Annotated in this window: 54 protein-coding genes and 1 other RNA gene (1 of these 55 running past the window's edge); 18 read left to right on the top strand and 37 right to left on the bottom strand. The window is 44.3% G+C overall.

Annotated features, from left to right (window positions below):
• The 3 genes from ESE_RS0109800 to ESE_RS11650 all read left to right on the top strand — a co-directional run.
• Positions 1-360 carry the end of a 6-phospho-beta-glucosidase gene (locus ESE_RS0109800; RefSeq protein ID WP_010374913.1) on the top strand. The gene continues 1,104 nt to the left of window position 1, outside the view, so 360 of the gene's 1,464 nt are visible here — the last part of the coding sequence; the start codon falls outside the window, past its left edge; its stop codon occupies positions 358-360.
• Between the two features lie 240 nt (positions 361-600).
• A complete protein-coding gene (locus tag ESE_RS11655; protein WP_010374911.1) occupies positions 601-1,542 on the top strand; it encodes a PspC-like choline-binding domain-containing protein in 942 nt (313 codons plus the stop codon).
• Between the two features lie 121 nt (positions 1,543-1,663).
• Complete coding sequence (locus tag ESE_RS11650; protein WP_010374908.1) at positions 1,664-2,116, top strand: NUDIX domain-containing protein; 453 nt, start codon at positions 1,664-1,666, stop codon at positions 2,114-2,116.
• 81 nt (positions 2,117-2,197) lie between these two features.
• On the opposite strand, the gene ESE_RS0109785 is transcribed toward ESE_RS11650, so the two are convergent.
• On the bottom strand, positions 2,198-2,827 hold the full coding sequence (locus ESE_RS0109785; RefSeq protein ID WP_029237515.1) for a DUF4767 domain-containing protein: 630 nt from the start codon (positions 2,825-2,827) through the stop codon (positions 2,198-2,200).
• 219 nt (positions 2,828-3,046) lie between these two features.
• Between ESE_RS0109785 and ESE_RS0109780 the strand changes: the two genes are divergently transcribed.
• Positions 3,047-4,078 carry an inorganic phosphate transporter gene (locus ESE_RS0109780; protein WP_010374904.1) on the top strand — a complete coding sequence of 344 codons (1,032 nt, stop codon included), beginning with the start codon at positions 3,047-3,049 and terminating at the stop codon, positions 4,076-4,078.
• 299 nt (positions 4,079-4,377) lie between these two features.
• On the opposite strand, the gene ESE_RS0109775 is transcribed toward ESE_RS0109780, so the two are convergent.
• The 8 genes from ESE_RS0109775 to ESE_RS0109740 form a co-directional block, all read right to left on the bottom strand.
• A complete protein-coding gene (locus tag ESE_RS0109775) occupies positions 4,378-5,331 on the bottom strand; it encodes an NADP-dependent oxidoreductase (RefSeq protein ID WP_010374902.1) in 954 nt (317 codons plus the stop codon).
• Between the two features lie 80 nt (positions 5,332-5,411).
• Complete coding sequence (locus ESE_RS0109770; RefSeq protein WP_010374900.1) at positions 5,412-6,386, bottom strand: LacI family DNA-binding transcriptional regulator; 975 nt, start codon at positions 6,384-6,386, stop codon at positions 5,412-5,414.
• A 79-nt stretch (positions 6,387-6,465) separates the two neighbouring features.
• Complete coding sequence (locus ESE_RS0109765) at positions 6,466-7,416, bottom strand: Gfo/Idh/MocA family protein (protein ID WP_010374898.1); 951 nt, start codon at positions 7,414-7,416, stop codon at positions 6,466-6,468.
• A gap of 20 nt (positions 7,417-7,436) precedes the next feature.
• Positions 7,437-9,374, bottom strand: a complete 1,938-nt coding sequence (locus ESE_RS0109760; protein WP_010374896.1) for a PTS fructose transporter subunit IIABC — start codon at positions 9,372-9,374, stop codon at positions 7,437-7,439.
• Between the two features lie 18 nt (positions 9,375-9,392).
• The gene (pfkB, locus tag ESE_RS0109755; protein ID WP_010374895.1) at positions 9,393-10,307 is read right to left on the bottom strand and encodes a 1-phosphofructokinase; all 915 of its coding nucleotides are present in this window, start codon (positions 10,305-10,307) and stop codon (positions 9,393-9,395) included.
• Entirely contained in the window at positions 10,304-11,074 is a 771-nt protein-coding gene (locus tag ESE_RS0109750; RefSeq protein WP_029237514.1) for a DeoR/GlpR family DNA-binding transcription regulator, read from the bottom strand. Before ESE_RS0109750 ends, pfkB begins: the two co-directional genes overlap by 4 nt.
• Positions 11,075-11,227: 153 nt before the next feature.
• Entirely contained in the window at positions 11,228-11,821 is a 594-nt protein-coding gene (locus tag ESE_RS0109745; RefSeq protein ID WP_029237513.1) for a 5' nucleotidase, NT5C type, read from the bottom strand.
• Between the two features lie 199 nt (positions 11,822-12,020).
• The gene (locus ESE_RS0109740) at positions 12,021-13,391 is read right to left on the bottom strand and encodes an FAD-dependent oxidoreductase (protein ID WP_010374889.1); all 1,371 of its coding nucleotides are present in this window, start codon (positions 13,389-13,391) and stop codon (positions 12,021-12,023) included.
• Positions 13,392-13,659: 268 nt separating this feature from the next.
• Between ESE_RS0109740 and ESE_RS12075 the strand changes: the two genes are divergently transcribed.
• On the top strand, positions 13,660-13,974 hold the full coding sequence (locus ESE_RS12075; protein WP_010374887.1) for a CHY zinc finger protein: 315 nt from the start codon (positions 13,660-13,662) through the stop codon (positions 13,972-13,974).
• A 50-nt stretch (positions 13,975-14,024) separates the two neighbouring features.
• Here ESE_RS12075 and ESE_RS0109735 read toward each other — a convergent pair whose 3' ends face one another.
• Positions 14,025-14,504, bottom strand: coding sequence for a hypothetical protein (locus ESE_RS0109735; RefSeq protein WP_010374886.1), 480 nt, complete (start codon positions 14,502-14,504; stop codon positions 14,025-14,027).
• Positions 14,504-15,136, bottom strand: coding sequence for a hypothetical protein (locus ESE_RS0109730; RefSeq protein ID WP_010374884.1), 633 nt, complete (start codon positions 15,134-15,136; stop codon positions 14,504-14,506). The genes ESE_RS0109735 and ESE_RS0109730 overlap by 1 nt, the downstream gene beginning before the upstream one ends.
• A gap of 181 nt (positions 15,137-15,317) precedes the next feature.
• Here ESE_RS0109730 and ESE_RS0109725 point away from each other — a divergent pair, with 181 nt between their 5' ends.
• Complete coding sequence (locus ESE_RS0109725; RefSeq protein WP_010374882.1) at positions 15,318-16,679, top strand: gluconate:H+ symporter; 1,362 nt, start codon at positions 15,318-15,320, stop codon at positions 16,677-16,679.
• 44 nt (positions 16,680-16,723) lie between these two features.
• Here ESE_RS0109725 and ESE_RS0109720 read toward each other — a convergent pair whose 3' ends face one another.
• Complete coding sequence (locus ESE_RS0109720; RefSeq protein ID WP_010374880.1) at positions 16,724-17,671, bottom strand: AEC family transporter; 948 nt, start codon at positions 17,669-17,671, stop codon at positions 16,724-16,726.
• Positions 17,672-17,734: 63 nt separating this feature from the next.
• Positions 17,735-18,661 carry an ADP-ribosylglycohydrolase family protein gene (locus ESE_RS0109715; protein WP_010374878.1) on the bottom strand — a complete coding sequence of 309 codons (927 nt, stop codon included), beginning with the start codon at positions 18,659-18,661 and terminating at the stop codon, positions 17,735-17,737.
• Positions 18,662-18,773: 112 nt separating this feature from the next.
• On the opposite strand from ESE_RS0109715, the gene ESE_RS0109710 reads away from it, so the two are divergent.
• Positions 18,774-19,199 (top strand): DUF2507 domain-containing protein, encoded by a 426-nt coding sequence (locus ESE_RS0109710; protein WP_010374876.1) that lies wholly within the window; start codon positions 18,774-18,776, stop codon positions 19,197-19,199.
• 43 nt (positions 19,200-19,242) lie between these two features.
• Here ESE_RS0109710 and trmB read toward each other — a convergent pair whose 3' ends face one another.
• Genes trmB through ESE_RS0109695 form a run of 3 tightly spaced genes read right to left on the bottom strand, consistent with a single transcriptional unit; the run spans position 19,243 to position 21,699 of the window.
• Positions 19,243-19,905, bottom strand: a complete 663-nt coding sequence (gene trmB / locus ESE_RS0109705; protein ID WP_010374874.1) for a tRNA (guanosine(46)-N7)-methyltransferase TrmB — start codon at positions 19,903-19,905, stop codon at positions 19,243-19,245.
• Entirely contained in the window at positions 19,889-20,998 is a 1,110-nt protein-coding gene (locus ESE_RS0109700; RefSeq protein ID WP_010374873.1) for an ABC transporter permease, read from the bottom strand. The genes trmB and ESE_RS0109700 overlap by 17 nt, the downstream gene beginning before the upstream one ends.
• The gene (locus ESE_RS0109695; RefSeq protein WP_010374871.1) at positions 20,998-21,699 is read right to left on the bottom strand and encodes an ABC transporter ATP-binding protein; all 702 of its coding nucleotides are present in this window, start codon (positions 21,697-21,699) and stop codon (positions 20,998-21,000) included. Before ESE_RS0109695 ends, ESE_RS0109700 begins: the two co-directional genes overlap by 1 nt.
• 122 nt (positions 21,700-21,821) lie before the next feature.
• Here ESE_RS0109695 and ESE_RS0109690 point away from each other — a divergent pair, with 122 nt between their 5' ends.
• From ESE_RS0109690 to ESE_RS0109675, 4 genes are all read left to right on the top strand, one after another.
• Positions 21,822-22,244, top strand: a complete 423-nt coding sequence (locus ESE_RS0109690; protein WP_010374869.1) for an HIT family protein — start codon at positions 21,822-21,824, stop codon at positions 22,242-22,244.
• A 3-nt stretch (positions 22,245-22,247) separates the two neighbouring features.
• Positions 22,248-22,517 carry a hypothetical protein gene (locus ESE_RS0109685; protein ID WP_010374867.1) on the top strand — a complete coding sequence of 90 codons (270 nt, stop codon included), beginning with the start codon at positions 22,248-22,250 and terminating at the stop codon, positions 22,515-22,517.
• A 155-nt stretch (positions 22,518-22,672) separates the two neighbouring features.
• On the top strand, positions 22,673-23,440 hold the full coding sequence (locus ESE_RS0109680; RefSeq protein ID WP_010374866.1) for a 6-phosphogluconolactonase: 768 nt from the start codon (positions 22,673-22,675) through the stop codon (positions 23,438-23,440).
• 174 nt (positions 23,441-23,614) lie between these two features.
• A complete protein-coding gene (locus tag ESE_RS0109675; RefSeq protein ID WP_010374863.1) occupies positions 23,615-25,075 on the top strand; it encodes a peptide MFS transporter in 1,461 nt (486 codons plus the stop codon).
• Positions 25,076-25,117: 42 nt separating this feature from the next.
• Here the strand turns inward: ESE_RS0109675 and accA are convergent, their stop codons facing one another.
• The 14 genes from accA to ESE_RS0109605 form a co-directional block, all read right to left on the bottom strand.
• The gene (gene accA / locus ESE_RS12585; RefSeq protein ID WP_010374861.1) at positions 25,118-25,891 is read right to left on the bottom strand and encodes an acetyl-CoA carboxylase carboxyltransferase subunit alpha; all 774 of its coding nucleotides are present in this window, start codon (positions 25,889-25,891) and stop codon (positions 25,118-25,120) included.
• The gene (locus ESE_RS12580; protein WP_010374859.1) at positions 25,884-26,738 is read right to left on the bottom strand and encodes an acetyl-CoA carboxylase carboxyltransferase subunit beta; all 855 of its coding nucleotides are present in this window, start codon (positions 26,736-26,738) and stop codon (positions 25,884-25,886) included. The genes accA and ESE_RS12580 overlap by 8 nt, the downstream gene beginning before the upstream one ends.
• Complete coding sequence (locus tag ESE_RS0109660; protein WP_010374857.1) at positions 26,735-28,111, bottom strand: acetyl-CoA carboxylase biotin carboxylase subunit; 1,377 nt, start codon at positions 28,109-28,111, stop codon at positions 26,735-26,737. The genes ESE_RS12580 and ESE_RS0109660 overlap by 4 nt, the downstream gene beginning before the upstream one ends.
• A gap of 64 nt (positions 28,112-28,175) precedes the next feature.
• Entirely contained in the window at positions 28,176-28,589 is a 414-nt protein-coding gene (locus ESE_RS0109655; RefSeq protein ID WP_010374855.1) for an acetyl-CoA carboxylase biotin carboxyl carrier protein, read from the bottom strand.
• Positions 28,590-28,669: 80 nt separating this feature from the next.
• On the bottom strand, positions 28,670-30,682 hold the full coding sequence (uvrB, locus tag ESE_RS0109650) for an excinuclease ABC subunit UvrB (protein WP_010374853.1): 2,013 nt from the start codon (positions 30,680-30,682) through the stop codon (positions 28,670-28,672).
• Positions 30,683-30,704: 22 nt separating this feature from the next.
• Positions 30,705-31,853: a CAP domain-containing protein gene (locus ESE_RS0109645; RefSeq protein WP_010374851.1), complete on the bottom strand. Its 1,149-nt coding sequence runs from the start codon at positions 31,851-31,853 to the stop codon at positions 30,705-30,707.
• 120 nt (positions 31,854-31,973) lie between these two features.
• Positions 31,974-32,609 (bottom strand): YfbR-like 5'-deoxynucleotidase, encoded by a 636-nt coding sequence (locus tag ESE_RS0109640; protein WP_010374849.1) that lies wholly within the window; start codon positions 32,607-32,609, stop codon positions 31,974-31,976.
• A 104-nt stretch (positions 32,610-32,713) separates the two neighbouring features.
• Positions 32,714-33,898 carry a CamS family sex pheromone protein gene (locus ESE_RS0109635; protein ID WP_010374847.1) on the bottom strand — a complete coding sequence of 395 codons (1,185 nt, stop codon included), beginning with the start codon at positions 33,896-33,898 and terminating at the stop codon, positions 32,714-32,716.
• A gap of 53 nt (positions 33,899-33,951) precedes the next feature.
• Positions 33,952-35,988 (bottom strand): NAD-dependent DNA ligase LigA, encoded by a 2,037-nt coding sequence (gene ligA, locus ESE_RS0109630; protein WP_010374846.1) that lies wholly within the window; start codon positions 35,986-35,988, stop codon positions 33,952-33,954.
• A 23-nt stretch (positions 35,989-36,011) separates the two neighbouring features.
• Positions 36,012-38,303: a DNA helicase PcrA gene (gene pcrA / locus ESE_RS0109625; protein ID WP_010374844.1), complete on the bottom strand. Its 2,292-nt coding sequence runs from the start codon at positions 38,301-38,303 to the stop codon at positions 36,012-36,014.
• A 37-nt stretch (positions 38,304-38,340) separates the two neighbouring features.
• Complete coding sequence (locus tag ESE_RS0109620; protein WP_029237512.1) at positions 38,341-39,471, bottom strand: THUMP domain-containing class I SAM-dependent RNA methyltransferase; 1,131 nt, start codon at positions 39,469-39,471, stop codon at positions 38,341-38,343.
• Between the two features lie 98 nt (positions 39,472-39,569).
• Positions 39,570-39,940, bottom strand: an RNA gene (rnpB, locus tag ESE_RS12070) — RNase P RNA component class B.
• 24 nt (positions 39,941-39,964) lie between these two features.
• A complete protein-coding gene (gene gpsB, locus ESE_RS0109610) occupies positions 39,965-40,345 on the bottom strand; it encodes a cell division regulator GpsB (RefSeq protein WP_010374335.1) in 381 nt (126 codons plus the stop codon).
• A 92-nt stretch (positions 40,346-40,437) separates the two neighbouring features.
• On the bottom strand, positions 40,438-41,001 hold the full coding sequence (locus ESE_RS0109605; protein WP_010374333.1) for an SLOG family protein: 564 nt from the start codon (positions 40,999-41,001) through the stop codon (positions 40,438-40,440).
• Between the two features lie 100 nt (positions 41,002-41,101).
• Here ESE_RS0109605 and recU point away from each other — a divergent pair, with 100 nt between their 5' ends.
• Together recU and ESE_RS0109595 are read left to right on the top strand one after the other, a co-directional pair.
• The gene (gene recU / locus ESE_RS0109600) at positions 41,102-41,704 is read left to right on the top strand and encodes a Holliday junction resolvase RecU (RefSeq protein ID WP_010374330.1); all 603 of its coding nucleotides are present in this window, start codon (positions 41,102-41,104) and stop codon (positions 41,702-41,704) included.
• Between the two features lie 18 nt (positions 41,705-41,722).
• Positions 41,723-44,059 (top strand): PBP1A family penicillin-binding protein, encoded by a 2,337-nt coding sequence (locus tag ESE_RS0109595; protein WP_010374327.1) that lies wholly within the window; start codon positions 41,723-41,725, stop codon positions 44,057-44,059.
• 39 nt (positions 44,060-44,098) lie between these two features.
• On the opposite strand, the gene ESE_RS0109590 is transcribed toward ESE_RS0109595, so the two are convergent.
• The 4 genes from ESE_RS0109590 to ESE_RS0109575 all read right to left on the bottom strand — a co-directional run bounded on the left by ESE_RS0109590 (position 44,099) and on the right by ESE_RS0109575 (position 49,653).
• Positions 44,099-44,839 carry a DnaD domain-containing protein gene (locus ESE_RS0109590; RefSeq protein WP_010374324.1) on the bottom strand — a complete coding sequence of 247 codons (741 nt, stop codon included), beginning with the start codon at positions 44,837-44,839 and terminating at the stop codon, positions 44,099-44,101.
• Between the two features lie 90 nt (positions 44,840-44,929).
• Positions 44,930-46,225, bottom strand: a complete 1,296-nt coding sequence (asnS, locus tag ESE_RS0109585; protein WP_010374320.1) for an asparagine--tRNA ligase — start codon at positions 46,223-46,225, stop codon at positions 44,930-44,932.
• A 29-nt stretch (positions 46,226-46,254) separates the two neighbouring features.
• On the bottom strand, positions 46,255-46,767 hold the full coding sequence (locus ESE_RS0109580) for a cell wall elongation regulator TseB-like domain-containing protein (RefSeq protein WP_029237511.1): 513 nt from the start codon (positions 46,765-46,767) through the stop codon (positions 46,255-46,257).
• A 63-nt stretch (positions 46,768-46,830) separates the two neighbouring features.
• The gene (locus tag ESE_RS0109575) at positions 46,831-49,653 is read right to left on the bottom strand and encodes a helicase C-terminal domain-containing protein (RefSeq protein WP_010374314.1); all 2,823 of its coding nucleotides are present in this window, start codon (positions 49,651-49,653) and stop codon (positions 46,831-46,833) included.
• 140 nt (positions 49,654-49,793) lie between these two features.
• On the opposite strand from ESE_RS0109575, the gene mvk reads away from it, so the two are divergent.
• The 5 genes from mvk (at position 49,794) to ESE_RS0109550 (ending at position 54,554) form a co-directional block, all read left to right on the top strand.
• Positions 49,794-50,729 carry a mevalonate kinase gene (gene mvk / locus ESE_RS0109570; RefSeq protein ID WP_010374311.1) on the top strand — a complete coding sequence of 312 codons (936 nt, stop codon included), beginning with the start codon at positions 49,794-49,796 and terminating at the stop codon, positions 50,727-50,729.
• 9 nt (positions 50,730-50,738) lie between these two features.
• Entirely contained in the window at positions 50,739-51,725 is a 987-nt protein-coding gene (gene mvaD / locus ESE_RS0109565) for a diphosphomevalonate decarboxylase (protein ID WP_010374308.1), read from the top strand.
• Positions 51,725-52,783: a phosphomevalonate kinase gene (locus tag ESE_RS0109560; protein WP_010374306.1), complete on the top strand. Its 1,059-nt coding sequence runs from the start codon at positions 51,725-51,727 to the stop codon at positions 52,781-52,783. Before mvaD ends, ESE_RS0109560 begins: the two co-directional genes overlap by 1 nt.
• 11 nt (positions 52,784-52,794) lie before the next feature.
• The gene (gene fni / locus ESE_RS0109555; protein ID WP_010374304.1) at positions 52,795-53,832 is read left to right on the top strand and encodes a type 2 isopentenyl-diphosphate Delta-isomerase; all 1,038 of its coding nucleotides are present in this window, start codon (positions 52,795-52,797) and stop codon (positions 53,830-53,832) included.
• 170 nt (positions 53,833-54,002) lie between these two features.
• Positions 54,003-54,554: a TetR/AcrR family transcriptional regulator gene (locus tag ESE_RS0109550; protein ID WP_029237510.1), complete on the top strand. Its 552-nt coding sequence runs from the start codon at positions 54,003-54,005 to the stop codon at positions 54,552-54,554.
• 65 nt (positions 54,555-54,619) lie between these two features.
• Here the strand turns inward: ESE_RS0109550 and ESE_RS0109545 are convergent, their stop codons facing one another.
• The 3 genes from ESE_RS0109545 to yidC form a co-directional block, all read right to left on the bottom strand.
• On the bottom strand, positions 54,620-55,525 hold the full coding sequence (locus ESE_RS0109545) for a YitT family protein (RefSeq protein WP_010374300.1): 906 nt from the start codon (positions 55,523-55,525) through the stop codon (positions 54,620-54,622).
• Between the two features lie 186 nt (positions 55,526-55,711).
• Positions 55,712-56,530 carry a glucose 1-dehydrogenase gene (locus tag ESE_RS0109540; RefSeq protein ID WP_010374298.1) on the bottom strand — a complete coding sequence of 273 codons (819 nt, stop codon included), beginning with the start codon at positions 56,528-56,530 and terminating at the stop codon, positions 55,712-55,714.
• Positions 56,531-56,662: 132 nt separating this feature from the next.
• Complete coding sequence (yidC, locus tag ESE_RS0109535) at positions 56,663-57,607, bottom strand: membrane protein insertase YidC (protein WP_010374295.1); 945 nt, start codon at positions 57,605-57,607, stop codon at positions 56,663-56,665.
• Positions 57,608-57,671 lie beyond the last annotated feature (64 nt).

Here is a 57,671-nt window from a genome sequence, read left to right as displayed (position 1 = left end):
AATGAACTAAATGATATGTATCCATATCTACCAATTATGATTGTTGAAAACGGGTTTGGTGCTTACGATGAAATCGTTGATGGTCAAGTACACGACCCATACCGTATTGATTATCTTAAAGCTCACGTTGCTGAAGTTGAAAAAGCAATCGTCAATGATGGTATTCCGGTAATCGGTTACTTGTCATGGGGACCTATCGACATTGTTTCAGCAGGTACTGGTGAGATGAAGAAGCGTTATGGTTATATTTACGTTGATTTGGATGATATGGGTGAAGGATCTGGCGAACGGTTGCGCAAGGATTCGTTCTACTGGTATAAGCAGGTCATCGCGACACAAGGGGAAGACTTAGGCGATTAGCGGATTGATGCCCGTCACGAAACAAACCACAACTACGCTACTTTAATTATTAAATCCTTACACTAATTGATGGGCATCAAGAAAACCACAGGTAGGTTGCTATCTGTGGTTTTTGTTTGCCAATAAACAGCGGATACCGTTAGAAAACTGTAAGAATTATGTCCGGTTTTTAGCACTCTATCACGATAGTCGTCGGATTGCGTTAGAATGTTGATAGATAAAAACAAAGGACGAAGCATCATGAAGTTAAAGTTTAGTGTTTTGGGTTTGGTAGTGGTCGTGATGAGTTTGCTAGTTGCTGGACAGGCAAAAGCTGACACAGTTACAACTGATGCGACGACGAACCAACCACTGTCAGGGTATGTGTTTACTGCTAATCGTGATTGGCGTTGGTATGAGAATGGCCAGCTATATACCGGGTTCCGTAATTATTTTGGGGCAAATTATTATTTTATAAATGGTGTTCGACAAACAAACACGTGGGCGACCGAATGGGGGAAGACCTATTATCTAGGTGCTGATGGTCGAAGCGTGGAAGGCCACCTGGTGACAATTAATGGGATCACGTACGACTTTGGCAATGACCAGACGTTCTACCTGCGTGGTAAAGTTTCTGGTTATTTGAAAGATGGTTCAGCAGCAAATGGTGGTTATCGTTGGTATGACAATGGTCAACTATATACCGGATTTAAGTTTTACATGGGTACATACTACTGGTTTGTCGATGGTGTGCGTCAGAATGCTGGTTGGCGGAGCGCGTGGGGGATGACCTATTATACGGATGCAAATGGCCGAGCAGTGCAAGGCATGCAAACGATTGCTGGCAAGCAATACTATTTTGGTGATAATAACACGTACTACTTACGAGATAATCCAGTCAACACCCGTCAGAATAAAACTAAAGCAACTGCGAATGGCTATATTTACGATGGTTCAGCGTTGAATGGTGGTTATCGTTGGTATGAGAATGGGCAATTGTACACCGGCTTTAAGCATTATATGGGCACATACTACTGGTTTGTTGATGGTGTGCGCCAAAATGCCGGTTGGCGTCATGCTTGGGGTTATACGTACTACACGGACAATCAAGGACGTGCTGTGCAAGGATGGCAGACAATCAACGGCATCCGTTATTACTTTGGTGATAATGGCACATTCTTTATGCGTTACTATTTGAAATAACAAAGAGCGAGCAACTTCTTATCGAGAGGAATGCTCGCTTTTTTTGCTTTATTAATCGCTAATTGGTTAGTGTATAATTAAATTACGGTGTTTAAAAGATTAGAAACAGGGGGGAGAACAGTTGGCGGAAGATCGGTTTAAAGTCAGGGTTGCAGTACTTGCGATTATTCAAATGGATAATAAGGTTTTGCTACAGAAAAGGATTAACACGGGCTACATGGATGGGTTCTATGATTTGGGGGCAGCGGGCCATCTGGAGAGTGGAGAATCACTTAAAATGGCCATGCAACGTGAAATTAAAGAAGAGCTTGGGGTAATAGTCAAACTAGAAAATATAAATTTTGTGTCGATTGTTCACAAAAAGGACGTCGAAAGTGGTCTTGAATATATGTATGTATATTTTAAGGTTAAAAATTTTACTGACAAACCTTCAATCATGGAACCGAATAAAAACGCGGCGTTGCAATGGTTTGATTTGAATGATTTACCGGCTAATTTAATTAGCGATAGACAGACAGTTTTGAATAATCTGACCAATGATTCTTTTTATGATGAATTTGGTTGGAATTTGTAAATAATAAACACAAGTATGAAAGTTAAAGTAGATAGCGTTCTAAAAAAGTAGTCATCGTACAGTTTGCGCGATGACTACTTTTTAGTTGTGATTAACAATCGATGCAAACCCAGATGCAAGGGCTTGATTGTCAGTTGGCTTGAAATACAAGTAACCTTCAGGATTACCTTGATTTTGTTGCGTGACAAGAACTTCAGGTTTTTCGTTATGAAGGGTGAATAGGTACATTGTTAACACTGGATATCTGTCGTTCGAACTGGCACTGCCGCCATAGACGGCAACCAAGTTATAGTCATGATTACCAGTGCCATCGTCGGACCATTGCAAATCAATAGCATGATCATCTACTGCAGGGTGCATGTTCATGGTACCGTTCGTGAGGGGTGTTGGGAATATGACACCGTATAGATTAAAATCATGACCAGGGTAATATGACTCGTAGTGTTGACCCATTTGACTTACCCAATTCAGCATAAATTTAGCCAGTTGTTGGCTTTTATTAGCTGACCATGGGGATGAAGTACTGGCTACTGCCGAATGCTTTATAGCTGGTGAAGACGCCGGCGGATTGTTTACCTGTTTTGCTGATGACGTACGATGATTTGTTGCAGGTGCCGTTTTCAATGAATTCGACCCAAGTTTGGCACCGATTAGGCCAGCAGCCAAGACTGTTGTCACAAGGGTGGTACTTATTAGTATTTTAGAACGCATACCTTTTTTCCTTAACGTGATTTATAAATATAGTCTAATTCCTGTGTATGCTTTTCATATGGTTTAAATAATATGTTTTAATGATTCATTACGAAGCGAACCGGCACTGTAAATTTTGTTACAAAATCCAGGAAACCGCGTATTTACTGATATAATTATTTCTGTTGTTTTTTTAACAAATAAAAAAATTAAAACTAGTATTTATTTCAGGAGACAAATATGGAAGTCTACGTACTAGCAGTTGTGGTGATTATCGTGGCCCTGATCTTTGATGGGGTTAACGGATTCCACGACGCAGCGAATGCAATCGCTACGGCTATTACAACAGGTGCTTTGAAGGCAAGGACGGCAATTATCATGGCTGCCGGGATGAACTTGATTGGGGCCTTGATGGGAACGGCCGTCGCTGCGGTTATTGCACGTGACATCGTTGATATGACGCAAGTGAGCGCTGAGCAGCAATTATTCTTGGTTATTGCCGCCTTGCTTGGTGCAATTGGGTGGAACTTGATTACGTGGTGGTTTGGTCTACCATCTTCATCAACTCACGCGATTATTGGTGGGTTGATGGGAGCTGGTTTGGCTGAACAAATTGCCGGTAATGATGTACACATTAAGTTAGCCAAAGTCGTTGAAAAGGTGATTGATCCCATGGTGTTGTCGCCAGTTGTCGGATTTGGTCTTGCACTTATAATCATGGTTATTTTGAATAAGATCATTAAAAAGGCTAATTTAAAGGAAACGGATAAGTTTTTCCGAAGTGCTCAAATTTTCACATCCGCTTCATTGGCTTTGGGACACGGTTTGCAAGACGCTCAAAAGTCAATGGGATTGATGTTTATGGCGGCTGCCCCGGTTGGTTTCTTTGGCATTAAGCCTGGACAAACGGAAATTCCGCTACAAATTATCTTGATGGCATCTTTGGCCATCTCAGCTGGAACAATGGCCGGTGGACAACGCATTATTCACACGTTGGGTAGCAAGATTACGGTATTGAGTCCACAAAAAGGATTCGTGGCAGAAGCCGTTTCATCAGCAGTGTTGTTCATTTCTGCGTACTTTGTTCACGCGCCAATTTCAACGACGCACACGGTTACGTCAGCAATTGCTGGAACGGGTGCATCTGATGATATTCGTGCCGTAAAATGGAGTACGTTAAAGAACATTGTGATGGCCTGGATTATTACAGTGCCATCAGCAGGATTGATCGGTTTCATGTTCGAAGAAATCTTCCGCATGTTGTTTATGTAATTTAACTTAGTAAAAAACGCTACTTGCCGAAATTGCGGCCGGTAGCGTTTTTAATTTAATCATGATAATTGCAGCGGCTTATAGAACGATCATGTTTTGATTATAGAGCTTATAATTGACAATTAGTTTGAATCGTTTATCAATAATCAAATACTTTGGGGTCATTTACCTACTTTAGTTCAACTCACGATAATATATATTATGTAAACTAGAATAAGTCTGTTTTCTGTAAACACGACATTGCTTGCAAAATTAAACACCAAGATACGACAACTAGCCTATCTTGGTGTTTAATTAGTTTATTCCGCAATCATTTCAATCACTACTTTGCCACGTGCATGATGTGATTCAATACGTTCGTGCGCGGCCCGCACGCCGGCCGTTGTAAACGGAAACTTTGAGTCAATGACAATCTTTAAGGCATCGTTTTGATAATACGCCGCTAGCTTGGCTAAATCCTGCCCATTTGGTTGTAACCAACCAGCCAGTAACGTTTGATCGTTGGCTGCGGCTGCTGCTAACTGTTCAGATGTCGGTTTTGCTGAAATCGTCACAATTCGGCCACCATGTGCTAAAACAGCTAATCCAGCATCAATGTCACCAACACTGTCTAGAACCGCATCATATTGACTGATAACGTCGGTGATAGCTTTTTGGTGATAATCAATGACAATATCTGCGCCCAAGTGACGCACAAACGTTGCGTTTTCGGGACCGGCTGTTGTGGCAACAGTTGCACCAAGCGCTTTTGCAAGCTGAATGGCGACAATACCAACACCACCAGCCCCGGCCTGAATCAATACTTTAGAACCGGCCGTCACGTGTAGCTCGTTTAACATTTGTAAGGCTGTTTCACCAGCCAATGGTAACGCTGCAGCTTCCGCGAATGACATCGTTTCAGGCATCAAGGCAACTTTGTCAGCGTTTACCGCCATTAACGTCGCGTAAGACCCAAAAGCACCGGTATCATCCATGTCAGGTCGTGCAAATACACGATCGCCAACGGTAAAATCAGTGACATCATCGCCAATTTCAACTACAATGCCAGCGATATCCCAGCCTAAGACGACGGGAAATTGCCAATTAAACATGCTTTTCAACGCGCCTTGACGGGCTTTGTAGTCAATTGGATTGACGCTCGTTGCGTAGGTTTTAATCAATACTTGATCGTCAGTTATGGTTGGATTGACATAATCATCGACAACCGATAATTCATTGCTATCCCCATATTGGTTAATAATTGCTGCTTTCATACCACACCTCCAGAAACTCATTATGACATAGTGTCTCCCGAGTGAATTGGAAGTTTAAGATATCTTTTCATTTATTGGCGTTACCAACTACTGCGACGCACCAACTCGCCGCGTAGTAAGGGATCAGTTAAGACAGGTTCTGCTTGAGATAGATCCTTTAAACGGTGATATAGCCATTGGCCTAACGCAAAATAATCGAAACTAACCGTGCTTAAACCTGGTGTCACGATTTCGGCAGCCGGTGTATTGTCAAACGCGACGATTTTGGTGTTTGCAGGTACGGCGATGTGCTGCTCTTGCAATGCTGCTAGTGCCCCTAACGCAATCGTGTCAGTTGCTGCAATGATGTATTTGGGTGACGAATGTGTCTCGAGGTAGTTACGCATAATTTCAGCCGTTTCAGTACGATCAAATGTTGTGTAAAGACGTTGCATGTTGTTGTCTAAAGCTTGAATTATCGCGTTGAACCGTGTTTGCCCAACATTGTAGTCACTAGTTGGATCAACACCAAGTAACAACACATCCGTTGGTTTAACATTAGCAATTAATGGCACGAGTAACTCGCCGGCATGTTGGTTATCAACGTTAACAGTTTCAAAGTGTCGTGACGGTTGTCCCTGCACCACAACGGGTACGGATACTTGTTGTAGCACAGTAGTCATCTCGTTAGTAATTTGCCCAGTCATCACGACGATACCATCGACATTTTGTTGGGCAAGCTGCTTAACCGCTTCAACTTGGCGCTTGGCATCGTGATAGGTGTTGATGGTTAAGAAAAAATCTCCTTGATTAACATCATCCATGCCACGCATCATCTCCGTCAAAGCAAATGAGGCAAATGTGGGGACCACAACCCCAATCATGCCACTGGAAGTTTTTTTCAAACTTTGGGCAAATCGATTGGGTTCATAGTCATACTCTTTGACGACAGCATCTAGCTTAGCCCGCGTTTTTGCGCTAATTGACCCGTTGTTTAAATAACGTGAGACGGTGCTTTTCCCGACGCCGGCTAGACGGGCGATATCATTTATTGTTATACGTTCTTTTTCGCTCATCTTGCCCCTCCGTATCTTTCGTATTCATTTTAACAATAAAAAGCGGCGTTGTGCGCAACGCCGCTAAATAATGCAATTATTACCATTCTTGTTGAATTTTACTTAAGGTTTCGAACTGCATCCCTGTTAAATTGGTAAATTCGAGAGCAATTTTTGGGTCTTGTACTGCTTGCTCAAAATCTGAAATCTCATACCACAAAGCATCTGCAGAATTTCCTAACGCAATCGCTTCTGACTCGCCGGTATCGGTGTGATACCAAATGGCGGCATCAGCGCGTGGGAAATCTGGTATACGTAGGTACCCTTTAGTGCCAGAAATTGTAATGGCCTTAGGTTGCTTAGCTTGCATTGATAATGTGATGGTCGCCATTTCATGATTGTCATTTGCTAGAATCGTCACTGATTGTTCATCAACACCGGTTTCAAAAGGGACCATCATCGAGTTTGCCCTACTTGGCGTACTGTTCATAAAGTAGACAGAGGCCTGTGTTGCATAACCACCAATATCAAGTAGTGCCCCACCTGCTAAATCAGGATTAAAGAATCGATTTTTTGGATCGTAAGGCTTATGACTACCAAAAGTTGTGTTAATCACCTTAATCTGCCCCAATGCGCCTTGATTAATGAGTTCACGAAGTCGTTTGAAAAGTGGCATGTGTACTGGTGTCATCGCCTCTAAGAGAACTAATCCAGCGTCCTGGGCTAACTTTCGAACGATAGTGTACTCTTCGTTAGAGACAGTTATCGCTTTTTCTGCTAACACATGTTTATGATGCGCCAAAGCCTGTTTGATAAAGTCAAAGTGTGTATTATGTGGCGTTGCAATATAGACAGCATCAATTGTTTCATCGGCTAATAAATCCGCGACTGTCTCGTAGGTTTTTGGAATTTGATACTGTTCCGCAAAGGATGTCAGTTTTGCTTGATCTCGAGCCGTCACAGCCATAGCCGGTTGCTGGTGCGCTAATAAACTTGCTGCCATTTCGTTGGCAATCGTGCCAGTACCAATAATTCCCCAATTTAAAGACATGATAATGTCCCCCATTTCTTTTAATCCGCGTCAGGTGCTTTTAGTAACCCGTAGATGACGCCCGCTACGATTGCACCAATGGCTACGAAGAGCAAGTACAACAATGGTGAATTTGTTAAGGCAACCACGAAGATACCGCCGTGAGGTGCCAATAATTTAATCCCTGCTAGGCCTACTAATCCACCTGCCAACGCTGAACCAGCAACAAAACTTGGGATGGCACGCGCTGGATCAGCCGCTGCAAATGGGATCGCCCCTTCTGTGATGAAACTTAATCCCATGACAATGTTGGTTAGGCCGGCTTCGCGGTTCTTTTGACTGAACTTATGTCTGAACAATAATGTTGCGACAAAGATTGCCAATGGCGGCACCATTCCACCAGCCATGACGGCGGCCATGACAGTTGACCCGCCGGTTGCAACACTAGCGGCAAGTGTACCGGTTCCAAAGACATAGGCGGCTTTGTTAACTGGACCACCCATATCGATTGCTTCCATCCCGCCGAGTAGTGCACCTAGTAGGATGGCGTTAGTACCATTCAAGCTAGATAAAAAGCCGTTCAAGCCACTGTTAATGGCCGACATTGGAATGTTGATCAGCAACATTAAAAAGCCTGTTACGATAACACCCAGGACTGGGAAAAATAGAATTGACTTGATGCCATCTAGGGCTTTTGGCAAAAATGCGAAGGCTCGCTTAAGCATTAACATGACACCACCAGCCAAGAATCCGCCGACCAATGCCCCTAAAAATCCTGATGGCACAGGTTGGTGTGAAGCGTTCAAGCCAACATTGAAAATGCTGTACCCATTTGCAGCAAGCGCACCAGCCACGAAACCAGCCACTAGTCCTGGCTTTTCAGCGATTGAATAAGCAATGTACCCAGCCAGGACTGGGAGCATGAAGTTAAAAGCGGTATTACCAATTTGCTTAAAGAATGCAGCAGCGGGATGGTAAGTTCCGAGTTGCGATAAAGCGGATTGGGGAACGCCGAGTGTTTGGTCAATTAAAAAAGCCAGAGCAATCGCAATACCACCACCAATGACGAATGGTAGCATGCTTGAGACACCACTCATGAGATGACGGTAAAACGCCTTACCAAGGGACAGCTTCTCGGTCGTGTCCGAATGCGTGACTGTTTCCGCTGTTTGATAGATTGGTGCATGACTATCTAAGGCCTGGGTAATCAGTTTTTCAGGATGACGAATCCCCTCGGCAACGGGTACGTTGATCAGTGGCTTATCTGCAAAACGGGCCATGTCAACTTTTTTGTCTGCCGCAATGATGACGCCGTCGGCTGCCGCGATATCTTGCGCATTCAGTTTGTTCCCAACACCACTGGCACCGTTCGTTTCAACTTTAATGCGCACGCCCATTGCAGCAGCTTGCTTTTTTAATGATTCCTCAGCCATATAGGTATGCGCAATACCGGTTGTACAGGCCGTCACGGCAACTAACAACGGTGCGTCCTCATTAGCTATCCCCCCGTCTTCTCCCGAGGTATTTGGCGATGATTCATCAAATAATCGGCGCACTTCAGCCGGTGTTTTGGCGGCCATTAATTGGGTTGTAAATCCATCACGTAACAAGAATCGTGACAAATTAGCCAGTGCTTCCAGATGTGTATTACTAGCCGTGTCTGGGACAGCAATCATAAAGAGTAAGTGCACTGGTTGACCGTCTAGCGCATCGTACGCAACCCCCGTTTCAGAACGGGCGAATACGATTGTTGGTTGAAGCACCGCTGCATTCTTTGCGTGTGGAATGCCAATCCCATCACCTAAACCTGTTGACGTTTGTGCCTCCCGTGCCAAAATCCCCTCTAAGAAATCAGCCTCACTTGAAATCCGATTTGCTTGTTTCAAACCAGCAATCATTTCCTTAAAAGCCCCAATTTTGTCTGTGGCGGCCAGATTCAAAATCATTGTCTCTGCCGCTAGCAAATCATTAATTTGCATGATTAATCCCCCGTTTAATTAACCAATTTCAGTTATGTGTACGTGATCCAAGATGGACCTAATTTTTGTTTGCGTGGCAATATCTTCGCTAAATGCCGTTGCGGTTGCGCTTGCGACCCCCAATTTAAATGCAGTCACCGGGTCTTCTTCAATTGTCCACTGTGCTAAGAAACCACCAATCATCGAATCCCCAGCCCCAACTGAGTTTTGTAAGTCCCCTGCGATTGGTTCAGCAAAGTACACATGGTTATTGGCAAATAGTAATGCGCCATCACCACCGAGCGAAATAATTGCTTGTTGGGCACCGCCAGCAATTAATTGTTGACCAGCGATTTTCAAACTGTTCAAACTGATATCTGTCAGTTCAAATAGTGCTTGCACTTCGTCACGATTGGGTTTGACCAATAACGGGTGCAGAGCCAATGCTTGTTTTAAATCATCGCCTGTCGTATCAATAATAAAATTAGCTTGTTTACTAACCACCAGCTGAATTAATTGTTGATAAGCATCGTGTGGTAGCGTACTAGGTAAACTACCGGAAAATACAACGGTATCTGCCGGTTGCAATTTTGAAAATTGTTGTTTAAAAGTCTGCCATTCAGCATCAGTGATTTGAGGTCCCGATGCGTTTATCTCAGTTTCTTGGCGAGACTTTAATTTCACATTGATCCGAGTTGTGCCTTGAATTGGTGTGAAGTCAGTTTTAATGGCTAAATGTTGTAATGTTGTTGCGATAAAAGCACCGGTATATCCCCCGAGAAACCCCCACGCCTGATTATTAATATGATTAGCTTCTAAAATCCGGCTGACATTAATCCCTTTACCACCAGGATAAGCATTAGTGGTCTGGGCCCGATTAGTCGCACCACTGATATAGTCGGGCACTGCCATCACGTAATCAATCGATGGATTGAGTGTGACTGTATAAATCATGATTGGTCTCCGATCTTTAATTGTGTTTTTGTCTGATATGAAGCCAATTCTGTTGCCGAATTTGGTTCAGTAATAATCGTTACTTCTTCCAAGTCAGCTACTTTGGCAAATGCCCGTTGATTAAACTTACTGGCGTCTGCCAAAACGAATGCATGCCGTGAATGTGCGATAACCAAACGCTTGATGGCCGCTTCCTCTAAGTCAGGTGTCGTAATCCCTGCAGTAAGGTCAATCGCATCAGCACCAATAAAACTTACATCAAAGGCAAGTTGTCCGAGTTGTTCAGCCGCTGTCATACCCACAGTTGCGTTAGTAGATAGCTTTACTTGACCGCCAATGACAACTACCGGCACCATTAAATCAGCTAACTGCGATGCATGGTGAACTGAATTAGTAACGACCAAAGGCGCTGGCGTCACTTGGCCAAGTAATGTAATCATGGCCCCAGTTGTTGTACCTGCATCTAGGTAAAGTGTTTCACCTCCTTGCAGTTGGGCAATTGCGGTCAGGGCAATTTGTTGTTTGCTTGGTTGATTCAATTTGGTTTTGTCGGCAATGGCAATTTCGGGTTGTAGCGTGGGGTGTTGACTTAGCAGTTCGACCCCACCATGAATTCGTTTCACTAGCCCTTCGTCTGCTAGCTTGTCCAAATCTCGTCGCATTGTTGATACAGACACTAATAGCAGTTCTTGCAGCTCGCGGATTGATATGCGACCGCGTTTTTGAATCAATGCTAATATTTTGTCTTGTCGTTCTGAAATCATCATAATCATTCACCTATAAAAATGTAAGCGCTTCCTTTTCACCAGTAACTATAGTGTTATTTGGTGCCTTTTGCAACGTTTTTCATTCAAAAACATTCATTCACAATCAAAAAAAGAGACAGTCGTGTTGATGACTGTCTCTTTTAAAAGAATCTTTTATTCCCAATGGGCCTTGTCAAATTCGGTTTTATCACCATGAACGTAAAAATGGCCACGTTCAGCAACGACGGCTACTGCTTCTCTTAGCGTATCTGTTACATCTTGGACTTGTGAAACATCTAGCAAAAATGACACGAGTTCATTTGACCACGTTAGCCGAGGATCGGCACCAAATTGGACCCAGATGCTGTCAGCATCTGGGTCATCCCAGTCACTGGCACCATGATAAGGCCGGTCGTCCACCAAGATGCCACCACCAAAATGTGCGACGGACTTATCGTGGGCAAAAATGATTCGTTTATAAATTGGGCTAGTGTTATCTTCCCCGAAATAATGTTGTAGCCAAATCAGTTTATCCTGCCAAGCACTTGGATTTTGCCAAGGTGCAGTTGATAAAACATAGATGTCGTATTCAGTTGCTAGTTGCTTCACGGCTTCAATTGCCCCAGGCATTGGTGGCAAATCCCGGAAAATGCCAGGAATTTGATCTGGCTTTTCAACAGACTGTTGCCGCATGTCAATCTCGTTTAAAACGGATAATGTATCAACAAGAACATTATCCATATCTAGGAATAATTTAGGTTGCGTCATTTTATGCTCCAATAATTGTTGTGGTAAAGAAAGCGCATACATTGATTAGGTGACTTCATTATAACAATATTTTAGCTCTTGTCGACGGCTCACGACTGCATTGAACATTGTGCATACTATAATGGACCATCGTAAAACGGTGCTGAATCGCTTAGAATCAGCACCGCTTTTAACACGACATTATTCAAATAGCTTACTTTTACTTGGTGAATTCACCATAATGGCAAGCTTTTTGGGCGGCCAGATTTAATACTGACCATTGCCGGTCGAATCCTGGTTGGAAGAAAAAGTCGGCTTCTGCTAAATCATCTACGGTCATTTTTTGTGCAATGGCTAGGGCCAGCGTGTTACCGAAGCCGGTGACATCGTAATCACGCGCCATAATAGCGCCACCCAAAATGATTCGTGAATCAGGACTAAACGCTAAGCGGACAATAATGTCCCCGTTCCCTTCACTGGTGGGCACGAAAGCTGGCTGACGTGTGTCGGTGTAGGTGACGGCTGAAATTTTAATTTTTGACCGATCAGCCGTGACGCTGTTTAGGCCGGCTGAGGCGAATGTATAATCAAAAACTTTTAAAGCTGAGGCACCAACAACCCCTTTGAAATCAACAGCATGCTTGTTGCCCATAATTCGTTGGGCGACATATTGGGCTTCACGACGTGCGGTGGAAGCTAAGGCTACCGGCTGTTGCTGTCCAGTTGGAATATAGTAAGGCTTCACAGCGTCACCAATGGCATAAACATCTGGTAAATTGGTTTCGAAATTACGGGTTGTCTCAATCCAGCCTCGTTTATCGAGTGCTAGCGTATCTGCAAAAGGTGCCGTGTTTGCGGTTACCCCAATTCCTTCAATGACTAAGTCTGTCGCATAGGTTCCCTGGTCAGTTACGACGGCTGTCACGCCCTCATTTTCAGATCCCTCAAATGCGGTGATGGCCTCACCGACTTTTACGTTGACGCCATGGGCAATTAGTTCTTGCGTGATAATATCAGTCATATCGGCGTCCAGGTAAGCGGCTAGCACACGAGGTAACATGTCTAGGACGGTCACGTTTTTGCCAGCTCTCACCAGAGCTTCAACGGCCTCAATACCAATGTACCCAGCCCCAATAACGGTGACGTCTTTGATAGTTGCATCGTTGAGGTATTGTTTAATACGTTTGGCCCAATCGTAACCACGCATCGGAATAATGTTGGCTAAATTCGAACCGGGGATGGTTAAGTGCGCGGGTGTTACACCAACACTTAAGACTGCTTTGTCATAAGTGAATAATTCCTGGTTATTAATTGTGAGCGTGTGGTTCGTCGCGTCAATACCCGTGACTTTCGCGTTATTGCGGACATGACCACCATATTTTTCTAAATCTGATGGCTTGAAATTTCGGACAAGCTCAGCATTTTGTACCGCCTCGGTTAGATAGAGTTCCATCCCACAAGACATAAATGAAATGAAGTCACCGGCCTCGAAGACCGTGACATCGTACGCATCGGACTGTGTTAACAATTCTAGTGCGACTTCGTGACCACCGTGTGATGCGCCGATGACTGCAATTTTTTGTTTTACCATGATAATCCCCCATTAATCGTATGTTATTTTGTGCATATATTAACTATCAAATTTCATTCGAATCACATGTAGACACCTCCCTTAAAAGCCGTAAAAGCTTACAAAATTTAATATACCTGTCGAAAAATGCTTGTCAAAGAAACCTTAAAAAACAACTTAGTTTGTTAAATCACACACTTGTTGTCCTCAAAAAAGGGCTATATTTGTTTTATATCTGTGCTGAAAAAGAAGAGTTGTATTGTTTGGTGAGTCATGTGACCATAATAGTATGGAAAAAACAACAATATGGGGTAATATTTTAGATACCGCAGGCCGGTGCGTTCACTGGCATAGTGACCGTGATGTTATCGCCAATCGCTGTGCGACTTGTGGCAAATTTTATGCCTGTTATGAATGCCATCAGGCATATGAAAGCCACCCATTCGGTCGTTACGCAGCACAAACCCAACAAAAGATTGTGTTATGCGGTGTCTGTGGGTTACAAATGACCTACGCGCATTATGAAGCGATTGATCAATGTGAAAGTTGCGGGGCCCTCTTTAATCCCGGGTGCTCCCTGCATAAGTATTTGTACGTGCAATAGAAAAACGGTAGACATCATGCTGACGTCTACCGTTTTTTTGATTACCAACGTTATCGGTAAGTTAGTGATTTCAAAGAATCTCCCGTGTCATTGGTGACATTAATAACCAATTTTGGATGTTTGGCCCCGCTATCTTGCATTGATTGGACAATTTTACTACCTAATGCATCAATTTGGTCACCATTTGTACGCAGACCAAGATTAAGCATTGTCTGTGACAATTTATCCGTCTTAATGGTATAGGTGACTGTATCGCCGGTGACTTGTGCTGAAGCATCAGTTACCCAACCGTTGGCACTTTGTTTAAGATTAAAAGCTTCATTATTTAATTTTAGGGCAACATTTTGGGGCGTTGTTGGGGCGAGTTCAACATTTTTCAAATCAACACCGGTGGTGTGTGTCCCACTAACAATAGGTAATAACGTGGTGGCCTTATTGACCACCACGTGACGTTCAATTTGAATACCCGCAAAAATTAACACGCCAATCACGGCTAGTACACTAATTAAGATTAACCAAAATTTTTTCATTATAAATTTCCCTTGTCTTGCGGCATGATTAGCTGTTCTACGAGTTGCCCGCTGTTAATCATGTTTGTCATCATTTTTACGACCTTGGCGATATGGTTGTCCACTTCAGATTGTTGCAATAATTGTAACGGGCGCGCATCGATTAGGTAGAAATCATGATTGTATTCGGCCATTAACTGACGTAACGCATCCAAGTTCACGGTAGTGGGTACAACAGATGTGATATCCCGTTCGTAAGGTACCAGTGCATACTGATTAATTAAGAAACGATTCAATTGCTGGAAATCTTGATAATACAGCGCTAACAATTGTTGTCGGACGCCAATGGGACCTGCCGGAATATGGTGGCTGAAGATGTCCTGTAACCAAAGTTCATCAGCAACCAAATGCGTATAGTACCCCAGCATGAAGTTGTTAGTGAGACTGCTAGGATATTGCGTTAAAAATTGTCTGAGATCAATTCGTTGTGTGCCGCGATTACTTGGTACAAGAAAATGGGTGTCCCCTTTAGTCAAATCAGACGTTTTATCAGCGTCAGGTGCCTCATTACCAAGGAAGAAAGCATCATCTAAAAAAGAATGAATGGTCATTAACTTTTGTGCGATTGCCGCGTGAATTAGCCGTGATCCCATCTTAATCCCCCAAAATTAAATATCTATAACCATTATACGCTTTTTAAATATGACTGTTTTATCATTAACTTAAACTAAATAAGGAAAGCGTTTACATTTAGTTAAACTAACTTTATAATAGTGGTACGACATAGCAGTCGCATTGAGATATTTATTTGGGGATATATGGAGAATTAAGATTATGAGCTCATTACTCGTATTATTTGTAGGCATTCTACTCTTACTGTTTTTAATTATTAAGGTTAAGATGAACACGTTTATCGCGTTAATCTTAACGGCTGTGGCTGTCGGGCTTGGCCTCGGCATGAATTTTGCGCAAATTCCAGTTTCGATTCAAAATGGAATTGGTAGCTCATTAGGCGAACTTGCAATTGTGTTTGGGTTTGGTGCAATGCTTGGGCGCTTGGTTGCAGATGCTGGTGGTGCTTACCGCATTTCACACACATTGATCAATTTGTTTGGTCGCAAGCGTGTGCAGATTGCGGTAATGATTGCCGCCTTCATTATCGGGATTGCCCTCTTTTTCGAAGTGGGTATGGTTTTGTTGATCCCGATCGTCTTCGCCATTGCGCTTGAGTTGGGTGTACCGTTGTTGTACCTAGGTATTCCGATGGCCGCTGCCTTATCAGTCACCCACGGGTTTTTACCCCCTCACCCAGCACCAACTGCCATTGCGGGCGCTTTAGGTGCTAATCCAGGTAAAGTATTGGTACTAGGATTGGTTGTTGCCATTCCGGCTGCAATTATTGCCGGACCGGTTTTCGCGAAATTGGCGAAAACCTATGCACCAGAAGCTTTCACAGTGAAGCGTGAATTGACGGCGTTTGGTGAAGTGAAGCAGTTTGATTTAAAGCAAACGCCCTCATTTGGACTATCGTTGTTAACATCATTGTTCCCAGTTATTTTGATGGGAATTACAACCATCTACTCAATCATTGTGAATGATGGGCAACCATTTAACGCTGCAAAAGTTAAAGGCTTGGATGCGTTTGTGACAATGATTGGTAATCCAGTTGGTGCGATGATTATTTCCCTGCTATTTGCACTGTGGTCAATGGGATGGCATCAACATAAGACGGTTAAAGAAATGGCCGCCACGATTGAAGAGTCAGTTAAGTCAATTGCCATGTTGTTGTTGATTATTGGTGGTGGTGCCGCTTTCAAGCAAATCTTGATTGATGGTGGTATTTCAGATCAAGTAGCGACCCTCTTCGCTCACGTTAACATCTCGCCATTGATTCTAGCTTGGGTGATTACGGTTATCCTACGTGTGGCTCTTGGCTCAGCTACGGTTGCTGCCCTTACTGCTGCTGGATTGGTCCAACCGTTGATGCATCAAGCTGGTGTTGATCCGGCCCTGATGGTCTTGGTTATTGGTGCCGGTTCTCTTGCAGCGTCACACGTTAACGATGCTGGCTTCTGGATGTTTAAAGAATACTTTGACCTCGACGTTAAGCAGACACTTAAAATTTGGACGGTCCTAGAATCGTTGATTGCGGTGGTTGGTTTGATTATTGTCTTGATTTTGAATATGTTTATCTAAAAGAAACGCCCTGTCTCGTGCTTGAGACAGGGCGTTTCTTTTGTTTAACTGACTAAAATCATTAAAATTGGAATAACGACTAACATCAATAAGGTTGTTTGTGTGATTGAAATAGACGCAAATCTAAAATCCCCGTTTAATTCGCGCGCCATGACAGCTGCATTTGTCATTGTTGGCATAGCGGATTGAATGATAAAGACTGCTTTAAGTAATTTAGGTAGTTCAAAGGGCATCATCATTAAGGCCATGACACTAGGTGCCAGAACAAAACGACCTAAGGCAAGTGTCAAATTTTCGCGATCAGGGATTAAGTCGGCTTTTTGAGCTTTCGCGATGGAAAAGCCAATGAAAATTAGTGATAACGGAACGTTTGTATTACCCAGATCAGTTAAATCGGTCCGAATAAAGGTTGGCAATTCAATGCGTGCCAGGACTAAAATCACGGCGATGATTAGGGCAATCATCGGCGGCGTAAAAATTCCCTTCAGGGTTTTGCGGAGACTGAATTGCCGACCGGTTACCGTGTCGCGTTCAATCATATATACGCCTAATGTCCAAAAGACGATGGTATTAGCCATATAGTAGACCAAAACGTATGGCAAACTGTCTTTACCGAATAGTGCCATGTTAACCGGTAATCCTACCGTGACGGTATTTGAATTGAATAACAATGATTGAAATAATCCCTTATGGTGTGGATTTACTTTGATTAACTTCGCAATTAAAAATGACAGAGCAAATAACGCTAACATGCTAGCGATCGGTAAGACTAATTTCGGCCCGATTGCTAGTAGGGTTTGCGGTGTAAAGTCTTCCGGAATACTAACAATCAAATAAGCAGGTATGGCAATTTTAGTGACAAATCCAGATAAAAACTTACTTAAGCGCTCATCATCATCGTTGAAAATATGAATTTTTAGTAGGGCGTATCCGGTGCCTACTAAACCAAGAATCATTAAAACACCGGATATACTGTGCCACATAATTGACATTATAAATGTGTTCCTTTCTAAACAAGAAAACCAGAGTCCTGAATCAGGCTCTGGTTTAATCACCTATTCGACTGGGTGCGTGTCGGGGCAAGCAAAGCGACCGCTTTGCTCTGCTTTTTCAAGCACTCGCGTGACAATCGTTAATTCATGTGCGTTGAGCCATGTTGTCGGCAATTGCGCTTGACGATACATCAAGCCGGCAACTGCACCAACTAATGGCATAATTCGGGTTGGTTCACCCGGTAAGCCGGCAGCGAGCGTTAACGCGTCCTCGTAGTTTTGGCTGTTTAATAACACCCATATCGTCGCAGCTAACGTGTCGACGACATAACCTGATGCATGCAAAGATTCGATTGGCATATTTTCAAAATCAGGTGTATTTAATGCTTCAAAAGCGACCAACTCATCAGCGAAGACCGCATGTTTTGCGTAATATTCATATGAATTACTAATTGCGAAGTCAAAGGCCGCTGGTAAACTCATACCACTCAATAAGCCGTTTAGTAACATGGCGTATAAGCCAATCGCAATTAATGAACGTGGGTGGTTGTGTGTCAAGCCACCCACTTGATGCAACGTTAACATAGCAGGGTCATCTTTAATGAAATCTTCCCCGTACGTTGCTTGTAGGTATAACACGACGGGCGTAATTCGAAGTAATGCACCATTCGCGTTATCACTCTCATCTCGCCCACCCGACGTAAATGGATCTTGGGTTTGACGGAAATTTTCAATGGCCATACGGGTCACGTCGCCAGCATGCTGGGGTGCGCCATCCGCTGTATAAGCACCAGTTGTATACCAGTATGTAAACTGGGTCATGATGTCGGTTAAAATGTAGCCGTTAGATAAGCTATCGATAGTTGCTAACGTTAGCGATGAATCGCTACTCCATTGTGAACTGTCGCCCATGATGATTTTTTGTGCAAAAAGGTCACCATTGATTAATCCCAACGTGCTATTTATTAACGGATTATCAGGTAAAGTCATGCCACAATCCATCCTTTCAAGAATTTTATTGTAACACTAATGTAAATTATTGGCAAATATGGCTAGAATACACTATAATTAGTTTATGAAACTGTAATAAAAGGAGTGCGTTATGTCGGAATCAGGACAAACGACAGAAATGAATTTATTCGCATTAACGCTATTGCGTGACCGCTTGCTACCAGAATTGTTGCAAGATGATGAATCAGAAATTATTTATTGGGCTGGTAAGGCCCTTGCCCGTGATGTTGACTTAACAGGTGTCATGGCACTCGAAACGTTTTTCATGGATGCTGGTTTTGGATTCTTAACCTTGACGTCAAAGAAACCAACGGAACAAGTATGGCGGTTAGATGGCCCTGTGGTCAGTGCCCGCTTTGATGAAAATAATCATGCAAGTTTCGCGTTGGAAGCAGGTTTTCTAGCCCAACAAACGCAGCAACAGCTTGGCACAGGTGCCGAGGCACAATGGGAAGCAAATAAGCAGACCGTTGTGATTACGGTAATGACGGAAAATCCCGGCACATTGCAACCCTAACAAAAAAGACGACTAATCATGTTGATTAGTCGTCTTTTTTGTATTACTTGAAAGAACCAGTAAATTTGTAAATTGGGAATCCTTGAGAAGCGAACTTTTGCTCGTACTCTGTCTCAACGTTATCCTGCATTTTTTCCTCGTCCTCGTGCAAGTTCAGTGAAATGCCGTCCTTGTAGAAGACCATGCCGTAGTCAGCGAATGAATACAATGAATACTCAAACAGGCCACGGTTGTCGGTTTTAAACTCTAGTTCTCCACCCGCTGGCAATACCGCTTGGTAACCGGCCAAAAATGACTTGTACGTCAAACGACGTGTCTCGTGACGACTCTTTGGCCATGGATCAGAAAAGTTCAAGAAGAGTTTAGATACTTCACCCTTTGTAAAGTACGTCTCAACGCCAGCACCATCACCATAAATGAATTTCAAATTAGGTAAGTCAGCTGGGTCTTCATCGGCCTTACGTGCGGCGACTGCAACCGCCCCCTCTTGAATCTCCATGCCGATAAAGTTAATTTCAGGGTATTTCTTGGCCATGCCAATAATAAATTGTCCCTTACCAGTCCCAATCTCGACGTGCAATGGTTGCACCTTTTCGAAGATGCTTTGCCAGTTGCCTTGTAGGCCGGTTGCACGGTCCTGAGTAATAACTAAGTCCGTGTGTTCTGCCAACCAAGGGCTTGTCCACTTTTTATTTCGTAAACGCACGTGAATTTCTCCTTCTAAACGTGTTTGCAATTCTGCGATTCGTATACCAGAATACCAAAATACCGCCTACTACGACAAGTCCTATGACATTTTGTAATAGAAGTGTGACAGAAGGCGTCGTTGCGAATCCCACCAGCGACCAAATCATAATGGTTAAGACTAACCAAGGTGTTATGGCAAAGCGGAACGCTTGCTGACGTTGGCCAATTGTAACAGGGAATAAATGGTCAAAAACGAGTTGTTGATGGCTCGCGACTAAAGGTAATACCTGCAACACAATCAAGTACATTAAAATCGCGTAGAGAGCTGTTTGTAGCCACCCTGTCGTAACCAGACCGGCTACGATACCGATGGCAGTTAAGCGCACCCAGACCCCTGCAAATTGGCTCTGCCGAACGAAAGTTGTCACCATTAGTTTAACGAGTGGATTCTGTCGATGACCAGGCCAATTGTGAATGAATCGATCCGCCCAACGATGTCGCTTGATACTTGGTCGCTGACCGGGTACATCAATAAATAAGTTGAAAAAAGCTAGGATGCTATTCTGCCTTTTTTCCTCATTCGCAATTAATGCACGCCAATCAATCATGTCACCTGCTTCGGCTTGTCGATACATTGCGATACGTTTAGCTGCGGTGATTGTCAGGATGATTTTAGTTATCACCAGGACAAGTGTTACTAAAATGACCACACTCAAGTACGGCGTCAGCAGGCGAAACATCATCGGCCACAAAAGAAGTGTCATGATAAATTGCATCACACCGTTAATGACTGCACTGTATAGCGTAGCTGTTCTGAACAAACGTCGCAACGCGGTTTCATCACCCATTAAGAACACAGGATCAGCCGGTTTTAAAAAATTAGCCGGTGTTTTGAAGATGACCAAAGTGATGACTAGGATAATTAACAGCAAGGCTTTTGTTCCCAGCGTAATCGGCGCATGTTGCCAAAGGTTGCGGTATGCAAGGCCAGCTGCACCTAATAAGAAAAATAACGCCAAGACAGCGTGGTCGTTAAACACGTATCGTAAGTACTTACTGAAGAGACGCCATTGTTGTGTCCATCGTTGTTGAAATAAGTGCCGCTTATCCATCAGTTTACCTCGTTGGGTTGCATATCCGGCACTAATGTTGCGAAGTCTTGCGCGGCTCCCTGCGCGGCAACCTGCCCATCACGCAAATAAATGAATTGATCAGCGTGGTTTTCAATGGTCGTTAACACGTGCGTTGTTAGCAAGAAGCTCGTACCGGTCGCTTTGCGCGCGTCAATTAGGGTCAACAAATCGTTAACGGCAATCACATCAAGCCCCAGAAATGGTTCGTCAATAATAAAAAATGGGGCATCCGTGATAAAAGCCATGACAATCATTACTTTTTGTCGCATACCCTTCGAGAAATGGGTTGGAAACCAGTCCAGCTTGTTATCCAGGCGGAACGTGTGCAAGAGACTTGTTGCACGTTGCCAAGCAGTTTCTTCATTTAATCCATATACATCAATCGTTAATGCGAGGTGCTCACGAAGTGTTAATTCGTCGTACAAAACTGGTTGTTCTGGAATGTAGGCAATTTGAGATTTATAGTTGACGGGATCAGCTTGGAGCGTTACCCCATTTAGGGTAATCTGCCCTTGCTTGGGCGCCAATAAACCAATGATGTGATTAATGGTCGTCGACTTTCCTGAACCGTTCAATCCAACCAACGCTAGTAATTCGCCGGCCTGAATATCGAATGAAATATCGTGTAGTACAGCCAATTGACCATAACCACCCGAAAGATTTTTAACTGATAATGTCATATTTTCACTTCCGTTTTTTCGTCTATTTCTATTTTACCAAATAATCCCTAATATTTACGCCCGGACACACAGCGCAAAGCACGTTATAATAGAAGTAATATATAAAACTTGGAGGCATTCTCATGGCAGATGTATTTGATATGATTATCGCGGGCGATATCCCCGCTTATAAGGTATATGAAGATGATGATGTGTTGGCATTTTTAGATTTGAGTCAAGTTACGCCTGGTCATACTTTGATGGTGCCAAAGACACACGTCGCAGATATTTTTGAATACGATGAAGAGTTAGCGGCGCGTGTTTTGTCAAAGCTACCTAAAATTGCCCGTGCAATTAAGGCCAGCGATGACAAAATTATTGGACTGAATATTTTGTCAAATAATGGTGAAGCCGCAGGCCAGTCAGTGTTCCACTCCCACTTCCATTTAATTCCGCGTTACGCAGACGATACTTTTGATGTGCCAATGCCTGACCACAGTGAAACAACGACAGAAGACGACTATCGTGCATTGGCTGACCGAATTGCAAGTCACATGGAGGACTAACCTATGGATCAAGCAAAAGCTTTTTTTGAAACACAAAAGCAACACGTCATGACCTGGGTTGCGGCCGTTAAGCGAACAACTGCTGGTACGAAGCAACTAAAGGAAGCTGTGGCGAATGTGCAACAGGCTGTACCTGAGGTCCAAGCCTTTGCAAAAGACTTACAAATTCAAGTAGAAAAAATGAATTTTAAGAACCAACCTCGTTTGGACCGAATTGCAGAAGCACAAGCTCGCATTCAGACAGAACTAGCCTCGCTTAAAAAGAAGAAATAATGGTGAAAGCGTTATCGATGGTCGATAGCGCTTTTTGCTTGGACCAATACTAGACCACTCACTAATATTCTTTGCGTACCCTTCAAAAATTAGTCAAATTCTCCCACTACACTTGTAAGTGTTAAGTGAAACAAAAGTCAGGAGAAAGAATAAATATGCGAATTGAAATTGTTGATACAAAGCAAGATGTAACAAACGAAACGTCTCACATCCTACTACAAAAAATTTATGATCCAAAGGTACGTAACATTGCCTTGACGGCTGGTACCTCACCTGTCGCTTCTTACGAGCAATGCTTGGAAAAGTTTACGGAACGTATTCACGATCCCAACATGCCTAAGCTTCACTTGTGGAACTTTGATGAAGTGCCACAAGAAGATTCAGAAGAAGGTATGACAACTTCAACGTTACGTAAGTACTTTTTGAATCCAGCGGAAATGCCCGCTTACTTGTACCACCGTTTGGATTTGTCAAACTGGGATACCTTGGATGAGCGTTTGGCACAAGCAAACGGGTTGGACTTTATGCTTCTCGGTATTGGGTCAGATGGTCGTTACGCAGGTAACCTGCCTGGTGTGACCAAGTTTGAAGACGGGACACGTTATATTCCTTCTGAAGCAAATGATCAAGTTTACGCCGCATTGGTTCATTCTGTTGGTTCTGAAGAGAAAGTTCCTGCCGGTTACGTGTCAATGGGACCTAAGACAATCATGAGCGCCAAGGAAATCGTGATGATCGCGTTTGGCAAGAAGAAGGCGAATATTATCAAGGAAGCTTTCTTTGGCCCAATCAGTGAAGACGTCCCAGCGTCTATCTTGCAAACTCACCCCAACTTCACGTTGCTTTTGGATCGTGAAGCCGCATCAGAAATTTTGCCAATGCCAGCAGCCACGGTTACGCCAGCGAATGCAGTGATGTCATAATGAGAATATTAAAAGCGTCTTTGTCAGTTAACAAAGGCGCTTTTTTCTGTTTAATGTGAGATATATTAAGAAAAATTGCATTCTATGAAAAATCGGCGTAAAATAAGTGCATTGTCAAATTTACGAATATTAATTCAGTACAATGAGTAACTGTTAAGAGTGAGGTTTTTTCTGATGGAACAGAAACGTGATACCTCCTTCTTCGGCCAACCTCGAGGCCTGATGACCTTGTTCTTCACCGAAATGTGGGAGCGTTTTTCATATTATGGTATGCGTGCCATTTTGCTATTTTACATGATTTATGCAGTTGATAAAGGCGGCCTAGGTTTTGGTCAAGCAACTGGTGCTGCCATTATGTCAATTTATGGATCATTGGTTTATTTGTCAGGTATTATTGGTGGTTATTTGTCTGACCGAGTACTTGGGCCTTGGCGCACGGTTTTCTACGGTGGTGTCTTGATTATGTTCGGGCACATTTCCTTGGCGATTCCATTAGCTAAGCTGGGATTATTTCTATCAATTGCTTTAATTATTTTAGGAACGGGTCTATTGAAGCCGAACGTGGCCACGATGGTTGGTAACTTGTATCAGCCTGGGGATGAGCGTCGTGATGCCGGCTTTTCTATCTATGTGTTTGGTATCAATCTGGGTGCGTTTGTCGCGCCACTTTTGGTTGGTTGGTTCCAAGTGCATGTTAATTTTCACGTTGCGTTCTCATTAGCAGCGATTGGGATGTTTTTCGGCCTTATCCAATACAGCCTTGATGGACGCAAACATTTGAAGGACACAGCGCACCAAGCCCCTTCTCCTTTGCAACCAGAAGAAATCATGCCGTTGATTTGTAAAATTGTTGGAATTATCGTCGTATTCGCTGTAATCATTGGCGCGATGGCTATGATGCAGGCATTAAATATTAACAACGTTATCAATTTGCTGACGTTCGTGGCAATTTTGGTGCCAGTTATTTACTTTGTGGTGATGTTAACTTCTGATAAGACGACCAAAGCGGAGCGCAAGCGCGTTTGGGCATACATTCCCCTCTTTATTGCCGCGATGCTCTTCTGGTCAATCGAAGAACAAGGATCTGTTGTCTTGGCATTGTTTGCATCTGATCAAACGGCCTTGCACGGTGCACCAGCATCTTGGTTCCAGTCATTAAATCCCTTGTTCATTATGTTGTTTACACCATTCTTTGTGTGGCTATGGTCTAAAAAGCTACGTGATAAGCAACCATCAACGGGCGTTAAATTCTCACTAGGGCTTGTTTTTGCTGGGCTATCATTTGTTTGGATGGCCTTTCCAGGCATGCTGTACGGCGTTAACCACCACTTCAACGCACTGTGGTTGATTGCCTCGTGGGCCTTGGTTGAAGTTGGTGAAATGCTCATCTCGCCAGTTGGCCTATCAGCGTCAGCAAAGATGGCGCCAGTGGCATTCCAGGCACAAATGCTAACTGTTTGGAATCTATCTGATGCAACCGCGCAAGCTGCGAATGCCCAGTTAGTTCAGTTGTACTCAAAATCAACAGAAATTAATTACTTCTTGATTATTGGTGGTATTACGATTGTGGCTGGTTTCTTGCTTTGGATTGCTTCTAAGCGGATTAAGGCACTTCAAATCGGTCTGTCGGAGTAATAAATTATAAATAAAAAGGACCTCATTTGAGGTCCTTTTTATTTATGAAAATTGTGCAAAGCGTTGTTGACGTTGTGCAATCAGTTCTGTTGTTGATAGTTTTTGTAAGTCGGCTATTTCATTTTTTAAATCTAATCGAAGTTGTTCGTAAAAGGCAGTATGATTATCCATTTCTGGAATAACGCGATCCACAACGTGAGCTGTTAACAGTTCCTGTGGGGTTAACCCCAGTAATGCGGCGGCTTCATCCGCTCTTTTGGCGTCTTTAAACAAAATCGATGCAAAACCTTCTGGCGACAGCATGGCGTAGATGGCGTGTTCAAACATCCACACGCGGTTAGACGTCGCTAGTGCTAGCGCTCCACCTGACCCGCCTTCTCCGTAAATAACAGCAATCATTGGCACCTTAAAAGACATGCTTTGTAAGATACTCTCGGCAATTGCTTGACCAACCCCGCCTTCTTCAGCAGTCTTGCCAGGGAAAGCCCCCGGCGTATTGATAAAGGTGATGATTGGCCGGTTGAATCGATCGGCTTGTTGCATCAAGCGCAACGCTTTTCGATAACCACTCGCTTCAGGTGATCCGTTACGCGTTTGTAATTTCTCAGCGATTTCAGCCCCACGATTGATGGCAATAACTGTAACTGGTTGTTCACCCAGTAACCCAACGCCGCCAATGATTGCTGGGTCATCACCTTGGGCGCGGTCACCATGTAATTCTTGAAAATCCGTTATCAAGCCAGCAATGATATCACGAGCCAGAAAACGGTCTTCACGGGAAGCCCGAACAATGTCAATCGGCGTTTTTTCAGACATGAGCATCCTCCTTGGGTGCTTGGTGTACGCGCAAGAGCTGACCAAGGTAATGTTGCAACTCAGGTCGCGCAACAATCGCATCAATGAAGCCGCTGGCTTGCATATGTTCAGCGCGTTGGAAATCCTTGGGCAGTGTCTCATGGATTGTTTGTTCGATAACTCGGCGACCAGCAAACCCGACTAAGGCATGCGGCTCAGACAAGATGATGTCACCTTGCATAGCAAAGGAAGCTGTGACCCCACCCATGGTTGGATCAGTTAAGACAACAATGTATACCAAACCAGCTTCGCGATGTCGTGCAATCGCCGCAGAAACGTTTGCTAATTGCATCAGGCTTCGAATGCCTTCCTGCATACGCGCACCGCCAGATGCAGAAAAAAGGATAACTGGCAAGTCGTTTGCTGTCGCATCATCAAATAGGGCCACTAACTTTGCACCAGTTTTAGCACCTAATGACCCCATCATGAACCCAGCGTCCATAATGGCCAGCGCAGTCCGTTGGTGTTCAATGACAGCTTCACCAGTCAAAACAGCCTCTTTTAGGCCAGTCGCAGCCTGAGCGCGCGTTAACTTTTCGGCATAGCCAGTGAAATCAGGTGTTGTCATTTCGATATCAGCGTGCCATTCAGTAAAACTGTCGGTCATCATGTTGGCGCGTTGGGCCGCGCCTAAGCGGAACCCATAGCCACAAACACCGCATACCAAGAACTCACCAAGTTCCTCTTTGTACTGTTGTGCTCCACAAAAAGCACAAGTTACCCAGTCACCCTTCTGGCCACGAGTCCGGGCATCCGCGGGTGCTGTGTGTTTAAACTTATCCGGGTTATTTTCAAATAATTGCGTCATGGTTCCTGAATCTCCTCTACTGACCAAGCCGGCAAAAATGTCGTTTCGACAAAATCAATTGGGATGATACCTTGCTGTACGGCCTGGTTATGTACCAAATCCCGTTGAATTGAGAGATTAGTATCAATACCGTGAATGACCACCTCGTCCAACGTACGAGATAACTTTGTGAAGACTTCGTCACGACTATTGGCAGATACAATCACTTTACCAATCATTGAATCATAATAGGGCGCGATTTCTTCGCCAGTATAGATAGCCGAATCAAAACGCACACCAGGGCCACCAAACGGTAAATAACTAAATGAAATTTGTCCAGCGCTCGGTTGAAAGTTTTTGTGTGGGTTTTCAGCATTTAACCGGACTTCCACTGCGTGCTGTTTAACCTGGATATCCTGTTGGGCAACGGGCAATGGTTCACCTGCAGCCACAAGAATTTGCATCTTGACGAGGTCTAACCCTGTCACGGCTTCGGTGACTGGATGCTCAACCTGGATACGGGTATTCATTTCCATAAAATAAAAATGATTATCCCGGTCAGCAAGAAATTCAAAGGTGCCGGTATTAACGTAGTTTAAAGCGTTCGCGGCCTTTACTGCCAGTTGGCCTAGATTTTCGCGAATCTCACTTGTGATACCAACTGCAGGAGACATTTCAATCATTTTTTGGTGATTACGTTGAATAGAGCAATCACGTTCCGGAAAATAAACGGTCTGTCCCGTTGCATCGCGCATGATTTGAACTTCGATGTGGCGAACGTCTGTCATCACTTTTTCAACATACATCTCACCGGATCCAAAAGCACGTACTGCTTCAGCTTGGGCGCGATCGAATTGTTCAACTAAAGTTGTGGCGTCGGGAATGAAACGCATACCTTTACCACCACCACCAGCGGCTGCTTTAAGCATGACTGGATAACCAATTTCAGCACTAATTTCAGCAGCTTCTTGACTCGTTGCTAATGTACCGATGCTTCCCGGTATGACGGGAATGCCCGCCGCCCGCATGGTTTCTCGTGCCGCCGCTTTATCCCCCATCAAGTCGATGGTCTCAGCTCGAGGCCCGATAAAATCAATGCCAACGTCATGTAACATGTTCACAAACATGGCATTTTCAGATAAGAAGCCATAGCCTGGGTGGACGGCTTCAGCACCGGTCAATAAGGCCGCACTGACAATGTTTTGCCGGTTTAAGTACGAATCCTGCGGCTTAGGTCCGCCAACGCCAATTGCCTCATCGGCTAGTTGTACGTGCAAAGCTTCTTTGTCTGCAGTGCTATAAATTGCCACTGCTTTGATATTCAACTCATGCAAAGCCCGAATGATACGGACTGCAATTTCACCACGATTAGCAACTAATACTTTTTTGTACATTATTTTTAAACTCCATTAACGTAAAAGAGGCTGGAACAACGTTCCGGCCTCTCTTTCTCATGAATTAATTCGGTTGTACAGTAAACAAAACGTCGTCATAACCAACGACCGCTTCATTTTCAGCGTTAATAGCCACAATAGTCCCGGCTACCTCACTGTGTACCTCAGTCATTAACTTCATCGATTCGATAATTGCCACTGTTTCACCAATCGAAACTGGATCACCCACTTGCTTGAAGTTTGCAACACCAGGTTTCGAGGCTAAATACAATGTCCCAACCAATGGGGCCGTGATTGTTAGTGTTTCATCAACAGTAACTGGTGTATCAACCGTTGTTGCTTGATACACGGGTGTCGTTTGTGCTTCATTTTTGTTCAAGTATAAATGGGTGTCATCTGTATCGAGTTTGAATTCACGCAATGAACTATTCTCGAAATCACGCATTAACGCCTGAATATCAGCTAGACTAAAATCCATGATAATCCCCTAGCAATCTATATTTTTCTGTATTTACAACAGAAATACCAATAATCATTATAACATAGTGTGCAATGCCGTCAGACACCAAGTTGTAGTTTAAGTTCCATGACAGCATCGCGTAAGCTGGCGGCCTCTTCAAAGTCCAATCGCTTGGCAGCTGCGCGCATTTGGTCTTCCAAATTAGCGATCATTGCTTCTTGATCTGGACGAGCCATGTCCTTAAAGGCAACTTCAGTAAAGCTAGTTGACTCGTTGGTCTCCGTCGTATCATGACTAACGGCAATAAGGCCACGAATTTCTTTTTTGATGGTATGAGGTGTAATATCGTGCTCTTGATTGTACGACATTTGGATCGTACGGCGTCGGGCGGTTTCTTCCATCGCGGCTTGCATTGACCCGGTTATGTTATCGGCGTACATAATAACGTGACCGTTTTCATTACGGGCCGCACGACCAATCGTTTGAATTAGTGAGCGAGTATTACGTAAGAAGCCTTCCTTGTCGGCATCTAAAATCGCAACCAGAGACACTTCCGGTACGTCAATCCCTTCACGAAGCAAGTTAATACCTACTAAAACATCAAATTTACCGAGTCGTAAATCACGAATAATCTCAGTACGCTCAAGCGTTTTAATATCAGAGTGCAAGTACTTAACCTTAACCCCGACATCTTCAAGATAATCGGTTAAATCCTCAGCCATTTTTTTGGTAAGCGTCGTTACGAACACACGTTCATCTTTGGCAGTGCGCTCGTTAATTTCACCCAACAAGTCATCAATTTGTCCCATAACTGGCCGAACTTCAATTTCCGGATCAAGCAGTCCTGTTGGACGAATGATTTGTTGCGCAACATCATCATGACTAACCCGTGCTTCTTCATAATCACCAGGTGTCGCTGACATGTAGATAATTTGATTAACGTGTTCTTCAAATTCTTCTAAACGTAGTGGTCGATTATCCAAAGCCGATGGTAGTCGGAAACCAAAGTCAATCAAAGTTTCCTTACGGGCACGGTCACCCTTATACATACCACGTACTTGGGGCATGGTCACGTGAGACTCATCCACAACAATCAAGAAATCATCTGGGAAAAAGTCGAGTAACGTGAATGGCGGTTCCCCCGGTGCCCGCCCATCCATGTGGCGTGAATAATTTTCGATACCGCTGGTGAAGCCCATTTCGCGAATCATCTCAATATCATATTCAGTACGTTGCTTCAGGCGTTGCGCTTCTAACAACTTACCTTCCTCTTCAAAGACTTTTAGCTGGGCATCTAATTCCGCTTGGATTGTCTTTAGCGCCCGATCACGAATGGCATCATTGGTCATAAAGTGAGTAGCTGGGAAAATAGTGGCCAAATCTAGGTCAGCCGTTACTTCCCCAGTAAGGGAATCAACTTCACGAATTCGGTCAACCTCATCGCCAAAGAATTCAATGCGCAAAGCCTTCGCATCAGATGATGCCGGAAAGACTTCCAAAACATCACCACGAGCGCGGAAACGACCACGTTGGAAGTCAATATCATTACGTTGGAATTGAATATCAACTAGGCGACGCATGAGGTCGTTTCGTTCAATCACGTCACCCACACGGACGTTGATAACGTGGTCATTATACTGTTCAGGACTACCTAATCCAAAAATAGACGAGACTGATGCCACAACGATCGTGTCGTTTCGAGCGAGTAAGGAAGCCGTCGCAGAATTACGCAACTTATCGATTTCATCGTTGATTGAAGAGTCTTTTTCAATATACGTATCAGATGATGGTACGTATGCCTCGGGCTGATAGTAGTCATAGTAAGAGACGAAGTACTCAACCGCGTTGTTGGGGAAAAACTCTTTAAACTCGCCGTATAACTGCCCAGCTAGCGTCTTATTGTGTGATAAGACGAGGACGGGCTTATTAGCTTGGGCAATCACATTCGAAATAGTAAACGTTTTTCCGGTTCCGGTGGCACCTAACAAAATTTGCTCTTTTACCCCGTTTTTAAGACCAGTTACTAGCTTATCGATCGCTGTTGGCTGGTCACCGGTTGGCTCATATTTTGAGACGACCTCATATTCATGACTATCATCGCGATTTATCATATTGCCCCTCGCTTCCGTATTGTTAGTTTAGATCATGTGCTGGTCGATTGAATGTCCCTGTCTCGCGGGTTGATTTGAAATAATCATTCCAAGCATCGATTCCAGTTTGATTAATATTTTTAGTTGAACCAAATTCCGTTACGATAAAGATTTTACCGTCTTTTTCACTTAAAGCGACCCCAATTTGGTTCATGTATGGTGATAACATCAGCTTGCGGTGAGAAAAATTGGCAACCCCGTTATCAGTGTACCAGTTAGCAACTGTATTTTTGCCAAAATCAGTTGCGGATGTCCCAAATGTAGTTGTGTCCCCCATTTGAAGGTTTTCCCCAGATAGCGACCAAGTGTTACCACCATTGCGATCAAAGGCCGTCTGCATGCCCATGTGGTTATCAAGCGTTCCCATCTTGGCTTGCTGCTGTGCGCGGTAATGAGCGATTTTCTGTAATTTATTATTGACTACCACCTTTTTTTCGCCATTTTTTTGGCGCAATGCGTTGATTTCAGCCGTCATTTTCTTTAATGCCGTCTTTTTATCAAACGGTAAGCCAGTATTATTTGTCGACGTGCTACTTGCCTGATTGGGGTCAGTTAATTGTTTAACTGCTTTTGCACTAACATAGCCATCGTCGCCAACATCACTTTTAATATGGTAGTAGAGTGTTGTTGTCCACTGGCCCTTTTTGATGGGAGCCATAATCGATACTTGTGCATCAGCAGTTACCAACGTGGTTTTTAGCGTTTTCAGTGTTTTAAATGACAAATTATTCGATAATTGTCCGCCCACAAATGAAAGTAATTTTGTGTGGGTCTTTAATGACGCTTGTTGCGGTGTCAGAGCTGCTGTATTTTGAATGTACGGCAGTGCCCGATAATGCGTTAACTTTTTCAGTACATGCTTATTGTTTGTAGAAGCGATTTGTTGAAATGACCCATCAGATTTTTTGGCCAAAATACGGTATACATCCGCATTGTCTTTTGCCACAATTTGCTGTTGCGCAAAAATTTTGTGTCCCAACGAATCTTTCGTCGATCGAACAGTTTGATAATTATTATTGATTTCTTCTGCCGTTGCCGGTGCAGCAGAAATCACAGTGGGTTGACTTGCCAGGCCAACCGCAAGTTCAGCAACAACGACTGCGCTGAAGAATAAAGTGCGACTTACTCTCATAGATTCTCTCTCCATAGCACCAATGATTACGGTTAATTATCACTGGTTGGTAAAACAATCAAAAAGCCACTGAGAATGCAGTGGCTTTTTGTCTCTTACTATTATTATACCGGAAATTCTCTATTTTGAGTTGAAGATTCCGATGTAGATACGTTGGAGCTGTTCTGATCCAGGAAATTGTTCCGCCAATAGCTCTGGCAAAACCTCCTTGATGAAATAAGCCACACTTGGCATATCGCGGAAGGCGAAAATAGTGGCGAGACTTTCCTTGTAAATTTCCAGGAACACAGGCTCAGGGTTACCCTTCTGTAGTTCGCCGTATGCTTCGTACAACAAATCAACCTTGTCGGCGACGGAAAGAATACGTCCCTCCAAAGTATCGTCCTTACCTTCGTGAAGGCGACGTTTGTAAACCGCTTGTAGCTCCGTTGGGATTTCTGTTTTGACGAAGTTGTCTGATAATGAATCTTCAACATCCGCTAACATTTGACGTAAAGTTGCAGATGCGTATTTAACTGGTGTTCGAATATCACCAATGAAGCGCTCCGTAATATCGTGATTCAAGGCCTTCTCGTACAACATACGCCAATCAATTTCATTGCCAGCCTGTTCCTCGATGTCACCCAAAAATTGCGCAGCTTCAGTTACTTTCCATGAATGGGCTGCAACAGAATGTGGTTGGTACTTGAAGTAACCCGGTGCACGCGTAATCATTTCCAATTCATTTAATCCAGATAGGTATTGATGCATTCCCATATTCTTACTCCCCCAAAATTTCATTTTTTCTATACTACGGGTATTCTTAGTAAAATGCAAGTAAAAACCGACAATCCATTTTACGGGATTGTCGGTTAAACGTTTTAGTATGAACCAAGGATTGTAACAGTGTACTTACTATCATTGGCACCCTTGATAATGTAGGCTTGCATACCAGTTGAGGCCTCCATACGAATTTGTACAGGTACGCCATTTGGTAGATAACTTGGTGCTGTTTCAGCAATGTAGTTAGCAAAGCTTTCAATTTCTGTTGCTGAATAGAACTGCGTTGAGACAGTGACGTTCAACCCTTTCAAGTTTGAGCCATCATAGGAAGCTTGTCCAGTGATTGAAGACAAGTTTGGGAAGAACCCTTGGAGTTTATCCGTGAAGTTCTTAAAGCTTGTATTCAAAGCGCTACCAACGGACTTTTCTGATGTTGTCCCATCTTGCATTGGCAAAACAACGGTTTGACGATCCAAGTCAGTCCAATTGCCCAAGGTATCGCCCGAGTTAGCAACACTCCAGCTATAGAAATTACCACCTGATAATGAATCCTCAGGTGCTTGGGCGTACATTGCCACATAAATTGGCACATCATTGCCAACTCCGCTCATGGCGCGGTATCGCTTGACAACTTCTGCAGCCATTTCTTTACCGTGCGCAATGCGTTCTGCCTTTGAAATGTCTTGCGTAAAGTTCGCGCCCCACTGTTCCTTTTGGTAGACATCTTGCGTATTCATTGCCATACCAATAACGATGCCAGCGAGTTTCAAGTCGTTACCATCTTGCGTCATAAAGTCTTGCTCTTCAAGTGTCTGTAGGTAGAAAGGTGCTCGTGAATCGTCAGTTTTACCGTTATCCTCTGGATTTAATCCATCTGGATTATCGGCCGCCTTACGATCCAACCACTCTGTCGCCGTCGTAGCTGAGAGATATTGTCCCTCTTGGAACACGTACTTAGATGTATTGAAGTGTTCCTTTGAAAAGTCCAAGAGACCACTTTCAAAACTGACCATATTGAAGTTGTTTGATTCTTGGCCAGCCGTAATTCCACGGGCTTTACTTGTTAAATACTTACCGTCTTTGATGACAGTTTTGTATGATGAATCATCCGTTTTACCAGTGACTTGAATGCCTTTTTTTGAAGAAGAATTCGCAGACTTCGTTGTGCTAGATTTTGTCGCGACGTTTGATGAGTTCTTTGAAAAGAAATTCCCAAAGAACACGAGCGCGGCTGCTAGCACAACAACACCGAGAATACCGGCAATCCATTTTAATGCACGCATGTGTTACTCCTTTAGTTGGCGAAATAGTGCTTATCGTCAACAAATATTCATTTTTAGTTGTTGTTATCCATACTATCACGCAATTGCGCTTCTGACCAAATCTCTATGCCCAATTCTTGTGCTTTGGTTAACTTTGACCCAGCGTCAGCACCGGCAATTAACAAATCTGTTTTTTTAGATACGGAACCACTGACAGTCGCCCCTTGGGATTCAAGCCAGGCGGTTGCTTCTGAACGGCTAAATAGCGCTAGTTTACCAGTTAAAACAACTTTCTTATCAGAAAAGACAGTATCCGTTGCGATTTCAACAGCTTGCGTGTAACGCGTATTAACACCGAGTTGCTCAAAATCAGCGACTAATTCTTGCGCATGCTCAGTATCGAAATACTGCGCAATGCTGTGGCCGATGATCAAGCCCATGCCCGGTAATTCTGCGATATCGTCTGCACTAGCATGAGCGATGGCATCTAATGTCACGAATTTTGCAGCAATGGTCTTAGCAGCTTTTGCCCCGACGTTACGAATACCTAACCCGAATAACAGGCGTTCGACTGAATTTTGCTTGGAATTTTCGATAGCACGCAATAGATTGTTAGCGGACGTTTCACCAAACTTGTCCAAGGTTAGCAATTGTTCAAATGTCAGGCGATACAAATCAGAAACCTGACTAATCATATTACGTGAGAGTAACTGTCCAACGATCTTTGGTCCAAGGCCGTCAATATTCATTGCATCGCGAGAAGCAAAGTGCGTCAATGACTCTTGAACTTGTGCAGGGCAGAACGGATTAATGCAACGCAAGGCCACCTCACCATCAATGTGTACCAGTTCTTGGCCACAAGCTGGGCAGCCCAAAGGCATTTGATAGACTTCACTATCTGTTGGACGTTGACTCAAAATTACTTGCCCAATTTCCGGAATAATGTCCCCCGCTTTGTGCAAAGTCACAGTATCACCAATTCGAATATCTTTACTGTTCAAATAATCTGGGTTGTGTAACGAAGCACGCGCCACGGTTGTCCCCGCTAACTGGACGGGATCCATCACCGCTGTTGGCGTAACCGCCCCTGTTCGGCCAACGGTCCATTCAATGTCACGTACAACTGTGTGAGCCTCTTCAGGCGGGAACTTATACGCAATTGCCCAACGTGGCACTTTAACAGTGTTGCCCAACTCCTCATGATAAGCTAGCGAATTGACTTTGATGACAATGCCATCAATACCATAAGCTAACTCATCGCGGGTGGCCGTTTCATCATTAATGTAGGCCGCGATGTCCGCTTCAGAAGCAACAACTGCGTTTGTTGGGTTAGCTGGTAGCCCAAGCTCAGCTAAACGTTGTAATAAGTCAGCCTGCGTCGTGACACCAAGCGTGTTTTCGGCGTCAACTGCTGCATATAAAAAGGCATCCAGTTGGCGTTGCTTCGTCACCTTGACATCTAATTGACGTAGTGAGCCCGCCGCTGCGTTACGTGGATTGGCAAACGTTGACAGGCCGTCTCGTTCGCGTTGTTCATTTAACGTCACAAAAGCTGCTTTCGGCATGTACACTTCGCCACGAACTTCGACTGAGATGGGTTCGTTTAGTTGTTTAGGAATCCGTTTGATTTGGCGGACATTTGCTGTAACATCTTCCCCGATGTTACCATCGCCTCGCGTTGATGCTTGAATCAGTTCACCATTTTCATAAACTAGACTGATCGCAAGGCCATCAATTTTCAACTCAGCATTGTAGCTAAGTGGCGTGTTAAATGATTTTTGCGTTGTGGCCAGCCAGTCGTACAATTCATCCAATGAAAAGACATCACCTAGTGACAGCATTGGGATGTCGTGAACTACCTTTGGCAAGTCAGATTTAGTGGCCTTACCGCCAACTTGTTGCGTGATTGAATCTGGTGTGACTAACTCGGGATAGGCTGCTTCTAGTGCTTCCAATCGATTGTATTCACGGTCATAGACGGCATCTTCAACAGATGGCGCATCATTTTCGTAATATTCTTGCGCCCATTGCTTCAAATCTTGCTGTAGCGCGTCAATTTCTGCTTTCGCTTCAATGACAGTCATCGTTGCGATATCTTGAAAGTTATCCATTGTTCTATAACCTCCTGCAAGTGCTACTCCACCTTTTGAATTGGGGCGAAGGCAGCAAGCAAACGTTTAATCCCTTGATCAGGGAAAGCGATATCTAATTCTTGGTCCTCACCAGTACCTGAAACTTTAACAACGTGGCCGACACCCCACTTTTTATGACTAACCGCATCACCAATCGTCCAGGCCTTTTTATCAGCGCCAGTACCAGGTGTTGCTGACGTGACTGTCGAAGTAGTTCGGAATGGCGTGCCACTTTGTGCAGCTTGGCGTTGTCGACCAGCAAACGTGGTTGCCGTCGCTTGTTGCGTTCGGCGTGCAAATGGTAATGCACCATCACGATTTGCAGTAGCGGACAATTGTTGACCGGCTGGCTGCATAATCAGCTCAGGGCTAATTTCATCGATGAATCGTGATGGGATGTTACTTGTCGTCCGACCATACAGCAATCGAGAGTACGCGTTAGTGATAAAGAGCTTCTCTTTGGCACGCGTAATGCCAACATATGCCAATCGACGTTCTTCCTCTAGTTGGGCATCGTCAGCAGCTGCGCGGGATAGTGGGAAAAGGTTTTCCTCCATCCCAACCAAGAAGACCACAGGGAATTCCAATCCTTTAGCAGCGTGTAACGTCATCAAAGTGACTTGGTTATCTGTGTCCTCGTCCACGCTATCAAGGTCAGATACAAGGGCCAATTCGCCTAAGAAGTCCACATACTTAGAGATGCTTTCTTCCGTTGGTTCGTACTTCTTATCAAATTCTTCAGTTACTGATAGGAATTCTGCCAAGTTTTCCAATCGACCTTGGTTTTCGGGTGTTGGTGAGGCCTTGAATTGTTCTTCATAGCCCGTACGATCCAAAATTTGACGTGTCAAATCCGTAATACTTAGGTCGAATGTTGTCTGTTGGCGGAGCGTGCTAATTAATTCAGCGAATTGCGTCAGTTGATTAGCGGCACGAGTTGTTAATCCTGGAATCATCACCGCATTCGTGGCGGAATCTAATAATGGCCAATCATTCTGTAAGGCAAAGGCACGTAACTTTTCGATTGAGGTGTTACCAATACCGCGTTTAGGCTCATTAACCACGCGCAAAAAGCTTTCATTATCAGCGGGATTGGTCACTAAAGCCAAATAGGCAAGAACATCACGGATTTCCTTACGCTCATAGAACTTTGAACCACCTACCATCGTATAAGGCATGTTGGCCTTCACCAAAGCTTCTTCAATACCACGTGACTGGGCATTCGTACGATATAACACGGCAAAGTCGCGATAATTCCGTTCCTGATTTTGTACACCGTCACGAATTTGGGCGATAACATACAACGCCTCATCTTTATCAGATTGTCCACGGTAATAAGTGATTTTGTCGCCCATACCATTGTCAGTCCACAGATTCTTAGCGATGCGTTCGTTATTATGTTCGATAACCGCATTGGCAGCATCCAAAATGGTTTGCGTTGAACGGTAGTTTTGCTCCAACATAACGGTCTTAGCATCTTTGTAATCTTTGTTAAAATTCAAGATGATTTGCATGTTAGCCCCACGCCAACCATAGATAGACTGATCAGAGTCTCCCACAACAGCCAGGTTGCGGTGTTTTGCTGATAATAGTGTAACTAATTCATATTGGGCGTCGTTGGTGTCCTGATACTCATCGACGTGCACGTATAAGAATTTTTCTTGATAGAATTCAAGCACTTCCGGCTCTTGATGCAACAATTCAATCGTTAACATAATCAAATCATCAAAGTCGACAGATTGTGCAATCGCAAGTTGGTGCTGATATTCAGTGTAAGCTTTCGCCACAATTTCTTCGAACGGCCCGTTAGCTTTCTCAGTATAGGTAGCCGGCTTTTCCATGGCGTTTTTTGCGTTAGAAATAGCCCCTAGCACTGAACGGGGATCATACTTTTCGATATCCACGTTCAAATCTTTTAGGATACGCTTTACAAGTGTTCGTTGCGCACCAGCATCGATGATTGAAAAATCTTTTTTATAGCCGAGTTTGTCGATATCACGACGCAAAATTCGCACAGCTAAAGCGTGGAAAGTTGATACCCAGACCGCATCTGCATCTTCGGCGTCAACCAGTTGACCGATACGTTCTTTCATTTCACGGGCCGCTTTGTTTGTAAATGTAATGGCCAAAATACGCCAAGGCATCACGTTTAAGTCTTTAATTAGGTGGGCGACGCGGTGAGTCAACACGCGTGTCTTACCAGAACCGGCGCCGGCCATGATAAGCAACGGACCTTCCGTTGTCATAACCGCCTCAGCCTGTTTGTCATTCATGCCATCAAGTAGTGAACTCATGTGTTGTCTCCCCTTTCAAATTGTGCATGACGCACGATTAGCGAATCTTCTTACCCCAGTATTGGTACAAATCAACCTTCAAGGCACCGTTATACAACTTACGCTTCTTGGTTGCCTTCGCACCGAATGCTTCTTCGAAACCTTCGTCTGATGTCAAAATGTACTTTGACCAGGTAGGCATGTGGTTGTAGATGTGCCCCATCTCACTGTACAACTGACGGGCGGCGTCTTCGTCACCCAAACGTTCTCCATATGGTGGATTTGCCACAAGAACACCGTTAATCTTATCAGTTGACCAGTCTTTAGCAGCTAATTGCTTGAAAACAATATCATCGCCAACACCAGCCGCTTCGGCGTTAGCCTTTGCGATTTCGATCATGTTCTCGTCAATATCATAACCAGTGATGTCTAATTCGACCTCGAAGTCAATCAACTGACGTGCTTGGGCTTTCAAAGTTTCACCGATTTTTTTATCAAACCAGTCCCATGATGTGATATCAAATTCACGGTTCAGTCCAGGCGCGATGTTACGCCCAATCAAAGCCGCTTCGATTGCAATCGTTCCTGACCCAGTTGTTGGATCAACGAATGGGTTATCAGTGAACCAGTGTGCTAAATTCACCAAGGCAGCTGCCATAGTTTCCTTAAGTGGTGCACCACCCTTTTCAGTACGGTAACCTCGCTTAAACAAAGAATCCCCTGTCGTATCCAAAGTGATCATGACGTGATCCTTATCAACTGCCGTTTCTAACACAAATCGGTTACCAGTTTCAGGTAAGTACCCGCGGGCGTGATAGGCGTCAGTCAAACGGTTAACAATGGCTTTCTTTGTAATCGCTTGGACCGTTGGCACTGAGTGCAAGATTGAGTTCTTAGAACGTCCATTTACTGGGAATTCTGCATCATACGGCAACAAATATTCCCAAGGGAAAGCCTTTGTTTTTTCAAATAGTTGATCAAATGTCTTGGCATCGAATTCTGTTACGACGATCTTGATACGATCAGCGACACGTAACCAAAGGTTGGTACGATAGATGTCTTCCATTGTTCCTTGGAAGAAAACACGTCCATTTTCGGTTTGGGTCGCGTAGCCCATGTCCTTTAATTCACGTGCAACAAGCGCTTCAAGTCCAGCGCCCATCGTGGCCATCAATTTAAAATTTTGCATATTTTTCACCTGCATTTTCTTGTATGTATCCCCCAAAATGAGGGTTTTAGTGCAAAAAGAAAGCCGACGCCACGAGGACGTCGGCTGCCTGATGTGTCAGCTATAAGCCATGTTTTGTACCGATTACAGATTGGCGGTCTATAACCGGTGGCAATCATCTATCTCAGACATTTCTGTCTCCCCGACCATCACTTCAATTCGCTAGGTCAAGCGCCCCTACCAAAGTTTGGGTTGCCCGCTCGAGGGGTTTACCGCGTTCCACCCGTCGCATTTCTTTGACGGTTCGTCACTGTGGCACTTTCACAACTACTAAACCATAGTTACCCGTAGGTTTTTCGTTGGCCGTCAACCGATTGCATCGGCTGCCTAGCCTTATTTTTTCAGCTAGCACGAACACTACTGACATCACAGTCAGTGCGAGCATGGACTTTCCTCATGCGACATAAGCCACACGCAATTACCCACTAACACATCGCATTTACTTATTATACACCTATTCGGCCGATTGTGTAGCCTTTTCTTCAACAGAAGTTGAAAGAGGTGCAGCTGGTTCCGTTGGTGTACCAAAGACGCGACGTTCCAAATTAGACAAACGCTTCAAGATATCCATGTTCGTGTTTGCCGTTGGCGCAGCTGGTGTAGCCTTAGGTGCCGTAGCTGAAGCGCTAACTTGTTTCGTTAGTTCTGCAACTTGTGCCTTTAACTTGTCGTTTTGCGTCGACAACTCATTAATGTTGTTTTGGAACGCTTGGTAATCCGTCATAATTTCGTCCAAAAAGGCATCAACATCTGTCATGTCGTATCCGGCACCGATACGTGTCTTCTTAAATTCCTTATTCAGGATTTCTTCGCGGTTGTGTAGAACATTTTCCATCACTTGGACTCCTCCGTTTAGTTCATAAATCTAGTTTACCAGTTTTTAGGCGTCATGACAAAACCAGTTTATGAAGATTTCTTAACAACTTATCAGTTATCCCATTGCAAGTCTTGATATTCAGTTGCATAGTCTTGTAACCGGTCTAAATCAATGCGGGTAACCGGATAATCAAAGTTTTCAGCATATTCGCGCATGGCGGTGTCATCGTAACGGGCTTTTGATTCAGTTGCTTCTTCGTCGAAGAAAATAATACCTTTATCAGTGTGGGTCAACATGAACCGCTGATAAGCCTGCATTTGTGCCCGTCCACCGAAATCGCCTTGGTGAACAGTGCTGCTAAAATTGACACGACTTTTTAGCTGGTTCAACTTTTCTTGGTTGTTTTCATTCCACTGCGCGCCAAATTTGGCAAATGGGGTCATTAATGCAATTTGAAACTCGGGATAATCCGTCGCTTGTAGGTCAAGTGCGACTTCAATAGCCCATTGTTCAATGCCCATTTGACCGCCTGTAATCAGCCAGTCCGCTCCGTCTTCAATACTTGTCCGTAATAATCGCTCAATGGCAAATTTAATCACAGCTAGCTTAGGGTCTTTGGCCCCATTTACCCCTAGCTCATAACTGCGGAAGCCAGTCATCCAAATGCGATCCATGGTGTACCTCCATATATTTAGGTTTCGTTTTAGTCCTATTGTTAGTATCTTGTTTGTTTTGGTATAATACTAAGGATACCTTAAGACGCAGGAGTACGAAATGGCTTTTAATTATCCAAATGGACGCCGCTTTGATGCAAGTGCGTTTGCGAAGCCGGTGGCAAAATCAAGTTCGCAAAGTAATCGTGGTATGTCGCTTGAAGGTGATTTAAATGATGCTAATCAGTTTTATTTAGTTTCCGGTCAGGCGGTTATTCATAAGAAACCGACGCCGATTCAAATCGTAAACGTGAGCTACCCCGCTCGTTCGGCTGCCAAGATTACTGAAGCTTACTTTCGCCAGGCTTCAACAACTGATTATAATGGTGTTTATCACGGCCGTTATATTGATTTCGATGCAAAAGAAACAACTAACAAACGCTCTTTTCCATTGAAAAACGTCCATGAACATCAGATTAAGCATTTAAAGCAGGTGGTCGCTTCAGAAGGCCTGGCCTTTATGATTATTCGATTTACAACATTGCGTGAGACGTACGTAATTTGGGCCCAGCTGTTATTTGACTACTGGGACGCGCAAGAGACGGCGCGTAAATCAATACCATATGATGTCATTGTCGCGCAAGGTGCGCAGGTGCCGTTGGGAATCAACCCCACGACCCCTTACCTTGTCGCTGTCGATGAACTGCTTAATCAACGTAACTAAGTAAGGAGAACTTTCGTTATGACAGAAGAGATGTCCCGTGTGCAGCGTAATGCTCAGACATCCCGCAAACAGCCTAAGAAAAATAGTTCAAAGGCCAAGCGATATGCAAAATATACTATCTTAACGCTCGCAACATTGGGCGTCGTTGGTGCATTAGGTGGCGCAGGCGTATTCGCTTACTACGCTTCATCTGCTCCAAAAATCACCAACTCTGCCTTAGTCGGCACATCTCAGACGCAACTACTTGATGCAGACGGTAACGTTTTCTACACAACAGGTAGCAAGCGCGAGATGGCTAAGCAATCAGAGATTCCCAAAGAGATGCGCATGGCGGTGGTTTCAATTGAAGACCGACGCTTCTATAAGCACCACGGGGTGGATCCCCGCCGTATTTTAGGGGCAGCATTTGCCAACTTTACTGGGTCATCACTTGGTCTCCAAGGTGGTTCAACATTAACGCAACAATTGATTAAATTGACCGCTTTCTCAACGGCTGCAAGTGATCAAACGATTAAACGTAAGGCCCAAGAAGCTTGGTTGGCGCTGAAGCTAGAAAAAGAATATTCAAAAAATCAAATTTTAACGCTTTATATGAACAAGGTTTACATGGGTAACGGTGTTTACGGTATGAAAACTGCCGCTGAATACTATTTCGGTAAGGATTTAAAGAACTTATCAACGCCACAAATGGCCTTGTTGGCTGGATTACCACAATCTCCTTCTGGTTATGACCCTTACGTCAATCCAAAGGGTGCCAAGGCACGTCGTGATGAAGTCTTGGAAGCAATGGCGCAAAACAACGTGATTACGCAAGCTCAAGCCAAGAAGTATATGGCATTACCTGTGACTGATGGTTTGATGACGACCCACCCTTCTAGTTCAACTCAAGATGAAGAAGCAAAGGTTGATGATGCGTACATCATGTCAACGTTGGCCGAAATTAAGAAACTTGGCTACGACGTGAACAAAGATGGTCTGACCGTTCAAACGAATTTGAACCAAAAAGTACAAGATCGTGCGTACGCCATTGGTAACACAGCTGACTATGTCAACTGGAAAGATGATGATATGCAAGTCGGTATGACGGTAACTGATCCAAACAACGGTAAAGTTATCGCGCAACTCGGTGGTCGTAACTTAAAGACCTTACAAGGTATAAACCACGCAACAAATACAGTGCGGTCATCTGGATCAAACGCTAAGCCAATTGTTGACTATGGTCCCGCGGTTGAAAACCTAGGTTGGTCAACTAATCACTTAGTTTTGGACACACCGTACACCTACCCTGGCACAAATATTCAGCCGAATGACTGGGATCACAAGTTCATGGGATCGATGACCATGCGTTATGCATTGGCGCAATCACGTAACCTACCGGCTATCCGCACGTTGCAAGAGGTTGGTTATACTAAGTCGAGTGAATTCTTGAAGAAATTGGGTATTGATTATCCGGCTGATAAGTTGGTTGGTTCAAGTGCCATTGGAATCGACGTATCTTCAGAACAATTGGCTGCCGCTTATGCAGCGTTTGCCAACGGTGGTACTTATTATAAGCCACAATACATTTCGAAGATTACTGAACAAAGTGGCGTTGTGAAAGACTACAAGGCTGACGGCTCAACAGCGATGAAGTCATCAACGGCCTTCATGTTAACAAATATGATGAAGTCAGTTATTACCGACTCATATGCCAAGATGATCAATACGAATGCCTATAGTCAAGCTGGTAAGACTGGTGTTGTTGGTTATGCAGATGGTGCTGATGTTCCCGATGGTGCAGCCCACGATACCTGGTTCACCGGCTTTACCAAGTCAGCTTCGATTTCAGTTTGGACTGGATATGATCAACCAGACGAGCCTGGCCACTACTTGGCTGAGGGTGAAGAACAATACGTTGCCCTTCACGCTTACAAAGCCTTGATGGATTATGTTATGTCGGGTGGCGATGATGGTTCTGATTGGACGATGCCGGATACCGTCCGTCAAGTAACGGTCAATGGTATCAAGGAATACCAAGTAGTCGGTGCTGATGTGGCCAACGAAAAGACAATTGGTGGTACAGGCGCTGTTTCAACAACGCGCACGCCAACTGTCCAACGTGAACAACAAACTGTTCAACAATCGGTTGCACCAGTTGAAAGCTCTACAGAGCAACCAGCAAGCGAAACCCCTACTTCTTCGAGTGAATCAAGTGCCGAAGAACGAAGCACCTCATCTTCACAAGTTGAATCAAGTGCTTCTCACAGCGAATCACAACCCGCAAGTAGCAGTTCGAATGCACCAAGTTCAAGTGCGTCATCAACGCAGCCTGCTTCAAGCAGTAGCGCACCTGCGACGCGAGAAAGTTCAAGATAATGAAAAAGCCCTTTGGAATATTTCCAAAGGGCTTTTCTGTTACTTAAATTGCGACCAATCAGTGTTAAGAATATCAACATCGGTTGGAATGTTGACGCGTTCTTCTTGATTAAGTTGCTTAAATTGTGAGCGTTTTTGTCGTTCTTGGCGAACCTCTTTAATTGAATGGTAGTTCTTTTTTTGCCAAGCGACCAAAATGGTTTCGATATAACGTAAGTTTAAGGCTGCATTCAAAACAGCTTCCTGCACGGCTGCTTTGATGAATTCGGGCTGGAAATGATCAACATCAAACCAGTTTTTAACCGTTTCCATTTCCATTTGACTTAATGGCCGGCCAAATTCTTGTTCAATCAGGTTGTAAATCGTTGCTCGACTCAAATCATCCTTGGTTTGGGCTGGTTCACCTTGGGCTTCAACCCGTTGTGCAGCCGCTTGCTTTGTCCCACCTGTAATACGCATTAATTGTGTATACAAAGGTTCAAAATCAAGTTGGGTTGTCACTCGCCCACTACCGTCGCGAACGCTCACGAATTTAACCAAGCCTTTTGCACGTAATGATTCCAGGTGCCCAAATACAAGTTGCGGTTCCCAGCCAAGCGCTTCGCCAATTTTTGTTGTACTGGGTTCTAATTCGCCATGATCGATACCGGCTTTGGTTTGTACGAAAACTAAAAATTCATCGTTACTCATCCCAAGGTCGCGATAATGCTGTAATAGATAGTTACTAATTGTTGTCTGGCCAGCTTTTAGGTAGGCCGTCCAATTTAGTTCTGTTGTCATTAACGGTCTCCCTTCGCGTTTTATGCAGTAATATCTGTGATTAAAAAACCGATACAGTTATTGTACCGGTTTTTTAGGTTTATTTTTAGCTTATGGCCACAAACGGTTCATCGTGCGTGGGAATGGAATTGCCTCACGAATGTGCTCTTCACCAGTAATCCAAGTGACAGCACGTTCTAGACCAAGACCGAAGCCTGAGTGTGGCACAGAACCATACTTACGCAAGTCCAAGTACCATGAGTATTCCTTCAAATCCAAACCTTGTTCCTTGATACGTTGCTCAAGGTAATCGTAATCTGTATCACGCTCAGATCCACCAATGATTTCTCCGTATCCTTCAGGTGCCAAAAGGTCAGCTGAGATAACGACGTCGTCACGATCAGGGTGGCGCTTCATGTAGAAGGCCTTAATTTCCTTAGGGAAGTTTGTGATAAAGACTGGCTTTGCAAAGTGGTTAGCCAAGAATGTTTCTTCAGGTGAACCAAAGTCAACACCCCACTCAACGTCAAAGTCGTTTTCTTGCAAAAGCTTGATAGCGTCATCGTATGAAACACGTGGATAAGGAAGTTGTGTGTATGATTGCAACAACTCCTTGTCACGACCCAACAAGTCCAATTCGTATTGGTTACGATCCAAAACAGCTTGAATCAAGTAGGCAATGTAGCGTTCTTGCACTTCCAATGAGTCATCTTGTGTCATCCAGGCCATTTCAGGCTCAATCATCCAGAACTCAGTTAAGTGACGACGCGTCTTTGACTTCTCGGCACGGAACGTTGGTCCAAATGTGAAGACACGTCCAAAGGCCATTGCGCCTGCTTCGGCATACAATTGACCAGTTTGTGACATGTAGGCATCCGTATCGAAGTATTCCGTGTGGAACAATTCGGTCGTACCTTCAGGAGCTGAACCTGTCAAAATTGGTGAATCAATCTTGACGAAGCCTTCCTTGTTGAAGAATTCATAAGTTGCAGCAATGATTGTATTACGAATACGCAAAACTGCAAATGGTTGGATGTGACGTAGGTACAAGTGACGGTGATCCATCAAGAAATCAGTACCGTGCTCCTTTGGCGTGATTGGATAACCATCAGATTCACCAACTACCGTCAAATCCTTAACTTGCATTTCGTATCCGAATGGTGAACGTTCGTCTTCACGAATCGTTCCAATCAAGTACATGCTTGTTTCTTGTGTCAAAGCCTTAGCCTTGGCGAAGATTTCTTCACCAACTGCTTCCTTTGAAACAACACCTTGGAAGAAGGCCGTACCATCACGTAATTGCAAGAATTGCATCTTACCTGAACCACGCTTGTTACGTAACCAAGCGCCTAGACGAACTTCTTGGTCGACATAGTTTTTCGCGTCTTCAATGCGAATTGTATCCATCTCTATGAACTCCCTTAATTAATATCAACTTATAAGTGTTGGATGGTTCGAACTGCTTTTCCATCCGAGAATTGGAAGGTAATTAAATTAAGATTACCTTGCCTATCAGTAAAGGTTACTTCCCAAACTGGGACCTGCTCATAAATGGCTAGGCCCAAACTGGTAATTCGCTTTGGCTGATATTTTGATTTAACGAGATTACGCACCTCAGCAGCAGATAAGCCATTCTTCATTTGAACGGTTGTTATCTTTTTCGACTTATCCTTAACAATGACGCCAATTTCTTGATGCTGTTTATTCTCACCAATCACACTGTAGTACGTATGTTGTCGAGAAACTCGGAAAAATTGAGTTGCTGAGGTGATCTTATTTCGCTTAATCGCCAATTCCGTCACACGTTCCCGCGCAGTATTCACGGGACGTAGCGCAATTGACGCAATAGTTGCACCACCTGCGATAAGCACCAGAACAACGATTAAGCCAATCAGCCAACGCCGACCGTGGCCACGACGCCGAGAACGGGACATTGTACGCATCTCCATCTTACGTGGCTCCTTTAGCTGTTTTGTCAATGCAAAACAAAATCATCTATTACTTTACCAATATTAGCGGTGTTGGTCAAAGAATTTCTTCAATTCAGGGACAACATCTCGGTCTTGCGAAACGTGCTGTGGCATTTGATCTGGCATCATATTTCGCAGAGTCTTCCCGTACGACTTTGTTAGGATGCGTGGGTCATAGATAACAACCGCACCAAAGTCATCCGGCTTGCGAATTAAGCGCCCTACTCCCTGACGCAGCCGTAAGACAGCTTTGGGTAAGGTACTTTGGTAGAACGGCTGTTTACCATGTGCCATCAAAACGGCTTCTTCAGCACGTTGGAGGACGGTATTAGGTTGATCGAATGGTAAGCGGGCAATCACGACTAAACGTAATTGGTCACCCGGCAAATCGATGCCTTCCCAAAAACTATTCGCGCCAAGCACAACCAAATGTGATTCATTGGCCATGCGCTTCATAATTTTACTACGCGTACCTGTCATCCCCTGTGCCAACAAAGTCATATTGCCCTGCTGCCACGTTTGATTTGACTGCATGTGATTATAGACCTGTTGAATCGTCTCTAATGAGTTAAACAATACCAGCGTGTTTTCTTGCACCGTCGTGGTTAACTGAACCAACTGCTTGGCTAAGTAGCTAACGTAGCCACCATCGGTTGGCGATGGCGCATTTTCAACCATCACCAATTCAGCTTGGTGCGCAAAATCGAAGACTTCAGGATAACGCCGGGCAAAAACCGTCTCACGATCGATATTTAACCGATCATATAGGTACCCCGACTTTGTTGAAGTAAACAAAGTTGCACCAATCACGGTTGGTGGCATGAAATGCGGATAAACTTTGTCTTTAAAGAAATCAAGCGTGTGTAACAACCCACCACTCAACTTCAGATTACTGTTATCGTGATTTTGATTTTCAGTTAACCAGAACACACTTGCATCTGGGAAATCAACCAAATCCTGTTGGAAAGTGGTCAGACGTTGTTCGTATTTCGCAATACTTTCAAGCAACCGACGGAAATCAGCCAGATGTTGGCGTTCGCTAAGTGAGAAGGCGTTCTTCGTGTTACTAAATTGGGCTAACAAATAATCCAATGAGTCTGCTAAATCACGTACGGCCTGTCGCATGCTTTGCAAACGATGTGTTTGGTCGACCCAAAATTGGGCTAAATCAGAAATTGGTAGCTCAACCTCGTAATGGCCCTCTGTTGCCGGTGTGTGCCCGTTTAGCAAGAAACGACGGTAGAATGCCACTTGTAATTTGGGCAACTCTGAAGACAGTGCTTCAAGACTCTGTAGAAAACGTGACTTGAGCTGTTGCCCACCAACTAACCGATTCAAAATAATGCCAATTGAAGGTTCGTTATCGCGCAAAACCAAATTTGTCGCGTTCTGAACACGGGTCAACCAAACCTGAAATGGTAATTGATGGCGACTTTGTTCTAAGACTGCATTTGGCAAATTTTGCGCTTCATCAATAATTAAATATGGTGTATCAATACTGTCACCCAATTCAGCGGCATATTCCGCCAAGTAGGCGTGGTTAACGACCAAGAATTGGGCGTTTTGCGCCAAGACGTGTTGGCGTTCACTAAACTCGTGACCGTAGTAAGGTGATCCTGCTGGATTATTAGCTGGCTGGGCTAATTTTGCCATGAAATCGACTTGCGGGTTAATCAAGTTCAACTCGTCAAAATCACCTGTTAACGTTTCAGTTAACCAAACTAAGATTTGCGCCTTAATAAATTGGAGAGATGTTGATCCTTCATCAACGCGGAGTGCGCGCTTGAAGCTCTGCAAGTTCAAATAATGTGTGCGTCCCTTCAAACTGGCACCACGAACTTCAAACGGCAGAATATCCTTCAATGTTGTATTAATTGTTTCGGTCACTTGCTGTTGCAACGTAATTGTTGGAACGGCGACGACCACTTGCTTGCGCTGCTCATCAGCTAGGTATGCGTATGGTAGTAAATAAGCTAACGTCTTGCCCATCCCCGTTGGCGCTTCCGCAACAAAGGCTGTCTCCCCTGGTGTTTCTGACAGTTCAGCCTCAGTGTAATGCGTGTAAATGGCATTCATCAACTTAGCTTGCTGTTCACGGTATGCCAACGCCTTGCCGTAAAGTTGCTCTTTTGCAGCCTTTTTAGCAGGATAGCTTGTCGCCTTGCCAGTAACCAATGGCGCCGGTTCTGAAAAACGACGTAACGCCAAACTATCGATCACTTGTAAGTGACTAGGTAATGGTTGTGGCTCTGCTTGATTTTTTGCTAACGCTTTTTCAAATACGGTTTTCGTGTCGCGTGGTAGGACCAATGGCAAATCAGCTAACGCCTGAAGCGTAATCATTGGTAACCCTTCGGCCCGTTTTAAGATGGCAATTAACAATTCACCGGTTGCTAATGCATCACTATCAGCCTGATGTGGATGATTGTGTTCGAGTGACAAGCAATTTGTCATGTCGACAAGGCGGTAACCTGGTGCAGTTGGCCAAAGAATTTGACTAAGTGGCACTGTATCTAGGGCCGTACTTTTAAGAGCGGTTAACCCAACACGTTCAAATTCTGCATTTAAAAATGGTAAATCAAAATTAACATTGTGCGCCACAAAGATTGTGCCTTGTAGCATCGCATGAAGTGTCATTGCAACGTCTTCAAAGAACGGTGCCCCTTTTACCATGTTTTGGGTGATACCGGTCAATTGTATAATATTGCGGGGAATTTGCTCGCCCGGATTAACCAATGTTGAAAATTGATTAATGATTTTTTTGTTTTGTACGAATGCGACCGCAATCTGAATAATACGGCCCGTTTCGCTCGTTGTACGAGTTGTTTCTAAGTCCACAACCGCATAGATGTCTCTATTTAGCATCAGAGCGTACCACGACCTTCTTTTATAATATTTAAATTATACCATACGTTTTACTGATTCATTTCCCTATTTATAGGCGGGTTTGGTATGATAGTAGCAGTTTAAAAACAAAAATGAGAATGGATTGGTGGTTTCTAATAGTGGAAAAGCTAGCGAGTGGTTCTAGCCACGCCAAAGTGATCTTGCTTGGCGAACACGCGGTCGTTTATGGCCAACCTGCCATTGCCCTCCCTTTACCGGACTTGGCAATGACAGCAACAATCGAGGCTCGAGAAGCTGGACAAGTCGTAATTGCGCAAGGGTATCAAGGCCCTTTGGCAACAATGGCTGAAGTATATGAAGGCGTTCGACAATTAATTCTGCGCCTCTTGCGTCATTTCGACGCGCTAGATGCACCGTTTACCTTACGGATTCAATCAAACATCCCCCAAGAACGCGGGATGGGGTCTTCTGCTGCATCGGCGATCGCCATTATTAGGGCGTTTTTCGCATTTTTTGATACGCCCTTACCAGATGAAGAATTGCAACGCTGGGCTAATGTTGAAGAGGCCATTACCCACGGTTCACCTTCCGGCATCGATGCGGCAACAACTGCCCATGACGTCCCGGTTTGGTTTGTGAAAGGTTCAGCGCCTGAACCAATGTCAATGGCCCTACATGGCACCTTAATCATTGCTGACACAGGCGTTCATGGTCAAACCGGTTTGGCTGTTTCAGTTGTTCGCGAACAACTAGCCAATGAGCCCATTGAAACGCAGGCCCATATTGATGCATTAGGTGCCATTGCCCGTGATACACGTGAGGACTTAGCTCACGATGACATCATTGCCTTGGGTAATCACATGAATGCAGCTCACCAACATTTGGCAGCTCTTGGCGTCTCACACCCCCAGCTTGAAGCCCTTGTGCAAGCAGCTCGTGAAGCTGGTGCTTTAGGGGCTAAGTTAACTGGTGGTGGTGTTGGTGGTGCTATGTTAGCACTAGCCAAGGATGATACTGATGCCCACCGCATTATGCTGGCTTTGGAAGCAGCTGGTGCGCAAGAAGTGTGGTCACAACAGTACCCGCAAATCTAGGAGGCAGTTATGACACACTACACAGCACGCGCACACACGAACATCGCCCTACTGAAGTATTGGGGTAAAGCAGATACAACGCTCATGTTACCAACAACGACGTCGATTTCGCTAACCCTGGATGAATTTTATACCGATACAACTGTTTGGTTTGATGCCGCATTGATTGCGGATGACGTAACGCTTGATGATGAAGTCATGACTGGTAAAGGCTACGACAAAGTCACCCGCTTCTTAGATTTGGTCCGTGAAATGGCTGGCGAAACACGTTATGCCCACGTTCATTCGGCTAATCACGTCCCAACGGCAGCTGGCTTGGCGTCTTCGGCTTCTGCATTTGCTGCCTTAGCTGGTGCGGCTAGTCGCGCAGCTGGCCTGGCTTTATCACCAGCTGAACTGTCACGATTAGCACGTCGTGGGTCCGGGTCAGCATCGCGGTCTATTTTTGGCGGTTTCGCCCAATGGGATCGCGGTCATGATGACCTAACATCAGTTGCTAAGCCCTTGGTCGAGACAATTGACTGGCCAATACAATTGTTAACAGTGATTATTAACGATCAGCCTAAAAAAATAGATTCACGTGGCGGTATGCAACATGCAAAAGCAACCTCACCTTTCTATGATGATTGGGTTAACCGGTCGAATGCCTTGGTGCCTGTTATGCAAACAGCCGTTGCGAACCACGACATTGATCAAATTGGTCAATTAGCGGAAGCCAATGCGCTACAAATGCATGCAACAAATGCCACTGCCCAGCCAGCGTTTAATTACTTAACTGATTCCTCATGGCAGGTCATTAACCTAGCAACCACGCTTCGTGAACAGGGCATCTCCGTCTATGCGACAATGGACGCTGGACCAAACGTCAAGTTAATTTCACGACCAGCGGATACTGAGGTCATCACAGCGGCTTTAGCTGAGGCAATTCCTGGTGTCGTCGTTCGTACTGCAACGCCAGGTCCAAGTATCAAAATCGTTGAAGGAGATCAGATTTAATGGTTATGGCAAAAGCCCCCGGCAAATTATATTTAGCCGGTGAATATGCAGTCACATTGCCTGGGCAACCTAGCATTATCATGGCAGTCGATCGTTTTGTCACGGTCAATCTTGACCCACGAACGGATGCGTTAATCAGTATGACGAGTAATTTACTTGGCCACCGTGAATTATCAAGTTCTGAATTGTTGACGGTCGCTTTGGATGATGACTGGCGTCTAGTCCTTCGCACCTTGCAATTAATCCAGACGTATGCAATAGAAAACGGTCAACCTTTTACTGGGTTGACCGTTTCTATTGATAGCCAACTAACCATGGCCGGACAAAAATTAGGGCTTGGTTCATCAGCCGCCGTCGTGATGGCTTTAATCAAGGCTTACGTTGCGCTTAGCGAATTACCAATGTCCTCAATACAACAATATAAGCTAGGAGCATTAGCTACCTTAACGACCCCTAATTTTAAGGCGGGGTCTATGGGGGATTTGGCTGCTGCGACATTTGGCGGCATTATTCGCTATCAAAAATTCGCATCACCTGTTATATTCAATTGGCTTGACCAACATCGCTATGTTTCTGAAATGTTGGCAGCAACCTGGCCGGATTTGGTAATCGAACCGTTAGCGTTGCCAGCCGATTGGTCACTCTTGGTCGGTTGGACTGGATCGCCTGCGGATACACAAGCGCTACTCGAAAGTGGTGACCTAACTGATCGAGATGCTGCGAAACAACTCTTAGCACAGAACACTGCCCCTTTAGTTGGTATGATCGAAACAGGATTGCGCCAAGCCGATTTTGATAAAGTTCGTGCGGCCATGCAATTGAGCCAGGAACAATTATTTGCCTATGCCAGTCGCGTTGGACTCGCTTATGTCACACCGGCACTCCTATCACTCCTATCAATCGCCACAGAAGCTGGTGTAGGTGCTAAAATATCAGGAGCTGGCGGTGGTGATAATGGCATCGCCCTGACAAATGATGCGACAGTTGCAACCGCAATTAGAGATGCTTGGCAACGTGCTGGAATTACGCCGTTACCTTTAGCAATTGCATTTAATTAGGAGAAAGTATTATGGAATCTGCACACGCACATCGTAAAGATGAACACTTGTCATTGGCAGAAGCCGAATTTCGGCGCCATGCGCCAGTGTCATCTTTACATCAGGTTCGAATTATTCACCAAGGGTTACCTGAAACGAGGGTCGCTAATGTTGACTTAACGGTTGATGACCCAATTTTCAACTTTAAGACCCCTTTTTATATCGAAGCGATGACCGGTGGTAGCCAAAAAACCGGTAAGATTAATGCGCAGTTAGCAACTGCTGCAAAAGAGACTGGCTTGGCGATGGCTGTTGGTTCACAAAGTGTGGCCTTAAAGGATGAAAATGCGATTGACACATTTAAAGTCGTTCGAGAAATCAACCCCGATGGCTTTATTATGGCCAACATCGGTGCCGGTCATACCGCGGCTCATGCCCAAGAAGTCGTTGATATGATTGGCGCAAATGCCTTAGAAGTTCACATTAATGTCGCCCAAGAAGTGGTCATGCCTGAGGGTGATCGTGACTATGTTTGGCAAGATGAATTAGCCAATATTATTCAGACGGTTTCCGTGCCAGTGATTATCAAAGAAGTCGGCTTCGGCATGGCTAAGGAAACCATTGGCCAATTACGTGATTTAGGCGCCCAATATATCAATCTGGGTGGCCGTTCAGGGACAAACTTCGCCGTTATCGAAGATCGTCGTAATCGGGCGATGACTGCTGAGCACGGCTATTTGTATGACTGGGGTCAAACAACTGCCGAAAGTTTGTTAGAAGCGCAACTAGTCGCAGATGCACCAACACTCCTCGCCACTGGCGGTATTCAAGACCCCCTCGACGTTTTGAAAGCTCAAATTTTGGGTGCAAAAGCGGTCGGTGTCGCAGGACATTTCCTACACACGGTCTTGAACGAGGGAACTGATGGTGTCATCACTGAAATTCAGCGTTGGCAAAACCATCTCGCAAAGCTTTACGCGATGGTCGGTGCTGAACGGCAAGCTGATTTACAACACGTACAAACAGTCCTATCACCCGAATTGAAAAACTATATCGATCAACGTCGGTAAACAAAGTCTTTAATCTCAAAGCAATCAATTGGTATTGTTTTGGGATTTTTTTATTTGATTAGTCTTAAATTTCAGTGGCAAAGTTAAATGATTGTTAAAGGCGTTAAAGGTCAGCTTGCGATTATCGATAACCCACCCCGTTCAACCTTAAAAGTCGGTATATTGGAAGCATGAAGAACATGTTAACGGAGAGTATTCGTCAGCAGACTGACGATCAAATCATTGATGCAACGCTGACTTTGTTGCAAAGCCAGTCCTATGACCAACTTGCGGTTACTGAAATTACCCGCATGGCAGGCGTGTCACGGATGGCTTTCTATCGCCACTTTGGCACAAAGGAAGCGGTCATCAAGACTATTGTTGAACAACTAACAGATGACTTTGCGAAGGAAGCTGCTGCTCTGCCTTTGGAAAGTGAACAAATTGCGAGTGCCTTCTTTGGCTTTATCCAAGCAAACGGAATGGCGATTGCCGTTTTGTTGAACGCCGGATTACGAGAGCAATTTTACCCACCTTTGCGCGATATTTTGCATGGGTTGTATGCAGAATTGTTCCGCAGCCAAGCAAACCATTCGACATCTATCGATTATGTTTCTGACTTTACGGCATCTGGGATGTTGGCACTAGCTATTCGCTGGATTGCCACGGGGATGCATGAATCAGTACCTGAGATGGCACGGATTGCAACAGAAATGACTGATGCACAACACGCAAACCTATAATTGTTGTTGTGCGAGTTAACTAAAACGACGAGATAACCCATTTGAGGTTACCTCGTCGTTTTAGTTTAAGGTAGAAGGTTGAACCGGCGCTTCTTAGGCTGCGCGTAACTGAAACCTTCACCGAATGTCTCCTGTGTATCCATCACAGTCACAAAGGCTTGCGGGTCAATATCATTGATTAGCCGACGCACAATGTTCATCTCTGAGGGATCGACGACAGCATAGACAACTTTCCGTTCGTTATGCGTAAAGCCACCCTCTGCATGCAACAGTGACGTGCCCCGTTCAAGCTCTTGCATGATAGCATGCGAAATTTCTTCGGGGTAATTGGTGAAAATCAGGAATGCCCGCGCTGCATAGGCGCCCTTTTGGGTAAAATTAACAAGCTGGGCGAATACAAACGCCGCAATCAGTGTGTACATCATTTCCACCACATTAATGTAGACTAGTGACACTGTTAGGACCACCACATCTAATGCAAATAACGTTTTTCCCATCGGAATGTTTAACTTTTGTTCCAGGATACGCGCAATAACGTCTGTTCCGCCCGTTGTGCCACCAAAACGATAAATCAAACCAGAACCAAGGCCACCAAAGAAACCGGCTAAAATGGCTGAAATAAGCAAATCATGGTGCAGATCTAAATGCATGGGATACAGTTGCCAGAACCACAGCCAAAATGACAAGCCAATAATACCGTACAATGTATAAATCAAGGCCCGCTTCCCTAACATTCGTAAACCGAGCAACAACAGGGGAATATTAAAGAACAAGGTTGATAGAGCCGGGTTAATATGGAATAGCGCTCTAAAAATCAGCGTAATTCCGGTCACACCACCCTCCGCCAAGTGACTTGGAATATTAACGTTAACTAGTCCCCAACCATACATGCTGGTTCCAATTGTAAAGATGATGAAATCGCGAAGTCGAATTTTTTCAATCACTCGCGTGGCCATTGTTTGTTCTGCCATGGCACAATCCCCAATCTGAATAAATTATCATGTGGCAATCGGTTACCCCTCCTCTAAATTAAGGCATAAGACTAACCGGCCGTATTATTTTAAGTGTACCAAAAATTTGCTTAATCGGTTAAAAATAACGAAAAAACCGTGACCAATTCAAAAGTCACGGTTAGCATCAACCAATCGACCATGACGTTAGCCACGACCACCTTGGAATTCATTATAGAGGGTAATTCCCCCATCGATATAAAGTGTTGTACCAGTAATGTAAGAAGCTTCGTTTGAAATTAACCAAACCGCCGCATTCGCAACATCAACCGGGTCCCCGACTTTCTTCATTGGAATCATACTTTCCGTGTCGGCCCGGACGGCAGGATCTGCAAATCGTTGTGCATTGATCGGCGTTTCTAGGGCACCTGGTGAAATCGCGTTAATCCGAATACCTTGCTCAGCATATTCCAAAGCCGTTGTTTTAGTAAACATCAGCACGCCAGCTTTAGCCGTTGCGTAAGACGCATAGGTAGGCCAAGGAATAATGTCGTGAATTGACGACGTGTTTAGAATGCTACCTTGCTTATTGTGCTTCAAAAAGTGTTGCACAGCAATTTTAGTCCCCAAGAATACCCCATCTAAATCGACGTGCAGCACACGTTGCCAGTCCTCATACGAAGTCTCGTGCGTAGCTGATTGAATCTCGAAGCCAGCATTATTGACCCATACGTCAATATCACCAAACGCTTCAATTGCCTTATCGTAGATTGCTTGGACGCCGGCTTCAGTGCCCACATCGGCCCGAATGCCAACGGCATGTCCGCCTGATTGTTCAATTAGGTAGATCAGCCCGTCGATTACCTTTTCATCAGCACTCATGTAGTTAATGACCACATTCATCGCTTCTGACCCCATGTGACGCGCGATCGCTTCACCGATACCTGACGAGCTACCCGTCACAACTGCGGTTTTACCACGTAAATCGGGATAGCGAGTTGTATCAGTCGTATGATTAATTGTCATAGATATCACCCTCCATGTGACTATTGTACGTCATAACCTATTGCTAATGATGAATAATCTTTAATATCGGATGAACCAAAAAAAGACCAAACAACAGTAAGTGTTTGGTCTTTTTAGGATTAAAAATTTTAATTAACGCTTTTGTTTACCAGCATTACGACCGTTTGACTTTGATGAATCAGTATCGCTTTCGCTGACATTACCTGTAATATCTTTGCGTTCTGTCCCTTGTTGTTGCGCTTGCGCTGCCTTCATGGCTTCAGCAAATGGTCCCGTTGGCTCTGATTGCAAACGTCCGGCCAATGCATCGTCAACGACATCCTTAACAACGAACGTTTCCGCAACTTGCGCGCGCAACTTTGGCCGCCAAACAATGATGATCAACGTTTGAATAATCATAACCAACGCACCAACGAAGAAGTACAGCGCAATACCACCGTTCGTAACCCAAGTCATAATCAACATCATGATCGGCATCATCAACATCATTGATTGCATTTGCTTCTTTTGTTCGGCTGGAATACCAATCAATGACAAGTATGCTTGGACACCATAGGCAACTGCTGTTGCAATTGCTAACACTGGTGATTGTGAGCCTAGGTTAATCCCAAAGAAGGTAGCGTGTGCAATTTCGTGTGAATTCTTAATAGCAGCGTACAACCCCATAAAGACAGGCCATTGAATAATCAATGTCGCAAAATTCATACCACCAAGCATTGAAACACCGTTTTCACGGTAAACAGCCATCATAGCTTGAGAAGCCAACATCTTTTCTTCTTGTGTTTGTGCTGTCTTCTGCGCTTCTTGAATCTTGCTCATCTGTGGTTGCAACAAACGCATCTTTTCTTGTTGAATGGTTGCGCCACGTTGTTGGTGAATCATCATTGGCAACAAAATCAATCGCACCACAAATGTCAAAATAACAATTGACCAACCAACTGCATTCGTACCACCAATCCAGTCCTCTGACATGTGCATGAAACTAGTCAACGGACCTTCCAAAAAGTCTGCGTGACCAGTAACAAACAAAATAATCAACAAAATAAACAAGATGGGCGTTAAGCCTTTAATTTTCATGGAATATCGATCCTTACCTATTTCTCTTTTTTACAATAATCCATTATATCACAAAAAAATNTAT

The sequence above is a fragment of the Weissella cibaria KACC 11862 genome (assembly GCF_000193635.1).
GTDB classification, from domain to species: domain Bacteria; phylum Bacillota; class Bacilli; order Lactobacillales; family Lactobacillaceae; genus Weissella; species Weissella cibaria.
Note: the sequence above shows the minus strand (reverse complement) of the source record. Positions and strands in the feature narration are given on the sequence as shown.

Bases quoted from the DNA above. Each gene is read 5' to 3' on its own strand.
- ESE_RS0109730 (WP_010374884.1), bottom strand. From the start codon at position 15,136: ATGGGATCACGGCTAATTCACGCGGCAATCGCACAAAAGTTAATGACC.
- ESE_RS0109580 (WP_029237511.1), bottom strand. From the start codon at position 46,767: ATGGAGATGCGTACAATGTCCCGTTCTCGGCGTCGTGGCCACGGTCGG.
- ESE_RS0109560 (WP_010374306.1), top strand. From the start codon at position 51,725: ATGGTTATGGCAAAAGCCCCCGGCAAATTATATTTAGCCGGTGAATAT.
- ESE_RS0109780 (WP_010374904.1), top strand. From the start codon at position 3,047: ATGGAAGTCTACGTACTAGCAGTTGTGGTGATTATCGTGGCCCTGATC.
- ESE_RS0109595 (WP_010374327.1), top strand. From the start codon at position 41,723: ATGACAGAAGAGATGTCCCGTGTGCAGCGTAATGCTCAGACATCCCGC.
- pcrA (WP_010374844.1), bottom strand. From the start codon at position 38,303: ATGAGTTCACTACTTGATGGCATGAATGACAAACAGGCTGAGGCGGTT.
- ESE_RS0109660 (WP_010374857.1), bottom strand. From the start codon at position 28,111: ATGTACAAAAAAGTATTAGTTGCTAATCGTGGTGAAATTGCAGTCCGT.
- ESE_RS0109690 (WP_010374869.1), top strand. From the start codon at position 21,822: ATGGCAGATGTATTTGATATGATTATCGCGGGCGATATCCCCGCTTAT.
- ESE_RS0109760 (WP_010374896.1), bottom strand. From the start codon at position 9,374: ATGCAAATTAATGATTTGCTAGCGGCAGAGACAATGATTTTGAATCTG.
- ESE_RS0109575 (WP_010374314.1), bottom strand. From the start codon at position 49,653: ATGCTAAATAGAGACATCTATGCGGTTGTGGACTTAGAAACAACTCGT.
- ESE_RS0109640 (WP_010374849.1), bottom strand. From the start codon at position 32,609: ATGGGAATGCATCAATACCTATCTGGATTAAATGAATTGGAAATGATT.
- fni (WP_010374304.1), top strand. From the start codon at position 52,795: ATGGAATCTGCACACGCACATCGTAAAGATGAACACTTGTCATTGGCA.
- ESE_RS0109775 (WP_010374902.1), bottom strand. From the start codon at position 5,331: ATGAAAGCAGCAATTATTAACCAATATGGGGATAGCAATGAATTATCG.
- yidC (WP_010374295.1), bottom strand. From the start codon at position 57,607: ATGAAAATTAAAGGCTTAACGCCCATCTTGTTTATTTTGTTGATTATT.
- ESE_RS0109645 (WP_010374851.1), bottom strand. From the start codon at position 31,853: ATGAGAGTAAGTCGCACTTTATTCTTCAGCGCAGTCGTTGTTGCTGAA.
- ESE_RS0109635 (WP_010374847.1), bottom strand. From the start codon at position 33,898: ATGCGTGCATTAAAATGGATTGCCGGTATTCTCGGTGTTGTTGTGCTA.
- ESE_RS0109710 (WP_010374876.1), top strand. From the start codon at position 18,774: ATGTCGGAATCAGGACAAACGACAGAAATGAATTTATTCGCATTAACG.
- ESE_RS0109725 (WP_010374882.1), top strand. From the start codon at position 15,318: ATGAGCTCATTACTCGTATTATTTGTAGGCATTCTACTCTTACTGTTT.
- ESE_RS11655 (WP_010374911.1), top strand. From the start codon at position 601: ATGAAGTTAAAGTTTAGTGTTTTGGGTTTGGTAGTGGTCGTGATGAGT.
- ESE_RS0109770 (WP_010374900.1), bottom strand. From the start codon at position 6,386: ATGAGCGAAAAAGAACGTATAACAATAAATGATATCGCCCGTCTAGCC.
- ESE_RS0109720 (WP_010374880.1), bottom strand. From the start codon at position 17,671: ATGTCAATTATGTGGCACAGTATATCCGGTGTTTTAATGATTCTTGGT.
- asnS (WP_010374320.1), bottom strand. From the start codon at position 46,225: ATGGATACAATTCGCATTGAAGACGCGAAAAACTATGTCGACCAAGAA.
- ESE_RS0109550 (WP_029237510.1), top strand. From the start codon at position 54,003: ATGAAGAACATGTTAACGGAGAGTATTCGTCAGCAGACTGACGATCAA.
- ESE_RS12075 (WP_010374887.1), top strand. From the start codon at position 13,660: ATGGAAAAAACAACAATATGGGGTAATATTTTAGATACCGCAGGCCGG.
- ESE_RS0109700 (WP_010374873.1), bottom strand. From the start codon at position 20,998: ATGGATAAGCGGCACTTATTTCAACAACGATGGACACAACAATGGCGT.
- ESE_RS0109740 (WP_010374889.1), bottom strand. From the start codon at position 13,391: ATGGTAAAACAAAAAATTGCAGTCATCGGCGCATCACACGGTGGTCAC.
- mvaD (WP_010374308.1), top strand. From the start codon at position 50,739: ATGACACACTACACAGCACGCGCACACACGAACATCGCCCTACTGAAG.
- ESE_RS0109675 (WP_010374863.1), top strand. From the start codon at position 23,615: ATGGAACAGAAACGTGATACCTCCTTCTTCGGCCAACCTCGAGGCCTG.
- ESE_RS0109750 (WP_029237514.1), bottom strand. From the start codon at position 11,074: ATGATGATTTCAGAACGACAAGACAAAATATTAGCATTGATTCAAAAA.
- uvrB (WP_010374853.1), bottom strand. From the start codon at position 30,682: ATGATAAATCGCGATGATAGTCATGAATATGAGGTCGTCTCAAAATAT.
- ESE_RS0109545 (WP_010374300.1), bottom strand. From the start codon at position 55,525: ATGGCAGAACAAACAATGGCCACGCGAGTGATTGAAAAAATTCGACTT.
- ligA (WP_010374846.1), bottom strand. From the start codon at position 35,988: ATGGATAACTTTCAAGATATCGCAACGATGACTGTCATTGAAGCGAAA.
- ESE_RS0109605 (WP_010374333.1), bottom strand. From the start codon at position 41,001: ATGGATCGCATTTGGATGACTGGCTTCCGCAGTTATGAGCTAGGGGTA.
- ESE_RS0109590 (WP_010374324.1), bottom strand. From the start codon at position 44,839: ATGACAACAGAACTAAATTGGACGGCCTACCTAAAAGCTGGCCAGACA.
- gpsB (WP_010374335.1), bottom strand. From the start codon at position 40,345: ATGGAAAATGTTCTACACAACCGCGAAGAAATCCTGAATAAGGAATTT.
- ESE_RS0109785 (WP_029237515.1), bottom strand. From the start codon at position 2,827: ATGCGTTCTAAAATACTAATAAGTACCACCCTTGTGACAACAGTCTTG.
- ESE_RS0109715 (WP_010374878.1), bottom strand. From the start codon at position 18,661: ATGACTTTACCTGATAATCCGTTAATAAATAGCACGTTGGGATTAATC.
- accA (WP_010374861.1), bottom strand. From the start codon at position 25,891: ATGTCTGAAAAAACGCCGATTGACATTGTTCGGGCTTCCCGTGAAGAC.
- ESE_RS0109765 (WP_010374898.1), bottom strand. From the start codon at position 7,416: ATGTCTTTAAATTGGGGAATTATTGGTACTGGCACGATTGCCAACGAA.
- ESE_RS0109735 (WP_010374886.1), bottom strand. From the start codon at position 14,504: ATGAAAAAATTTTGGTTAATCTTAATTAGTGTACTAGCCGTGATTGGC.
- ESE_RS0109620 (WP_029237512.1), bottom strand. From the start codon at position 39,471: ATGCAAAATTTTAAATTGATGGCCACGATGGGCGCTGGACTTGAAGCG.
- ESE_RS0109685 (WP_010374867.1), top strand. From the start codon at position 22,248: ATGGATCAAGCAAAAGCTTTTTTTGAAACACAAAAGCAACACGTCATG.
- ESE_RS0109680 (WP_010374866.1), top strand. From the start codon at position 22,673: ATGCGAATTGAAATTGTTGATACAAAGCAAGATGTAACAAACGAAACG.
- ESE_RS0109655 (WP_010374855.1), bottom strand. From the start codon at position 28,589: ATGGATTTTAGTCTAGCTGATATTCAGGCGTTAATGCGTGATTTCGAG.
- ESE_RS0109745 (WP_029237513.1), bottom strand. From the start codon at position 11,821: ATGACGCAACCTAAATTATTCCTAGATATGGATAATGTTCTTGTTGAT.
- ESE_RS12580 (WP_010374859.1), bottom strand. From the start codon at position 26,738: ATGACGCAATTATTTGAAAATAACCCGGATAAGTTTAAACACACAGCA.
- recU (WP_010374330.1), top strand. From the start codon at position 41,102: ATGGCTTTTAATTATCCAAATGGACGCCGCTTTGATGCAAGTGCGTTT.
- ESE_RS0109540 (WP_010374298.1), bottom strand. From the start codon at position 56,530: ATGACAATTAATCATACGACTGATACAACTCGCTATCCCGATTTACGT.
- pfkB (WP_010374895.1), bottom strand. From the start codon at position 10,307: ATGATTTATACAGTCACACTCAATCCATCGATTGATTACGTGATGGCA.
- ESE_RS0109695 (WP_010374871.1), bottom strand. From the start codon at position 21,699: ATGACATTATCAGTTAAAAATCTTTCGGGTGGTTATGGTCAATTGGCT.